60 protein-coding genes and 1 other annotated feature (2 of these 61 running past the window's edge) are annotated in these 57,671 nt (G+C 47.2%); of the genes, 5 read left to right on the top strand and 55 right to left on the bottom strand.

What is annotated here, in order from left to right; translation table 11 throughout:
• From smc to AC58QD_RS02590, 12 genes are all read right to left on the bottom strand, one after another.
• Positions 1 to 2,059, bottom strand: partial view of a chromosome segregation protein SMC gene (gene smc / locus AC58QD_RS02535; RefSeq protein WP_497329652.1) — the 5' portion only. Its footprint begins 1,514 nt before the window's first position; only the first 2,059 of its 3,573 coding nucleotides appear in the window; the start codon lies at positions 2,057 to 2,059; its stop codon lies beyond the left edge, outside the window.
• Between the two features lie 165 nt (positions 2,060 to 2,224).
• The gene (gene rnc / locus AC58QD_RS02540) at positions 2,225 to 2,908 is read right to left on the bottom strand and encodes a ribonuclease III (protein WP_497330070.1); all 684 of its coding nucleotides are present in this window, start codon (positions 2,906 to 2,908) and stop codon (positions 2,225 to 2,227) included.
• Between the two features lie 61 nt (positions 2,909 to 2,969).
• Complete coding sequence (fabF, locus tag AC58QD_RS02545; RefSeq protein WP_497329654.1) at positions 2,970 to 4,208, bottom strand: beta-ketoacyl-ACP synthase II; 1,239 nt, start codon at positions 4,206 to 4,208, stop codon at positions 2,970 to 2,972.
• Between the two features lie 207 nt (positions 4,209 to 4,415).
• Positions 4,416 to 4,649 carry an acyl carrier protein gene (locus AC58QD_RS02550; RefSeq protein ID WP_497329656.1) on the bottom strand — a complete coding sequence of 78 codons (234 nt, stop codon included), beginning with the start codon at positions 4,647 to 4,649 and terminating at the stop codon, positions 4,416 to 4,418.
• Positions 4,650 to 4,743: 94 nt separating this feature from the next.
• A complete protein-coding gene (fabG, locus tag AC58QD_RS02555; protein WP_497329658.1) occupies positions 4,744 to 5,502 on the bottom strand; it encodes a 3-oxoacyl-[acyl-carrier-protein] reductase in 759 nt (252 codons plus the stop codon).
• Between the two features lie 51 nt (positions 5,503 to 5,553).
• A complete protein-coding gene (gene fabD / locus AC58QD_RS02560; protein ID WP_497329660.1) occupies positions 5,554 to 6,489 on the bottom strand; it encodes an ACP S-malonyltransferase in 936 nt (311 codons plus the stop codon).
• A 42-nt stretch (positions 6,490 to 6,531) separates the two neighbouring features.
• Positions 6,532 to 7,518 (bottom strand): beta-ketoacyl-ACP synthase III, encoded by a 987-nt coding sequence (locus tag AC58QD_RS02565; RefSeq protein ID WP_497329662.1) that lies wholly within the window; start codon positions 7,516 to 7,518, stop codon positions 6,532 to 6,534.
• Positions 7,515 to 8,522, bottom strand: coding sequence for a phosphate acyltransferase PlsX (gene plsX / locus AC58QD_RS02570; protein WP_497329664.1), 1,008 nt, complete (start codon positions 8,520 to 8,522; stop codon positions 7,515 to 7,517). Before plsX ends, AC58QD_RS02565 begins: the two co-directional genes overlap by 4 nt.
• Positions 8,523 to 8,526: 4 nt before the next feature.
• A complete protein-coding gene (gene fapR, locus AC58QD_RS02575; protein WP_497329666.1) occupies positions 8,527 to 9,102 on the bottom strand; it encodes a transcription factor FapR in 576 nt (191 codons plus the stop codon).
• A gap of 190 nt (positions 9,103 to 9,292) precedes the next feature.
• A complete protein-coding gene (gene rpmF, locus AC58QD_RS02580; RefSeq protein WP_497329668.1) occupies positions 9,293 to 9,466 on the bottom strand; it encodes a 50S ribosomal protein L32 in 174 nt (57 codons plus the stop codon).
• 23 nt (positions 9,467 to 9,489) lie between these two features.
• Positions 9,490 to 10,005 carry a YceD family protein gene (locus AC58QD_RS02585; protein ID WP_497329670.1) on the bottom strand — a complete coding sequence of 172 codons (516 nt, stop codon included), beginning with the start codon at positions 10,003 to 10,005 and terminating at the stop codon, positions 9,490 to 9,492.
• 97 nt (positions 10,006 to 10,102) lie between these two features.
• A complete protein-coding gene (locus AC58QD_RS02590) occupies positions 10,103 to 11,281 on the bottom strand; it encodes a YlbL family protein (RefSeq protein ID WP_497329672.1) in 1,179 nt (392 codons plus the stop codon).
• A gap of 102 nt (positions 11,282 to 11,383) precedes the next feature.
• Here AC58QD_RS02590 and AC58QD_RS02595 point away from each other — a divergent pair, with 102 nt between their 5' ends.
• A complete protein-coding gene (locus AC58QD_RS02595) occupies positions 11,384 to 12,697 on the top strand; it encodes a nucleoside recognition domain-containing protein (protein ID WP_497329675.1) in 1,314 nt (437 codons plus the stop codon).
• 18 nt (positions 12,698 to 12,715) lie between these two features.
• Here AC58QD_RS02595 and coaD read toward each other — a convergent pair whose 3' ends face one another.
• The 17 genes from coaD to AC58QD_RS02680 form a co-directional block, all read right to left on the bottom strand.
• Positions 12,716 to 13,228, bottom strand: a complete 513-nt coding sequence (gene coaD, locus AC58QD_RS02600) for a pantetheine-phosphate adenylyltransferase (protein WP_497329677.1) — start codon at positions 13,226 to 13,228, stop codon at positions 12,716 to 12,718.
• Positions 13,209 to 13,793 carry a 16S rRNA (guanine(966)-N(2))-methyltransferase RsmD gene (rsmD, locus tag AC58QD_RS02605; RefSeq protein WP_497329679.1) on the bottom strand — a complete coding sequence of 195 codons (585 nt, stop codon included), beginning with the start codon at positions 13,791 to 13,793 and terminating at the stop codon, positions 13,209 to 13,211. The genes coaD and rsmD overlap by 20 nt, the downstream gene beginning before the upstream one ends.
• A gap of 268 nt (positions 13,794 to 14,061) precedes the next feature.
• Positions 14,062 to 14,724 carry an HAD family hydrolase gene (locus AC58QD_RS02610; protein ID WP_497329681.1) on the bottom strand — a complete coding sequence of 221 codons (663 nt, stop codon included), beginning with the start codon at positions 14,722 to 14,724 and terminating at the stop codon, positions 14,062 to 14,064.
• A 39-nt stretch (positions 14,725 to 14,763) separates the two neighbouring features.
• Positions 14,764 to 15,555 (bottom strand): PhzF family phenazine biosynthesis protein, encoded by a 792-nt coding sequence (locus AC58QD_RS02615; protein WP_497329683.1) that lies wholly within the window; start codon positions 15,553 to 15,555, stop codon positions 14,764 to 14,766.
• 24 nt (positions 15,556 to 15,579) lie between these two features.
• Positions 15,580 to 16,233 carry an HAD family hydrolase gene (locus tag AC58QD_RS02620; protein WP_497329685.1) on the bottom strand — a complete coding sequence of 218 codons (654 nt, stop codon included), beginning with the start codon at positions 16,231 to 16,233 and terminating at the stop codon, positions 15,580 to 15,582.
• Positions 16,234 to 16,316: 83 nt separating this feature from the next.
• Entirely contained in the window at positions 16,317 to 16,502 is a 186-nt protein-coding gene (locus AC58QD_RS02625; RefSeq protein WP_497329687.1) for a DUF6954 family protein, read from the bottom strand.
• A gap of 48 nt (positions 16,503 to 16,550) precedes the next feature.
• Complete coding sequence (locus AC58QD_RS02630; RefSeq protein WP_497329689.1) at positions 16,551 to 17,045, bottom strand: DinB family protein; 495 nt, start codon at positions 17,043 to 17,045, stop codon at positions 16,551 to 16,553.
• A 97-nt stretch (positions 17,046 to 17,142) separates the two neighbouring features.
• Positions 17,143 to 17,739, bottom strand: a complete 597-nt coding sequence (locus tag AC58QD_RS02635; protein ID WP_497329691.1) for an ABC transporter ATP-binding protein — start codon at positions 17,737 to 17,739, stop codon at positions 17,143 to 17,145.
• Positions 17,729 to 18,652, bottom strand: a complete 924-nt coding sequence (locus AC58QD_RS02640; RefSeq protein WP_497329693.1) for an ABC transporter ATP-binding protein — start codon at positions 18,650 to 18,652, stop codon at positions 17,729 to 17,731. The genes AC58QD_RS02635 and AC58QD_RS02640 overlap by 11 nt, the downstream gene beginning before the upstream one ends.
• A 37-nt stretch (positions 18,653 to 18,689) precedes the next feature.
• Positions 18,690 to 19,553: an ABC transporter permease gene (locus AC58QD_RS02645; RefSeq protein ID WP_497329695.1), complete on the bottom strand. Its 864-nt coding sequence runs from the start codon at positions 19,551 to 19,553 to the stop codon at positions 18,690 to 18,692.
• Positions 19,550 to 20,542: an ABC transporter permease gene (locus tag AC58QD_RS02650; RefSeq protein WP_497329697.1), complete on the bottom strand. Its 993-nt coding sequence runs from the start codon at positions 20,540 to 20,542 to the stop codon at positions 19,550 to 19,552. Before AC58QD_RS02650 ends, AC58QD_RS02645 begins: the two co-directional genes overlap by 4 nt.
• Before the next feature lie 19 nt (positions 20,543 to 20,561).
• Entirely contained in the window at positions 20,562 to 22,160 is a 1,599-nt protein-coding gene (locus AC58QD_RS02655; RefSeq protein WP_497329699.1) for an ABC transporter substrate-binding protein, read from the bottom strand.
• Positions 22,161 to 22,329: 169 nt separating this feature from the next.
• Entirely contained in the window at positions 22,330 to 22,794 is a 465-nt protein-coding gene (gene nikR, locus AC58QD_RS02660; protein ID WP_497329701.1) for a nickel-responsive transcriptional regulator NikR, read from the bottom strand.
• Positions 22,795 to 22,924: 130 nt separating this feature from the next.
• Entirely contained in the window at positions 22,925 to 23,353 is a 429-nt protein-coding gene (locus tag AC58QD_RS02665) for a hypothetical protein (RefSeq protein WP_497329703.1), read from the bottom strand.
• A 7-nt stretch (positions 23,354 to 23,360) separates the two neighbouring features.
• Positions 23,361 to 23,939: a histidine phosphatase family protein gene (locus AC58QD_RS02670; protein ID WP_497329705.1), complete on the bottom strand. Its 579-nt coding sequence runs from the start codon at positions 23,937 to 23,939 to the stop codon at positions 23,361 to 23,363.
• Between the two features lie 34 nt (positions 23,940 to 23,973).
• The gene (locus AC58QD_RS02675) at positions 23,974 to 25,776 is read right to left on the bottom strand and encodes an ATP-binding cassette domain-containing protein (RefSeq protein WP_497329707.1); all 1,803 of its coding nucleotides are present in this window, start codon (positions 25,774 to 25,776) and stop codon (positions 23,974 to 23,976) included.
• Entirely contained in the window at positions 25,769 to 26,635 is an 867-nt protein-coding gene (locus tag AC58QD_RS02680; RefSeq protein ID WP_497329709.1) for an ATP-binding cassette domain-containing protein, read from the bottom strand. The genes AC58QD_RS02675 and AC58QD_RS02680 overlap by 8 nt, the downstream gene beginning before the upstream one ends.
• 97 nt (positions 26,636 to 26,732) lie before the next feature.
• Between AC58QD_RS02680 and AC58QD_RS02685 the strand changes: the two genes are divergently transcribed.
• Entirely contained in the window at positions 26,733 to 27,332 is a 600-nt protein-coding gene (locus AC58QD_RS02685; RefSeq protein WP_497329711.1) for a biotin transporter BioY, read from the top strand.
• Positions 27,333 to 27,398: 66 nt separating this feature from the next.
• Here AC58QD_RS02685 and AC58QD_RS02690 read toward each other — a convergent pair whose 3' ends face one another.
• From AC58QD_RS02690 to AC58QD_RS02715, 6 genes are all read right to left on the bottom strand, one after another.
• A complete protein-coding gene (locus tag AC58QD_RS02690) occupies positions 27,399 to 27,878 on the bottom strand; it encodes a hypothetical protein (RefSeq protein ID WP_497329713.1) in 480 nt (159 codons plus the stop codon).
• A 44-nt stretch (positions 27,879 to 27,922) separates the two neighbouring features.
• Positions 27,923 to 28,546: a uridine kinase gene (gene udk / locus AC58QD_RS02695; RefSeq protein ID WP_497329715.1), complete on the bottom strand. Its 624-nt coding sequence runs from the start codon at positions 28,544 to 28,546 to the stop codon at positions 27,923 to 27,925.
• A 17-nt stretch (positions 28,547 to 28,563) separates the two neighbouring features.
• A complete protein-coding gene (kapB, locus tag AC58QD_RS02700; RefSeq protein ID WP_497329717.1) occupies positions 28,564 to 28,950 on the bottom strand; it encodes a kinase-associated lipoprotein KapB in 387 nt (128 codons plus the stop codon).
• Between the two features lie 21 nt (positions 28,951 to 28,971).
• A complete protein-coding gene (locus AC58QD_RS02705) occupies positions 28,972 to 29,316 on the bottom strand; it encodes a thioredoxin family protein (protein ID WP_497329719.1) in 345 nt (114 codons plus the stop codon).
• Entirely contained in the window at positions 29,313 to 29,852 is a 540-nt protein-coding gene (locus tag AC58QD_RS02710; RefSeq protein ID WP_497329721.1) for a hypothetical protein, read from the bottom strand. Before AC58QD_RS02710 ends, AC58QD_RS02705 begins: the two co-directional genes overlap by 4 nt.
• Before the next feature lie 133 nt (positions 29,853 to 29,985).
• Positions 29,986 to 31,602, bottom strand: coding sequence for an ABC-F family ATP-binding cassette domain-containing protein (locus tag AC58QD_RS02715; protein WP_497329723.1), 1,617 nt, complete (start codon positions 31,600 to 31,602; stop codon positions 29,986 to 29,988).
• Between the two features lie 188 nt (positions 31,603 to 31,790).
• Between AC58QD_RS02715 and AC58QD_RS02720 the strand changes: the two genes are divergently transcribed.
• Positions 31,791 to 33,221 (top strand): NAD-dependent malic enzyme, encoded by a 1,431-nt coding sequence (locus AC58QD_RS02720; RefSeq protein ID WP_497329725.1) that lies wholly within the window; start codon positions 31,791 to 31,793, stop codon positions 33,219 to 33,221.
• A 69-nt stretch (positions 33,222 to 33,290) separates the two neighbouring features.
• Here AC58QD_RS02720 and AC58QD_RS02725 read toward each other — a convergent pair whose 3' ends face one another.
• Positions 33,291 to 35,243, bottom strand: coding sequence for an ABC-F family ATP-binding cassette domain-containing protein (locus AC58QD_RS02725; protein ID WP_497329727.1), 1,953 nt, complete (start codon positions 35,241 to 35,243; stop codon positions 33,291 to 33,293).
• 183 nt (positions 35,244 to 35,426) lie between these two features.
• On the opposite strand from AC58QD_RS02725, the gene AC58QD_RS02730 reads away from it, so the two are divergent.
• Both AC58QD_RS02730 and AC58QD_RS02735 read left to right on the top strand, forming a co-directional pair.
• Positions 35,427 to 35,762: an ASCH domain-containing protein gene (locus tag AC58QD_RS02730; protein ID WP_497329729.1), complete on the top strand. Its 336-nt coding sequence runs from the start codon at positions 35,427 to 35,429 to the stop codon at positions 35,760 to 35,762.
• Between the two features lie 10 nt (positions 35,763 to 35,772).
• The gene (locus AC58QD_RS02735; RefSeq protein WP_497329731.1) at positions 35,773 to 36,213 is read left to right on the top strand and encodes a DUF2269 family protein; all 441 of its coding nucleotides are present in this window, start codon (positions 35,773 to 35,775) and stop codon (positions 36,211 to 36,213) included.
• Between the two features lie 154 nt (positions 36,214 to 36,367).
• On the opposite strand, the gene AC58QD_RS02740 is transcribed toward AC58QD_RS02735, so the two are convergent.
• From AC58QD_RS02740 to AC58QD_RS02830, 19 genes are all read right to left on the bottom strand, one after another.
• Complete coding sequence (locus AC58QD_RS02740) at positions 36,368 to 37,930, bottom strand: ABC-F family ATP-binding cassette domain-containing protein (RefSeq protein WP_497329733.1); 1,563 nt, start codon at positions 37,928 to 37,930, stop codon at positions 36,368 to 36,370.
• A gap of 52 nt (positions 37,931 to 37,982) precedes the next feature.
• Positions 37,983 to 38,270 carry a Dabb family protein gene (locus tag AC58QD_RS02745; protein ID WP_497329735.1) on the bottom strand — a complete coding sequence of 96 codons (288 nt, stop codon included), beginning with the start codon at positions 38,268 to 38,270 and terminating at the stop codon, positions 37,983 to 37,985.
• A gap of 46 nt (positions 38,271 to 38,316) precedes the next feature.
• A complete protein-coding gene (locus AC58QD_RS02750) occupies positions 38,317 to 40,023 on the bottom strand; it encodes a DUF6382 and FHA domain-containing protein (RefSeq protein WP_497329737.1) in 1,707 nt (568 codons plus the stop codon).
• A 19-nt stretch (positions 40,024 to 40,042) separates the two neighbouring features.
• Positions 40,043 to 40,573 carry an A24 family peptidase gene (locus AC58QD_RS02755; protein WP_497329739.1) on the bottom strand — a complete coding sequence of 177 codons (531 nt, stop codon included), beginning with the start codon at positions 40,571 to 40,573 and terminating at the stop codon, positions 40,043 to 40,045.
• 52 nt (positions 40,574 to 40,625) lie between these two features.
• Positions 40,626 to 41,312: a TadE/TadG family type IV pilus assembly protein gene (locus tag AC58QD_RS02760; RefSeq protein ID WP_497329741.1), complete on the bottom strand. Its 687-nt coding sequence runs from the start codon at positions 41,310 to 41,312 to the stop codon at positions 40,626 to 40,628.
• A gap of 19 nt (positions 41,313 to 41,331) precedes the next feature.
• Positions 41,332 to 43,632, bottom strand: coding sequence for a hypothetical protein (locus AC58QD_RS02765; protein WP_497329743.1), 2,301 nt, complete (start codon positions 43,630 to 43,632; stop codon positions 41,332 to 41,334).
• A 33-nt stretch (positions 43,633 to 43,665) separates the two neighbouring features.
• A complete protein-coding gene (locus AC58QD_RS02770; protein WP_497329745.1) occupies positions 43,666 to 44,688 on the bottom strand; it encodes a TadE/TadG family type IV pilus assembly protein in 1,023 nt (340 codons plus the stop codon).
• A 20-nt stretch (positions 44,689 to 44,708) separates the two neighbouring features.
• Entirely contained in the window at positions 44,709 to 44,945 is a 237-nt protein-coding gene (locus AC58QD_RS02775) for a Flp1 family type IVb pilin (RefSeq protein ID WP_497329747.1), read from the bottom strand.
• A 12-nt stretch (positions 44,946 to 44,957) separates the two neighbouring features.
• Positions 44,958 to 45,749, bottom strand: a complete 792-nt coding sequence (locus AC58QD_RS02780) for a type II secretion system F family protein (RefSeq protein ID WP_497329749.1) — start codon at positions 45,747 to 45,749, stop codon at positions 44,958 to 44,960.
• Between the two features lie 5 nt (positions 45,750 to 45,754).
• The gene (locus AC58QD_RS02785; RefSeq protein ID WP_497329751.1) at positions 45,755 to 46,615 is read right to left on the bottom strand and encodes a type II secretion system F family protein; all 861 of its coding nucleotides are present in this window, start codon (positions 46,613 to 46,615) and stop codon (positions 45,755 to 45,757) included.
• Positions 46,560 to 47,786, bottom strand: a complete 1,227-nt coding sequence (locus AC58QD_RS02790) for a TadA family conjugal transfer-associated ATPase (RefSeq protein WP_497329753.1) — start codon at positions 47,784 to 47,786, stop codon at positions 46,560 to 46,562. The genes AC58QD_RS02785 and AC58QD_RS02790 overlap by 56 nt, the downstream gene beginning before the upstream one ends.
• 58 nt (positions 47,787 to 47,844) lie before the next feature.
• Positions 47,845 to 48,999 carry a nucleotide-binding protein gene (locus AC58QD_RS02795; protein WP_497329755.1) on the bottom strand — a complete coding sequence of 385 codons (1,155 nt, stop codon included), beginning with the start codon at positions 48,997 to 48,999 and terminating at the stop codon, positions 47,845 to 47,847.
• A 163-nt stretch (positions 49,000 to 49,162) separates the two neighbouring features.
• Positions 49,163 to 50,884 carry a serine/threonine protein kinase gene (locus tag AC58QD_RS02800; RefSeq protein ID WP_497329757.1) on the bottom strand — a complete coding sequence of 574 codons (1,722 nt, stop codon included), beginning with the start codon at positions 50,882 to 50,884 and terminating at the stop codon, positions 49,163 to 49,165.
• Between the two features lie 158 nt (positions 50,885 to 51,042).
• Positions 51,043 to 52,950, bottom strand: coding sequence for a hypothetical protein (locus AC58QD_RS02805; protein ID WP_497329759.1), 1,908 nt, complete (start codon positions 52,948 to 52,950; stop codon positions 51,043 to 51,045).
• Between the two features lie 288 nt (positions 52,951 to 53,238).
• Positions 53,239 to 54,198, bottom strand: a complete 960-nt coding sequence (locus AC58QD_RS02810; RefSeq protein ID WP_497329761.1) for a C40 family peptidase — start codon at positions 54,196 to 54,198, stop codon at positions 53,239 to 53,241.
• A gap of 17 nt (positions 54,199 to 54,215) precedes the next feature.
• The gene (ilvA, locus tag AC58QD_RS02815) at positions 54,216 to 55,199 is read right to left on the bottom strand and encodes a threonine ammonia-lyase (RefSeq protein WP_497329763.1); all 984 of its coding nucleotides are present in this window, start codon (positions 55,197 to 55,199) and stop codon (positions 54,216 to 54,218) included.
• A 70-nt stretch (positions 55,200 to 55,269) separates the two neighbouring features.
• Positions 55,270 to 55,538: a binding site (T-box leader), on the bottom strand.
• Positions 55,539 to 55,570: 32 nt separating this feature from the next.
• Positions 55,571 to 56,608, bottom strand: a complete 1,038-nt coding sequence (locus tag AC58QD_RS02820; protein ID WP_497329765.1) for an SAM-dependent methyltransferase — start codon at positions 56,606 to 56,608, stop codon at positions 55,571 to 55,573.
• A 49-nt stretch (positions 56,609 to 56,657) separates the two neighbouring features.
• Entirely contained in the window at positions 56,658 to 57,428 is a 771-nt protein-coding gene (locus AC58QD_RS02825) for an ABC transporter ATP-binding protein (RefSeq protein WP_497329767.1), read from the bottom strand.
• A 77-nt stretch (positions 57,429 to 57,505) separates the two neighbouring features.
• Positions 57,506 to 57,671 carry the 3' end of a cyclic-phosphate processing receiver domain-containing protein gene (locus AC58QD_RS02830; RefSeq protein ID WP_497329769.1) on the bottom strand. The gene runs 206 nt beyond the window's last position, so only the last 166 of its 372 coding nucleotides appear in the window; its start codon lies off the right edge, out of view — the gene reads right to left on this strand; it ends in the stop codon at positions 57,506 to 57,508.

Below are 57,671 nucleotides of genomic sequence, written 5' to 3' on the forward strand. Positions count from 1 at the left end.
CCAATTCTTCAATCTGACGCTGTCTGCTTAGCAGACTTGTCGTTTTTTTCTGCAGACTACCCCCTGTCATGGATCCGCCTGGATTCACGACATCCCCTTCCAAGGTGACAATCCGATAGCGATATTGGCAACGCGCAGCTATCCGATTCGCTTCTTCCAAGGACTTGGCTATGATGACATGACCCAGCAAACTTGACATGATATTCTTGTACTTGGGATCGAATTGAATTAAATCCGCAGCAATACCGACATAGCCGTCTAATTTGCCGATACTGGATAAATCATGATCTGGAATCGATCTTCCCCTTATAACATCCAAAGGCAGCACCGTGGCACGTCCGAGTTGTTTTCTCTTGAGAAAGCCAATTGTCTCCCGGCCCAATGCCTCATTCTCAACGACGATGTTCTGTAAAGCGCCTCCTAGCGCAGTCTCAATCGCAAGCTCTACATCAGCAGGTACCTGCAGCAATTCTGCCACTGCACCATGGATCCCCTTCAAACCATCCGGCCGATTCTTAGCCTTCAGCACTTCGCGCACACCATGGGCAAAACCGTCATAGTCGTTCTGCATCTCACGCATCGTGTCTCGACGAGAAACAAGCGCTTCTAGCTTCTGCTCCCATTTGCGCACCATACCTTGAAGATCGTTCAGCAGGTCTTGCTTCGCTTTAAGCTCCTGGGTCAAGGCAATATATTGATCACGATCCGCATCCAATTGTTTTGAGAGGTTGTGTTGTTTCGCTTCTAGAATTGACTTCTTCTTGGTCAGATCAGTGTATTGGGCTGTCCACTTGGCCTCGTCTTCTCCCATCCGGTCCATACGGCGGCCTAGCGATTCCATATGCTGATCCGCATAGCGGATTTCATTCCGGTATTGCGCCATCTGATTCAAGGTATCCAGAAGCTCAGCCTTCAATTGCTCTTCCGTAGAACTGCTTACACCGCCAGCAACTCCAAGCAAACGCTCCTCTTCTTCTCGTAAAGTTGCGCTTAGCCCCGTTAATTGCTGCTCCAGACTAATGATTTTATTGCGATAGGTTAGAATTTCTGCTTCTTTCTCCGTCATGCGTTGTTGCTGCTGTTCCACTGTCATTTCAAGCTGAACTCGGTTCCGCGATAAATTCCCGCTGCGCTCCTTCAGCACCTCGCCTTGCCCTTCACATTTCTCGTAGTCCTCACTTAACCGAAGGGTGGTCTCATGTAAAAGATCGATCTCTTCCTCCAGCCTGCGGATTGCCTGACGAGACTTTTCCAACTGAGCATCGTGCAAGCTTACAACCGTGGATAATTCCAGCTCTTGCTTCTGCAGCTCCTTAAGCTTCCCGCTCTCCTCGGTCCAGGTACGGTGGATCGTATCAATCTGATGGACATACATCGATACTTCTCCGGACTTAAGCTGTTCTTTGAGCTTTTTGTACAATATCGCCTTCTCTGATTGATCCTTGAGCGGCTCTAGCTGGTCTTCCAGTTCGGACACTAAATCATGAATACGCAGCAAGTTATGCTCGGTCTCTGCTAATTTCTTCTCTGCTTCTTTTTTTCTTGACTTATATTTGACGATACCGGATGCCTCTTCGAAGATCCCTCTGCGATCCTCCGACCTTGTGCTAAGAATTTCTTCAATTCGCCCCTGGCCAATAATCGAGTAGGCTTCTTTCCCAATCCCAGTATCCATGAATAGCTCTGTTATATCTCTTAGACGGCATGCCTGTTTATTAATAAAATATTCGCTGTCCCCGCTGCGGTGAATACGCCGAGTAACCGTAACCTCATTAAAGTCCAAAGACAATGCTTCGTCCGTATTATCCAACGTAAGTGAAACTTCACCATAGTTCACCGCTTTCCGTGCATCGCTGCCGGCGAAAATAATGTCCTCCATCTTGCCTCCGCGAAGCGATCGCGCGCTCTGCTCACCCAGCACCCACCGAATGGCATCGGAAATGTTGCTTTTTCCGCTTCCGTTGGGGCCAACGACAGCTGTGATCCCTTGTACGAATTCCAACTCGGTTTTATCAGCGAATGATTTAAACCCAGCTAGCTCCAGACGTTTTAAATACATAATAAACCTCCAAACTTTGCCGAGTGCAAAGTGACTTCAACAACCCTATGTAATACTGCCAACCCCCATTATACCACAACGCAACTGATCGACAATTTGTAATCCAACGAAAAGAAAAGAGCAGATCACGTCTGCTCTTCGCGGTAGTGCTTTTAAAACTCATACTCACATCGTTACTTTTAAGGATTTCAGCGCTTGCGCGGCGGCTTGCTGTTCGGCTTCTTTCTTCGAACGTCCTGTCCCTTCGCCAAGAACGGCACCGTCCATTCTGACTTCTGAGATGAATTGCCGCTCATGAGCAGGGCCTTGTTCGTCGATAATCCGATATTCCAGGGAGCCCATCCCATGATGCTGGGTATGCTCCTGTAGTTGTGTTTTATAATCCAGCACCTGGAGCTTGGCATCATCCTGCAAGGTAATAAATACATGCCTCTGCAAGAAAGCCCGAACGGCTTCCAGGCCTTGATCCAAATATAAAGCACCGATGAAGGCTTCGAACACATCCGCTAACATTGCAGGTCGTGTTCTACCGCCTGTGAGGTCCTCGCCTTTACCCAAATACATATACTTACCGAAGTTTAATTTCTCTGCAAAACCCATCAGTGAAGGTTCACAAACGATGGAAGCACGCAGCTTGGTCAATTCCCCCTCAGACCGCGAAGGGTACATATTGAATAAAAACTCAGACACACTAAGCTCCAGGACAGCATCACCCAAATATTCCAACCGCTCATTATCTCCCAGATTCATGGATCGTTGCTCATTTACGTAGGAGGAATGGGTAAAAGCTTGTTTAAGCAAAGATATCTTCTGGAAACGAATGCCTAACAAGTCTTGAAGCTGCTGCATATCACTCAACCGATTCACCGCCTAATCTTGTTCCATCTAGGTTCTGACATTCGGCGAATCTTTATGCCTCATACTTCTTCAACACGATGGTTGCATTGTGTCCGCCGAAGCCGAACGAATTCGACATGGCGACCTTAACATCCGCATCCCGAGGTACATTCGGCACATAATCCAGATCACATTCCGGATCCTGATTGTCTAAGTTAATCGTAGGAGCAATACGTCCATTTGATAGAGTAAGGCCAACAATTACAGCTTCAACCCCGCCGGCAGCACCAAGCAAATGGCCTGTCATCGACTTCGTTGAACTTATGGCCAGCTTATAAGCATGGTCACCGAAAGCCGTCTTTATCGCTGTTGTTTCCGAGCGGTCCCCAACAGGAGTAGAAGTACCATGCGCATTAATATAATCTACATCTTCAGGGGCAATTCCTGCATCCTTCAGAGCTTTTACCATGCAACGCGCTGCACCTTGCGGGTCCGGATCTGTCATGTGGTAGGCGTCGCCGCTCATTCCATAGCCGATAATCTCTGCATAGATTCGAGCTCCGCGATTCACAGCGTGCTCAAGCTCCTCAAGGATTAGAATACCCGAGCCTTCTCCCATTACGAATCCGTCTCGCCCCGTATCGAACGGACGACTAGCTTTCTCTGGCTCGTCATTGCGCGTTGACATCGCTCTTAGTGCACAGAAACCTGCCATACCGGTAGGTCGAATCGTTGCTTCTGCGCCGCCGCATATCATAACATCTGCATCACCGCGTTGGATCAGCTTGTAGGAATCGCCAATAGAATGAGTTCCTGTTGCGCAAGCCGTAACCGCTGTGCTGTTCGGTCCCTTAGCACCGGTTTGCATGGAGATTTGTCCAGACGCCATATTGGCGATCATCATCGGGATAAAGAAAGGACTCACGCGTTTGGGTCCCTTCTCCAACAACACATTATGCTGGTCCTCCCAAGTTCCTAATCCACCAATACCGGAGCCTACATAAACCCCGGCACGCTCCGGGTCCATATCGTTCTTAATCGACAAATTGGCATCCTTCAATGCGAGAGCACTGGAGGCTACAGCAAATTGTACAAATCGATCCATCTTGCGGGATTCTTTACGATCTACGAAGTCATCCGGATTGAAATCTTTTACTGAAGCGGCAATACGCGTTGGGTATTCGCTTACATCAAATGCTTCGACTAGTGACACTCCGGATTTCCCGGCCATCAAATTATTCCAAAATGTATCCAGATCATGGCCGAGAGAAGTTACTACGCCCATCCCCGTTATCACGACTCTGCGTTTCATTTTCTTCCACCTCTTCGACAGGAAATCTGGTTATATAGTTCATCGCACATGCTCAGTGCGTAATTTTGTTGAAATGTTCAATGATGCGAACTGGAATGATAATCGTGCTGCTAGCACTAGCGCATAATGGAGTTAAGTCCCGTTTAGGATCAACGGGACTTAACAAAAGTTCTCATGGTTTACGAAAATCACTCTTGTGGATGTGATCTAGGTATGAGACTTTATGTATTCCACTACTTCTCCCACGGAGGTAATTTTCTCGGCATCTTCGTCTGAAATTTCCAAGTCAAACTCATCTTCCAATTCCATTACCAACTCAACAACATCAAGAGAATCAGCACCTAAATCATCTTTAAAAGATGCTTCGAGGGTTACTTCGCTTTCTTCAACCCCTAGGCGATCAATTACAATCCGCTTTACACGATCTAAAACATCGGACATCCGGTTCACCTCCTCTTTGGTATTATACGAGAATTACTGACAAATTGCCAGACCTGACCTTCTAAGGAACTATATAGTACTTGAAGGTAAGGAATTACATGTACATGCCGCCGTCAACGTGCAGCGTCTGACCCGTCATATAAACAGAATCGTCTGATGCCAGAAAACGAACAACCTTCGCAATGTCATCCGGCTGTCCTAAGCGGCTAAGCGGAATTTGCTGCAGAAGCTGCTGCTGCATTTCCTGTGACAGTTTATCTGTCATATCGGTTTCGATATAACCAGGGGCAACAGCATTAACCGTGATATTCCGAGATGCTAATTCTCTAGCGGTGGACTTAGTAAGTCCAATAACGCCAGCTTTGGCTGCAACATAGTTGGCTTGCCCTGCATTTCCGAGCACCCCAACTACCGAAGAAATGTTAATTATACGACCAGAACGCTGCTTCATCATAGGGCGAGTAACGGCCTTAATACAATTGAAAACGCCTTTCAAGTTCGTATTAATAACTTGGTCAAACTCTTCTTCTTTCATGCGCATAATTAAATTATCGCGTGTAATCCCTGCATTGTTAACAAGAATATCCAGACGCTCGAAGCGAGCCAGCACAGTCTTAACCATCTCCTCCACTTGTGCGGAAGAAGATACGTCTGCTTGTACCTTAAAGGCGCGACGCCCTAATCCTTCAATGATGGCAACTACTTCATCGGCTGCTTTTTCACTGCCAGCGTAATTAACAGCTACATCCGCGCCTGCCTCAGCCAGAGATATAGCTATTGCTCGGCCAATCCCTCGTGATGCGCCAGTAACTAGCGCTATCTTGCCTTGCAGATTCTGATATGGCGTACTCAATGTGGCACCTCCTTAGACAATTGCACAGCATTTGAACATCGTAAGCATGAACTACTGGTATTCGGCAGCGAACCGCTCGATGGCTTCATCACTATTAAGCGTGTAGATGCGAACGGATTTATCAATCTTTTTGATTAATCCTGACAACACATTGCCGGAACCAATCTCGATAAACGTATCGACACCTTGCTCGATTAACCAGACCACGCTGTCCTCCCAGAGCACTGGCGCGCATACTTGCTCTACCAATAAACGGCGAATATCATCTGCGGCTTCCACAGGCCTTGCGGTTACATTTGCTACGACAGGAATCTTTGCTGCCTCCATCGAAATGCCCTCTAGCATGTCTGCCAGACGATCTGCCGCGGGTTTCATCAAGGAGGAGTGGAATGGGCCGCTCACTTCGAGCGGTATGACGCGCTTCGCGCCAGCTTCCTTCCCGCGTTCGACGATCGCGGCCACACCTGCTGCCGATCCTGACACAACAATTTGCCCAGGGCAATTGACATTGGCCATCTCAACGGCAGCTCCTGAAGCCGTAATCGCGTGACATAGCTCATCTAACGGAGTCCGATCTGCACCTAGCACAGCAGCCATGGCTCCTGTACCGCCAGGCACAGCCTGCTCCATGAACTCCCCGCGAGCACGAACAGTACGAACCGCGTCTTCCAACGACAGGACTCCTGCAACAACCAATGCGCTATATTCACCTAAGCTATGTCCTGCCACATAATCAGCCCGAACGTCTAGTTTCTTGAAGACTTCATACAAGGCCACGCTCGTTGTCAGCAGTGCAGGCTGTGTATGAATCGTTTTTTTCAGCTCGGATTCAGGTCCTTGAAAGATGGTTGAGGTTAATGAAAATCCGAGGACTTTATCGGCTTGATCGAAAATACGCTTAGCCTCCGGATGCTTCTCATACACATCTTGCCCCATTCCAACAGATTGAGCGCCTTGGCCAGGAAATACAAAAGCTATCTTACCCACTGCAACCACTCTCCTTTTCTTCCAAGTGGAATCAATATGAACTTACCAGACAAGTACAGAAGCACCCCATGTCAGCCCGCCGCCAAAGCCTACTAACAGAAGGGTATCGCCTTCCTTCATACGGCCTTCTCGAGCAGCTTCTGCGAGTGCAACCGGAATGGATGCGGCAGACATATTCCCGTACTTGTGTAAATTCACCATACACTTGTCTTCAGGAAGCTCCAATCTTTCAAGGGAGGACTGAATGATTCGGTAGTTGGCTTGATGCGGGATGAGCAGATCGATATCTGTTTTGTCCAGATTCGCCTTGCGAAGCGCTTCTTCTGCTGCACTGCCCATAATTTTGACTGCGAATTTGAACACTTCTTTACCCGCCATGTAAATATATTGCATCTTATTGTCGAGAACTGACTGACTCATCGGATTGCGTGATCCGCCTCCGCATGCCGTAAGCAGCGGCCCACCAGTTCCATCAGCTCCCAATTCGAATGAGCGGAATCCTCTGCCTTCGCTAACCGGCCCAAGCACAACCGCTCCAGCTCCATCACCGAACAGGATACATGTATTACGATCGGTATAGTCTGTAATCTTGGACAAACATTCTGCACCTACAACGAGTACGTGCTTGTACATGCCTGTGGCAATAAAATTAGACGCATTCGCTAATCCATAGATGAAGCCTGAGCAAGCTGCTGATAAATCAAATGCCGCTGCGCGCTTGGCGCCGAGCTTCTCCTGCAAGATGCAAGCGGTAGCTGGAAACGCCATGTCAGGCGTAATCGTTGCTACAATAATCAGATCCAGCTGATCCGCTGTTATCCCTGCGTTGCTTAGTGCCTCTAGCGAAGCATGATAGGCCAAATCTGATGATGCTTCCTCCGCTGAAGCGATTCTGCGTTCCTTGATACCTGTGCGAGACACGATCCATTCATCATTCGTATCCACCATCTTCTCAAGTTCCGCGTTGCCAAGGATTCGTTCAGGGACATACATCCCTGTCCCCCATATGCCAACTGGTTGTCCAATCATTCTTCCCCATCTCGCTTCCCGCTAATTTCAGTCGATATTGCATGCACCAGATCACTCTTAACCGCGATTCTGGCCTGTCTAACCGCGTTCTTGATCGCATTCGCATCCGATGAGCCATGGCTTTTGAGCACAAGCCCATTGATTCCAAGCAGCGGCGCACCGCCATGCTCGGTATAATCCAGTTTCTTCTTGAACTGGGATAACCCCGGCTTCAGGATAGAAGCAGCAAGCTTAGTGATGAACGAACGGGTGAATTCCGTCTTCAGCGCTGAGAATATTGCGCCCGCTGCGCCCTCTAGTGATTTCAACAAAATATTACCTACGAACCCATCGCATACAAGCACATCGCACTCAGCATGCAGCACATCTCTTGCCTCTACATTGCCCACAAAATGAATCGGAGCCTGCGCAAGCAGCGGATAAGCATGTTTCGTTAGCTCATTGCCCTTCATGGCTTCTGTGCCCACATTAAGCAATGCAACCCTCGGCTTATCAATTCCGTGAACCTTATTCCGATATAGACTCCCCATAATCGCATATTGCAACAGATTATCGGGTGTTGCATCCATATTGGCACCCAGGTCCAGAGCAAGCACGCCTTTACCGTCCATCGTAGGGATCATCGGCGCAAGGGCAGGTCGATCAATGCCTTTAATACGTCCGACAATCAAGAGTCCGGTAGTCATTAAAGCACCTGTATTGCCTGCCGAGATCATCGCATCGGCTTCGCCCTCACGTACCAGACGTCCGGCTACGACCATCGAAGCATCTTTCTTGCGGCGAACCGCCTTCACAGGCTCCTCATCCGGCGCAATGGAGTCTGATGCATGGTGAATCTTAATGTTACCAGGAATGGCTCTGGAGCCAAAAGCAGCTTCTATCCGCTGCTGATCCCCTACTAGGATGATACTTGTATCTTTCCATTCGGCAGCTGCAGCAAGCGCGCCCTCCACGATCACATTCGGAGCGTGATCGCCTCCCATGGCATCAATCGCAACTCGCATGCGATCACTCCCCTTCTTCCGTCATTTCTTTGGCGAAGCGGTAAATCAAGAAATTACCCTGAAACACCATCTCTTCTCCCACATAGGTAAATACTTCTACCTTAGCCTTCCCCTTTTGCCCGGAAATGGATCGCACATATGCTTTGGCAATACATTTCTCAGACAACCGGACTTCTCGAATAAAGCGAATATCAGCGGATGCTGTCAAAGCCTTTTCATTATTGATGACTGCTATTGCCAACGAATTAGCCTGCGAGAAAATATGGTGACCACGGGCAATCTGCGTCCGCGAGAATACATGCTCTTCACGAATTTCGAATATAGATATCCCGCTTTTATCGAGCTGCAGATCTATAATGTCACCAATTACTTCATGCAGGGCCAGTGACTTTACCTGATCGTACGATTGCTCGGCCATCAATTTCATACGTTCGCGTAGCTCAGGTATTCCTAGCTCCAAGCGGTCCAACCGAACGGTCTGAATGCTAACCTTGAACTTGCGGGTAAGCTCCTCGTCGGTGACAAAAGGATTGTCCTCGATTTCTCGAGCCAACTGCTGCTGGCGTTGACGTTTTGGCATCCGTTCGATGGCGGCCACCCCCTTAATAGTATAGAATACCTGAATGAATTAACGATATGTAGAATCAACCTTTGTTACCTGGTACTAAATTAGTATATTACAATTCTTCAGAAAAAGAAAAGCCCAAACGAATATTTATGGCAAACAAAAAGCACCTCACCTAAATGAAGTGCTTCCTTGCAAGAAATTGTTACTGTTGTACAATCTCTCTACCCTTGTAAGTTCCGCAAGTTTTGCAGACGTGGTGAGCTAACTTCAGTTCTCCACAGTTCTCACATTTCACCATACCTGGTACTACCAGCTTAAAGTGAGTACGGCGCTTGTCGCGGCGGGTTTTCGATATTTTTCTAAAAGGAACTGCCATGATTCCCACCTCCTTAACCAAATCTACTGTTTCTTCTGTTTCTCAAAAAATTGGGCGAGCACTTCCAGACGGGGGTCAATTCGATCCGCCGCAGGCTGAGCAGGATGGACATTCAGGTTCAAGCCCGTCTCAGGGTCAAGTCCCTTACAGTCTTCCTTGCAAAGCGGCACATACGGAAGCCCCAATTCCACCGTTTCTTCGATGTAAGGCAATAAGTCCACTCGCTCATGAACCGCGAGATGCATATGCTCATCATCCTCGTCCACCTGTTCGGCATCTTGAACGAACGTTTCCCGAAAGGGTAGTTCCAGTGAATGGTTATACGATGTCAAGCAACGTGAACAGACAAGCTCGACCGGCAATGCTAACGATCCTGTAACCTTGACGAATTCTTCGTCAGCAACGGCTTGAAGCGTTACTTGCAACGGTTCGGCACGAACAATATCTTTGCGACCCTTCGCAAGAGAAGGAAGTTCGATCTGTCCCGTCAATTCCATTCGGTTGTTCTTAGCACGCAAGTCACGGACATTAAGAATCATACTCATCCACTCCAAACAAACAAAGATTATTATATCGGGGAACTGACTGTTTTGTCAACCTTTTGTACTTGTCATTCATCATTCACCTGTACATTAGTCAAGAGGATTTATTCGGTAATCCAGCCAAGTAATTCAAAGCTTCCTCTAAGGAGCCTACAGAAATGACCTTCATTGGCGTTTCGATTTGATCCGCCTTCTTCTTGGCATCAGTAGCATTTGCCACCGGAACTGGAAGACCGCACTCTCCTGCACTCCTGTCTTTGGGAGCAAAAAACACATCGATCCCTTCTCGATCGGAAGCCACAACCTTATGTCCGATTCCCCCAATCGAGCACACATTCCCTGCCGCATCGATCGTGCCTGTTCCTGCAATCCGGTATCCTTTGGACAAATCACCTTGTGTCAACTGATTGTATATCTCTAGAGCAAACATAAGACCCGCAGAAGGTCCACCAATCTCCCCAGCTTGAATTTGCACTTTCTTACTGTCCTGATCCGGGACAATCGATCGCAGATCAGCGGTCGTGATCCCAATGCCTGCTTTGGGAGGTGTTCCTGATGGATTGTCCTGTCCCGGTCCAGCAGGACTTGCAGCAGGGGTCGCTGCAGCTGCTACATCGGCCAATACAATCTCAAAAGCAAGCTCCTCTGTACCTCGTTTGACACCAATCTCGACGGAGTCGCCTACTTTTTTGTTTGTCAGGGCAGCCTGAAGATCTTTAATTCCAGTTGCAGGCCTTCCACCAACCTTAACTATGATATCGCCAGGCTTAAGTACAGCCGCCGCAGGCAGCCCCTCTCTTACTTCCGTAATATAGGCTCCAATATTCTTAACCTCGAAGGGAATATTCGCTTTCTTGTAAGCAGCTTGGATCGCACTGCTCTGAGACTCAAGCATTACGATCTCTTGACGTTGCATGAATTGCTGCTCGGATTGCCCTTTCAATACGTCTTGCTTTCGCTGCACATCTGCATTCGGATCCCATTGTGCAAATAAGTAGCTAAGCACATTCGTTCTGGGAATCAAACTGACCGTTGTCAGCATGAAAGCTCCGCGTTCTTCCGGATCAGGCTCTGCGACTTGGACCATTGGTTTCACACTCTCCGCAGTACCCGGCTTATAAATATAATACGGGACTGGAACGAAAAGGAGAAAATACAGCACGGCAAATGTGATGACAAACGATAGCAGGAAACCGCGCAGCCCTTTGTTCCGCTTGCGAATTAAGCGACGTTGATCGAATGAATCTTTGTGAAAATGGTTGTCTTCGTTCACTGTTTGTCTCCCCTCCGTATGAATCCGCACCTCATAGCTTGGTCTAAATGTCCGGATCGGCGCGTAAACTTGTACCACCTGTTACTTAGAGGAGATGGCCTAATGTTACACGGCAAATTACATTCGAAGAACAAGGCCTTTACAATAATACTCGCCATACTTATAGCCTTATTCGTTTTATGCATTTTATTATTTCCAGATCGGGCATTTCGATCATCGCTTCAGGGACTATCTTTGTGGTGGAATATCGTATTCCCAGCGCTGCTTCCGTTTCTCATCCTGTCTGAGCTTCTAGTCGGATTCGGTTTGGTTCGCGGACTTGGTGTACTGCTTGATCCGCTGATGCGTCTAGTGTTTCGCCTCCCGGGCGCAAGCGGTTGGGCTATTGCTATGGGAAGCTTGGCAGGCGGACCCGCAGGAGCACACATTACTGGCAAGCTCCGCAGTGAAGGCGCGATCAGTCGACAGCAAGGGGAGCGGCTGTTGGCAATTTCACACATGAGCAGTCCATTTCTCATCTTAAGTGTCGTAGGAGCAGGATTCCTGCATCATCCTGCAACGGGAACTCTGATAGCTGTTGTTCACTATATTTCGGCGCTCTGTGCAGCATTCCTAATGCGACTGTTGAATAAAGACCGGGGCGACGATCATGCAATATCCAAAACGCCTGATACAGTTGAGATACCGTTATCACATAAACGTGCAAAGGCCCGTAAACCGTTTATAGGCGTACGCTTCATTCGGGAAATGCATGAAGCCCGTCTCGATGACGGACGCTCATTCGGAAAGCTGCTCGGCGATGCCGTGCAGAACTCAATCCAGACCTTGCTCATAATCGGCGGCTGCATAATGATGTTCTCCGTTATGCTGCATGTTCTCCAATTATCCTTAGTAACCCCAGTTATGGATCAAATCATGCTAGCTCTCGTTGAAAGCTTCGGATTCCAAGGACCCGCTTCACCGAACTGGGCACCCGCTATCCTTGAAATTCATCTGGGAGCCTATTCCTTCAGCCAATTGGAGCTTGGAGCATCGGCGCTCTTATGGAAAGCTGCTTTTATCGGATTTGCCCTCGGATGGAGCGGAATCTCCCAACATCTACAGGTACAGAGTATCGTGCGCCAAACCGACTTGCGCTATATGCCCTTCTTGCTGCACAGGCTGCTGCACGGGAGTCTGGCTTTCTTGCTTACCTTCCTTTTATGGAAGCCGATACAGACATTAATCCCGCGTATAGAGCCAAGCTTCAAACCTTTCCTCGCTCCGATATACAACGGCGGCCTAAATTCCATGGTGGAAGCAGCTGCCGGTTGGCAAGCCGTGCCTGAAAGATTGGGCCAATTCGCACTCTTGGTAGCTGCTTACATAATGTTATCCAGTCTTATTAGCGTATTACGCAGCAAACGACTGCATTAATCGAGTGCAAACATAGAGTTAGATGGGCTTGTTCGCTTTTAATTTAGCTTTTATGGCCGACTCTACAGCATCAGGAACGAGATCAGCAATCGGGCCATCGTACCGTGCTATTTCCTTAACGATACTCGAACTTAAGTAAGAGAACTTGGGATTCGTCATCATGAAAAAAGTTTCGATCTTATCGTTTAATTTGTGATTAATGGATGCCATCTGCATCTCATATTCGAAGTCTGAGACTGCTCGGAGACCCTTAATAATGACGTTTGCTTGCTTCTTACTAATATAGGTAATCAAAAGTCCGCTGAAGCTGTCCACCTCCACATTTGGCAAGTGTGACGTCACTTCAGTTAATAGCTGCTTCCGCTCCTCTACAGAAAACAGCGGTGTTTTCGAGCTATTATTGGCTATGGTCACGATTACTTTATCGAAGATATCCGCTGCCCTGCTAATAATGTCGAGATGTCCGTTAGTGACAGGATCGAAGCTGCCCGGACATACTGCGACTGTAAAGTCATGATTGATCAGACTCATGTTCTTCAGCTCCCTTCTGCAATGTATAGATCGACACTGCGGTATCCCCATATTGTACCCTGCGGAAACATTCAGCGAATCCGATTCGTTCTTCGCAGTCATAACTAGTTTCATGTTCCACTACGATCGTGGCATCCTCCTCCACCAGTTGCAAAGTCTGAAGCATGGAAATAATCTGCTCTATCGTACGCAGCTTATAAGGAGGATCCAAGAAAACAAGGCGGAATCGCACATCTCGCTTAACCATCGCTTTCAAAGCTCTTTGCGCGTCATTCACATAAACCTCAGCTTGCTCAGCCAGTCGGGTAACTTGCAGGTTATGTTTGACGATCTCTACACTGCGCCTGTCTGCATCCACGAATACAGCATGATCCATACCGCGGCTTAACGCTTCAATTCCCAATCCGCCCGTTCCAGCAAATAAATCTAAAACTGCCCCGCCGTCGAAGTAAGGCCCGATCATGCTGAAGATCGCTTCTTTTACTTTGTCTGTCGTCGGACGCGTCCCCATTCCCGGAACGGCCTTTAGGGTTCTTCCTTTGGCACTGCCTGATACAACTCTCACCCTGTACTCCCTCGTTCCATTGCATAGTTCTGTAGTTATCGTAACATATTGGGTGATTGGTTCACAAAATTTGTGAAGAGGAATGTATAAATGATACGAATTCTGTCAAAAATGGATTTATCGACATGAATAGTGTCGTAGACAACCGCGGAGAAGACTTACGTTTCCCCATAAGCTCTTCGTCCGGTTTCTCCTCTCCCATGAGGTACCTGCGCAAGCGGGTACCAAAACATTCCCTCCGCAAAGCCTTGTGCTGTGCGGTTTTTTTCTATTCAAGATGAACTAGCAAGTCCATCAATGTATGCAGCCTTCCAATAGAAGGAATCCCTCTCCGAATAAACTCCTCTTCTTTGGTGCAATAGCCGAGAAAATCAACGCCTGCCTCCTGCGCCGCTTTTCCATCGATCCATGCATCACCAACGGATAGCCATTCTTGGCGCTCAATTTTGGGGTAATAGCTCATAATGTTGTGGATTCCTGAAGGTGATGGCTTCAAAGCATCCATCTGTTCTCTACCGAGAATACGATCAAAATAGTGGGTCACCCCGGTGTGTTCAAGCGCTTCTATAGCTGCTTGTCTAGCATTATTGGTCAGTATCACAAGACGATATTGATTGGTCAGAGCATCCAGCAAGTCAGTCGCACCAGACTCCAGACCAGCATCCTGCATACCTGCCCGTTCCCATGCAGCAACGCGGTCCCACATCAGCTTCTCTACAGTTTCCGATAAAACCCCAGTGGCTTTACAAGCTTGCAGCAAAGTTGCAACGGTGTGCTCATGGAGAGGAAATTGCCGATCCAGGATGTTTTGCTGGATTAGCAAATCAAACACATCCGCCTTCATACTCGGGAAATCAATTCGCGACCGGAGAATGGTATTGTCCATATCAAATATAATGCCTTTGTACTTAGCTGTCCCTATCTTTGCCACTACTAACACCCCATAGTATCAAATGCATGATTTCCCGATTTAGAAAAGAAGGCTGTTACGCATCACGGTAACGGCTTGTCCGGCCAGAATGACCCTGTCTCCTTCCCATTGGAGAAGAAGTTCGCCGCCTCTCTTCGAGGCTTGATAAGCTCGAAACGAGGTTCGATTGCTTTTGGATCCCCAATATGGGGCTAAACAGCAATGCGCTGAGCCCGTTACTGGATCTTCATTTACTCCTAATGCGGGGTAAAAACATCTGGAAATAAAATCATACCCATTCTCTGCAGATCCCGCGGTTACAATTACTCCTCTTACAGGCAGCTGCTTCAAACGCTCAAAGTCAGGCTGCAATTGACGGAGAACTTCTTCCGATTGCAACTCCACCAATACATCCATCCGATTCCGACCTATATATATCGGTGTAACACCTAATGCATGTTCCAGCAATGGGACCCATTCCGTCACCTCTTTAGCAGGCTCGGAAGGGAAGTTCATCTTAATCCAGTCACCATTCTTGTCTGCAGTCAGAATTCCACTTCGTGTCTGGAACCGTGCTTGCTGCCATGTGTCCAAGCAGCCTGTTTCCCATAGCACATGTGCGCTTGCCAACGTCGCATGACCGCACAAATCCACTTCTGCAAGCGGAGTAAACCACCTTAAGCGGAAGCCCCCGCCCTGCTCCATATTCAAAAAAGCAGTTTCCGACAAGTTCAATTCTGCCGCGACGGCCTGCATCCAGACGTCATCTCGAGGCTCGTTCAGGATACAAACCGCTGCGGGATTCCCTCTGAAAGGTTCTTTCGTAAATGCATCCACTATGTATATTTCCATCTGACATTCCTCCAGGATTTTCATTTACCCTTTATCCGTTTTCAGGTAATCCGTTACTTGAGAAGGGTGTGTGAACAACAGATCTGGTGTAACTTCAAAGTCCCGGGTCTGAACATGTTCGAACCACTGTACGGCAGCGGTTAGAACACCCGCACCTTTGCCTGCACGGATATCTGCTATACTATCCCCTAAAAACATCGTCTCTTTCGGGGTTGCATTTAATCGACTCATCGCTAGCAGCACACCTTCCGGATGCGGCTTAGGATTTTGAACATCATCCCCGCTTATTTCAACATCGAATAACCCTTCCATTCCAAGATGCCTCAGAGAGATCGCCAAGCTATGACTTCCTTTACCTGTTACGACCCCTAAGCGATAGGAGGCTTGTTTGAGTGCAACAATCATATCATGGATGGCTGGAGAAGCCTGCACCAATTGTTGATGATGATTGTTATAAAGCTGAAAGAATTGTTCCACGGCCTGTTCCGCTTGATGCTTCTGCTTCAAATGAATTCGGATGATATCCGGCTCTGTAGGCCCGAATAAGGCGATAATGCCGGCATTATCAAGCTCAACTCCATCGTAAGAGCGGAATACTTCCCGCAGGGAATGAAAACAGACAGGAAGCGTATCCGCCAAAGTCCCGTCAAAGTCAAAGAGTATCGTTGTATGTTTCATATTTACCTTCCTATGAATAGGGTAGTTTGTTGAAAGAGAGGTACTTAGCTGAAGAGGGGCCATAGTGGGCTAACTGCATCAGATCATCGTGTCATACGGTTCCAGATCCAACGGAAAGCAATCGTAAGGACGACATAAATCAGTATAACAACAAGCAAAGTGATCATCCGCTCATTAAAGCTGCCGTCCGCAAAAAGGACCGGTCCTACTCCGAAAAAAGTGACTAACGCATAACATAGCGCGAATAAAATGATGACGATTGCCTTCATCGTTCCCACTCTCCTATTGTCAATTAGTCCTAATGAGTCTACTCTATACTACAATATGGGCTTCATCTGCTCGAGATGATGATTATCGTGCCAGATGAAATCTTTTAAATAACGTACGACTGTGAAGGGATGCCCGTCCGCATCGGTGTATTCCCCGTTGAATTCAACCTCTGAGAATGTATCGATTAACTCTAGTATTCTTGTCCTATAAGTGATAGCTTGATCAGCAAGTAAATCCGTTTGTGTGAGCTTTCCGTGTTGTTTGGCATTCTCATTAAATGCATCATAATCCAGATGTCTCACAGTCAGAGGTTCACCAAGCTGAATCTTCCCGATGGCTTCCTCCAAAAAGTATTTGTCCCAGAGCGCAATATGGCTGACTACTTCACGAACCGACCATCTACCGTCTCCGAGACTCGTATTCCACTTCACCTCATCTTGCTCTAGTGTCCGAACGAAACCGATCCAAGCTTCAAATTGCTGCAGTAACCCCTGTCTCACTGTCATGTTTGATTGCTCTGCTGGATTGTTCAAATCGCTCATCCTCTCTTCTGCTTAAAAAAGCATGCCGCTGAACGCTTCGCCAAACATACGTTCTTCTTCAGTATACTAAAGATTAGTACATTTTTGAAGCCGTTGCTTACGACCAGTGAATGACGCGATCACATATTCGATTGACCAGATGCATGTCGTGGCTGATTACCAGCATTCCCAGCTTATCACGGCGCACCCGGTTCAGCATCGCATGCCAGATGTGGGCTTGAGTAACGGCATCCAGCATAGTGGTCATCTCATCCGCAATCAAAAAGCGTGTATGAGGCCCAAGAGCACGAGCTACGCAGAATCGCTGCAGTTCGCCACCTGAACATTCATTCGGCCACCGATCCATCCAAGCTTCTTCAATCCCCAGATCTCGCAGCAATTCTGTCTCTGGAACCCAGCCTTCATTTACAATTCGCCGCATTCTCCACCGAGGATTGACGGCTTTCTCTGGATGCTGTAACACAAGCTGCACAGGATTGCAGCTCGTCTTTGAAGAGCTTCCACCCTTAATGGCGACCATTCCTTCATCGGGTTGGTCGTAACCGGCTAATACACGGCCCAATGTCGTTTTCCCGCAACCGCTCGGACCGACAAGTCCTACTAGTTCCCCTTCCTGGATCGTAATATCATATCCTCGGAATACCCAATCATCCTTTGTATACTTGAATCCCAGATTGCGCCCCTCAAGAAGCATGAATGCACCTCACTAGCCCTGCTCGAACTTCACGCACCGCAGGTCGGTCTATGTCACAATCAGGAGTGGCCAATGCGCAACGAGGCGCGAACAAGCAGCCGCCGGGTAAATGATCCGATAAAGGTTGAGAACCTGGAATAGGCACGAAATCATTCTGGGGTAAAGCGCGCCATAATGCTCGAGTATACGGATGCCGCAGCCTTTCCCCCTTGTCTGTAAAATCAGCGGCAGGAGCAATTTCTACAATAGTCCCGGCGTAGAGAACAGCTATGCGATCCGCAATACGCAAGGCAGATTCTATATCATGGGTAATCATCAGGATTGAGGTCCCGTTAGCGGCGAGCTCTTCGAACTGACTCAGTGTTTCACTAACAATCTCAGCATGCAGTCCTGGAGTCGGTTCATCTGCTATGATGAGCTGTACGTCGCTAACCGTTGCAGTAGAGAGAAGCACGCGTCGAGCCATCCCACCCGACAATTGATGAGGATAGTGCTGATATACCTCCTCAGCCAAACCTAACTGTTGGAATGCTTGTTTCACTTGTGTCAAGGGATTGCGGCTGCTCGCAGTTATTCGAACCTGATCTCCTACACGCATTAAGGGATCCAGATAATTTACCGATTGAGGGATGAGTGTAATTTCATTACCTCGCAGGTGTGTGAGTCTATCCGCTGTCAAGGGCATATCCTTGTAAAACACGCTTCCGCTAACAACAGCATTACTTGGAAGAATCCCTAACAACGCATGTGCGAGCAAGCTTTTGCCCGATCCGCTGGAGCCGATGACCGCAACAATCTCTCCCTTTTCCAGGGTAAGCTCAATGCCGTGCAATGTCTCCATCTTATGCTGTTGCAAGCCATTCCTGTATCGCTCAAATGACACACGCAAATCATGAACTTCTAATAAAGGCATTGTATCCCACCTCCTAACTAACGTTTCGAGCTCAAATCTATTCCTGTGCCCGCCTTGGATCTGTAAATCTTCGCAGGTTCTCCCCCATTACATCAAACGACCTAACCACAATGAGCAGGCATAATCCTGGAAAGAAGGCTAACCACCACATACCCGTTGATAAATACCGCATAGACTCCGATAAAATAATCCCAATGGCCGGCTGATGCGGCGACAACCCTAACCCGAGAAACGTAACAGCAGCTTCGTGCAATATGGCATGTGGGAATAAAAGCAATAACCCCACTAACAGCTGCGGCAGCAAGTGAGGCAGCATATGACGAGTTGCGATCCACCAACGTGACTTGCCAAGCTGTCTGGACAATAACACATACTCCGCATGTTTAAGCTGCAGTACCTCCGCCCTAATTAACCGTGCCAGACTGGGCCAGTGGGTAAGAGCAATTCCGACAACTATGCCCTTCACCCCTCCGCCAAAAGCAAAGGCAATCAATATCAGTGAAACCAGATGAGGGACGCTTAGGAACAGGTCTATTAACCAGGATACGATTCGGTCAGCAGTCTTGCCGGCTGCTGACAGCATGCCCATTATGGCGGCAATGAGACAACTGCACGCTGCGGCGAGCAGCCCTACCTGCACACTCAAAGCTAAACCTTTCATTGTTCGGGCGAACATGTCTCTCCCCAGCCAATCTGTACCGAACAAATGAGTAAAGGCAGGTGATAAATTACGATCCTCCAGATTAGTGATAATAGCTGAATCATCTAGAAACATAGCTGCGATCCATGGTGTAATCACGATAATCCCTGCAACAACACTAGCTATAACCGCAGCCTGTCGACGGTTGATTATCAAGAATGGCAGGAGAGAATGAATTGTCTTATGGCGGCGCTTCATCATAGAGTTGTCTCCTCCTTCATTCTCGGATCAACGACTCTATACAACAAATCTGCTATCAGATTGCCTGAGAAAACGAATAATGCACTGAATAGCACAAGTCCTAATAACAATGGGACGTCGCCTCTTAACCCCGCATCTACAGTAGCTTGACCTAATCCGGGATAAGAAAACACCTGCTCCGCTAATACAGCCCCGCCGAATAGTTCACCGAAAGAAGCGAACTGTAACGTCAGTGCCGGCAAAGCAACATTACGTATTCCATGTCTCCAGAACAGCTGCAGTCCACGCTCCCCGCGTGCTCTAGCGAATAAGATAAAGTCGCTGTCCAGCACATCAATCAGCTTCTGACGAGTGTGCAGCGCAATTGTAGAAACCCCGATTACACTCAAAGTGAGAGCCGGCAAGATGAGATGCTGTATGCGGTCGGCCATCGTTATTTCTTCGCGCAGAAGCCCTGCTGGTACGCCAAGCCCCACGGGGAACCATCCTAGCCAAACGGCAAATAGAAGCAGGAGCAGCAGAGCTAACCAGAATGTAGGTGTAGACGCTAACAAATAGCAGTACGATTTGATTATGCGATCTGCCCATGTTCCTCTCCGCATCGCCGCTACTACACCTAGTGAGAATCCTATTATCCCTGACAGCAACCAGGATACCCCCATCAAGGCTAGCGAGCTGAGAAAGCGCTCACGGATAACATCCGCAACAGGGAGTCTATAGATCATGGACGTTCCCAAATCTCCATGAAGCAGTGCCGAGCCCCATCTCAGCATTCTCTCGAAAGGGGGATCATTCAAACCCCAATATGCCGCGATATCCATCCTCTGCTCAGGGCTTACTCTAAGCATGTCTGCCCCAACATAAGCCTGAATCGGATCAATGGGTGAGAAATTCACTAACCAGAAGGAAAGAATACTGATTGCAATTAAGAGGGTCAGTAACCGCACGCTTTTCCATCCAATAAAAACTAACCACCTATTGCGGTTCATTGCACTTCCTTCCTCTCTACTAGTTATTCCAGCTCCACTCTTCGATGTTATCCGTTATCGGCCAACCATGGCCATGAGGATGAATGGGTTGCTTGCCTATATCCAGCTTGTCCTTCACCAAGTACAAGTGATCGATGTTCACTAACCAGGCCCAAGGCGCATCACCCTGAAAGGCGACCCCGGAAGCGCCGTCCCACAGAGCTTTTTTCCAATTATCCCAAGCCGCTTCTTCTGTTGTGGACTTGAGTGCCTTGTCCATCCATTCGTCCACTTTGGGATTGCTGTAAAAGTTAGGATTGTAATAATCCACACCTTTATATTTACTGCTGTAGATCGTATAGAGTTCTAGCGGATCGTGGCTGCCCCAACCAAACATAACTGCATTCGAATGCATAAGGCCCGTTATGTCATCCCAGCTCTTTCCCTCTACGGCAATCTTGATCCCGATCGGTTTGATCATATCTGCAACGGCTAGCGATAAGGATTGTCTGGTCACATCTCCAGAAGGATATATTAATGTGAATTGGCCTTTGAGCGCACCCTTTTCCACAACACCGTCTCCATCTTTGTCTTGCCATCCGGCAGCTTCCAATAGTTTGCGGGCTTGCGCTGGATTGGCATCTTCAAACTTCGTTTGCGGATTCCACCAAGGCAGTCCGTCTACCGCACTGTAGGCAGGCGAGCCGTAACCTTCCAATACTCCTTTAACCAAGGCCTGTCGATCTAACGCTATGTTAATCGCTTTTCGAATGGCGGGATCCGCTGTTACATCATTGCCGATCGGGTATCCCTCCTTGGTCTTAGCCCCAGATTTCACATAAGGAAACGACATGCCTCGATTATCTACGGTCTTTAGCGCTTCAATCCGCATGCCTGATACCGATTGTTTGCTGAACGCAGACGGGATGTAGGCCACATCCACTTGTCCAGCCTTGGCGGCAGCATATGAAGCGTCCTCGCTTAAGAACAGGAAAGTTATTCTTGTAAATTGCGGCTTCCTCCCATAATATTCAGGATTAGCCTCTACAATAATTTGCTGCCCTTTATCCCATTGAACCAGCTTGAACGGTCCAGAGCCAATTGGCTTCTCTGCATAACCTTTGCCGTATGCGTGCTTGGGGACTATGCCAGTCGTCACGAGTTGACCGATAAATGTGGACTGCGCTTCCTTAAGAGTAAAAGCAAGCGTGTATGGATCCAGTGCCTTAACGCTCTGCATATTTGATAAATCTACGACAGATCCGTTATTAGCAGCGGTTTCGAATGTAAACCGTACATCTTCAGAGGTTAGCGGCTTGCCATCAGAAAATTTGGCATCCTGACGGAGTTTTACGGTCCAGACTTTTCCATCCGCACTCACTGAATAGCTTTCAGCCAAATCGTTCTGAATCTTTAGCTGGCTGTCGCGTTTGAGCAACGTGCTCTGGAACAACGGAGAACCGTATCGTCCCCAACCAGTTGTCGGGTCGAATCCAGCTTCTGGCTCTGCGCCCACAGCTAGCATTAATCGATCTCGAGGCGTGCTTTCGCTTGGTTTAGCATTTGACGTGCAGCCTGTAAGCAGTAAGCTTGCCGCTATACAAACCATAAGTGCTTTTTTTACCACTCGTATTCTCATGGGTCTCACTCCATTTTCCATTCTTTAACTTCCATCCGTGTCACGATTCGCTAGAATTGTAGCACAATCCATCGAAGTTATCACTATTCTTTTCAAAAGCAAAAACCCTCCAAAAGCGAATAAGCTCGCAAGGAAGGGTTACTAGAATTGCGTTGTTAATGGTTATCTATCAAGGATGATGATGATGATCGGAGGTATGACTATGGTCTGAGCTATGCTCCTCAATAAAAGTTACCGAGAGCTCAGCATAATGCACTCCTTTTTGCACCTGAATTTTCTGTTGGAGGGTTCTGAGCCTTCCCATCTTCCCACGGACTGCTATGACTTCCAGGCATTGATCGTGGTTCAAATGAACGTGCATATTCGAAATAATATCGTGATGAAACTCGTGCTGCAGCTCCATCAAAAGTAAGGGAAGATCGCTTACATGATGATCGAACACCATAACGATCGTACCTGCCACGAGCTGCTCGGACTGCACCCTGGACGGTTCCAACAGTGTGCGTCGCACCAGATCTCTAATCGCCTCTGAACGGTTCGTATATCCCTGTTCCACCATATATTGATCAAATTGCTCGATTAACGGAACGGGAAACGATACACCGAATCGGGTTAACTCTTCCTTCTCTGCCATAGACTCACCCAACCTGTTTCATGATTGAGGAAAGTGTAACATAATCCGTCCTTATAATAAACGCCTTAGTTATGTATGAGTCGTATGCAAATCAGTTGTCAGTGTAAGTCAGTCAAGAAGGCCCGCTCCGTCATTCCGCCATCTGCTCCACAGCTTTTGAAATCTGCTTTCCATATCGTGTATCCGAGACAGGAGTAGGTACGGTTGGCGATTGGGTACGACTGTAATATAGAACCAGATAATTACCACTCTCAAACACTAAGGGAGGGTATGAACTTCGTATCATTTGACGTTGATAGTAGGCTTGATAGCCTTTTTCTCGTTGCTCTTTCGATTCGTATTGGTATACTCGGACTTCTTCCTGTAAACCAATCTTATAGACCTTTGGGGTCTTACCGTTGAACGATGTATCACTGCCTGCAGCAGTTTCTTGGAATGGGATTCCTTCTGCTTTTAATGCCTCCGGAAAAGTAGTCCCTTTCTCTCCCTTTAGGGTAATAAACAAAATAATTAAAACTAGGCTTAGCAATATTACAAGATAAAATGGTTGCTTCTTCATAAGGCAACTATTCCTCTAACAGATGGTTCGTGCAGTTATATAATTCACAATCCCAGCCTTCTGACTGCTTTTTGAGAATAGTGAGAGAAGTATTATGAAGCAGTTCCAAAGTTTCCAGATGAGGAATCATACGTTTTAATGTAGTCCCGATAAAACCTCCGTGACTGACTATCAGAATCCTTAGATCCGGGTGTTGCTCAGAAATTCGGGTTAGAGCGGAGACGCCGCGTAGACCAAGCGCATCCCTTGACTCCATATCAAGATCCAGCTCCCGCCACTTCGGGCCCCATTTTGCGACTATTTCTTCTTCTGTCATGCCTTCTATCTGGCCCAAATTAATCTCACGCAGCAGTGGATCTGTTAAAACCGGGATGTTCTTAATACTCGCAATCGCCTGAGCTGTATCTCTAGCTCTACCCAGATCACTGGAATAGATGATATCCCAATTCTCACTGCTGAGGCGCCTGGCAAGTCTCTCCGCTTGTTTCCTGCCCTCAGCGTTCAACGGAATATCTGTATGTCCTTGCGCTCGTCTTTCGATGTTCCAATCTGTGATCCCATGTCGAACCAATCCTAGTACGGTCATTGTTACCCTCTCCTGTTCTCTTTATCTGCCTGATCTATCCTACCCCTATTATACGAGCAGCAAGCAGCAATAGGAAGAATGTAACTCCCAATAACATGAGGATAAAATCGCCCCGGCTGAATCGTTCGGATGGTTTGCTGCGGATACGGTTAGACGCGGATTGATAGCCGCGCATTTCCATGGCCGATGCGGTCACCTCAGCCATTCGAAGCAACGAAAGCAGCATCGGTATTGCGATGGCTGGCAAGTCCCTTATATCAACAGCTCCAGGCTTCGATCTGCGCCGTCCCCTAGCATACGCAATACGTGCAAAGCGCAGCCATTCCCCCCTGATCAGCGGAACGAAACGCATCAGCATGGACACATACAAGGCCAGAGCTTCCACAGGCACTTTCCAACGAGCAGCCTTTGCTAAGCTTTGTTCGAGAGCTTTCTTCAAAGCTAAGGGACTGTACTGCAGCGGAAGCAAGAACCCTATCGCCATCATGAACAGAAATCGCAGCATCGCTCGCAATGTATCCGCGGCTTCAGATACAGAGAATCCGATAAATTCGATACCCGCCAATATCACAGTCACACTTGTCAGCCATACGAAAGGAAGTACGGCTTTCCACACGGTCTTGAACGATACGTGCGAACCAGCGATCGATACCATTGTAATCACCGCGGATAATAATAGTCCCAGTAGACTGTTTTGCAGCAGCATCCCCAATGCTACCAGCGTACAGAACACCCATGCTGATCTCGGATCGGGCTTGTGTCTTGGATCTGGAAGCGGAATTGGGATGGAGACTGGATGTGCTAGCGAGGAGGCTGCCGCTTGTTCTGTTGAGATTAGGTGAGCAGGCGGCCGTTCAGCATAGGCTGAAGGAGCGCGCACGCCGGCTGCATCGGCATTCGTAGCGGCCAAAGGAGCAAGCACGGCGGCTGCCGCTTCGCCGCTCTGCAGCCTGCGGCTGACCGCCGCCGCGAAACGCGCCGGCGTCAACGCCTCCCCGGCACCTGCGTCGCCGGGCAACCCCTCGGTCGCGCCAACGCGCGACCGCAGCCACTGTGCTGCCCGCATGCTGTCGGGCAGCACCAAGCCCGCCTGCCGCAGCACGGCAGGCGCAGCCACAAGCTGCTCGCGGCTCATAGCCGCCGCGAGACGCCCTTGGACGAGGAGGATCACCTCGTCCGCCAGCGGCAGGAAGGTCTCGAGATCGTGCGTAGCAAGCACGATACCGCGACCTTCCTGCCGCGCCCACCGCCGCAATTGCTCGGCAAAGCGGCGTGTGCCCTCAGCGTCCAGCCCGGCTGACGCTTCGTCCAGCAGCAACCACGCAGGCGCAGCCGCTAGCGTAGTTGCAAGGGCAACGCGGCGCTGCTGGCCGCCGCTTAACGCGAACGGGTGCCGCGCGAGCGCTCCCGCCGGCAGGCCAACCTCTTGCAGCGCCTTCGCCGTATGCTCCGCAGCTTGCTGCTTCGACCACCGCAATGGGCGCAGCGAATAATCGAATTCGCCCTGCACAGAGCGCGCGAACAACTGCTGCTCAGGAAATTGGAACACCATCCCGATAGCCGTTGAATCCACACCTTTGTGAATCGTTCCCTCATCCGGACGGATCAAACCGCCAAGGAGGTCCAAAAGGGTCGATTTGCCTGATCCGTTTGGTCCAATCAGCAGAGTCACTTTACCTGGTTGAATCGAACATGAAATAAAATCGAGACGTTTATCGTAAAATAGCTTCTGCTCCTTGAGATCACCGGTTCGCTCAATTCCACTGCCATCGAGCTTAGCTGCCAGTCGCCTCCCAAAGACACTCACATTTTTTAACACGATTGTCTGGTTATGCAATGGATAGCTTCACCTCCAACAGCTCGAAGAGCTCCTCACAAGTAAGCGGAAGCTCAGGCAAACTTACGCCTTGCCCCATTAGCTCTCGCGCAGCTTGGACGGCAAATGGAGGTGTGAAACCCAACTGCTCACAAATAGACTCTTCCTGATCAACCTCTTGCTTAACGGGGTACAGGAAGCTTTTTATACTACCATCATACACAATCCGTCCTTGGGCAATAGCGACAGCACGATCTGCATAAACGAGCTCTTCCATCGCATGTGTAATCCATACAATCGTTACCCCTTGTTCGTGTAAGGCTCGAGCAGTGTGCAGCAGCCTCTCGCGGGCTTGCGGATCCAGCATTGAACTTGCTTCATCGAATATGATAAGTTCAGCTCCAGCTGCTATACAACCCGCAATGGCCAGTGCTTGCTTCTGTCCTCCTGACAGCTCGGCAATCGGATGCGAGCGCTCGCTTTGCAAGCCAACTGCTTCAAGCGCATGACAAAGAACAGACTCTCTGTCTTCGGTAGGAACGTCGATTAACTCAAGGATGTATACCAAATCCTCCTCAACCGTTTCACCGATAAATTGCGACTCTGGATTCTGCATAACCATTCGGATCTTTTTGTTGCCGGGCTGCTCAGAAAACTCATCTCGATCAGTCCAGCCTGGTTTAATGCCCCCAGAAGACACGGGTAATAGCCGGGCTAATACCTTTGCAATAGTGCTCTTCCCGCTTCCATTCTTGCCTACAATGGATATCCATTCTCCTCGATTTAGGACAAGAGAAATATCGTCCAACACTTTAATAAGATGTCCATGGCTAGTGTAGGCAACCGAGATCCGTTCCAGCGTATAAGCGTTTAAATTCATCGAATCTCCCTCTAGTCAGTCTGACTTATGTATGCTACAATGCGAATTGTTAACCACCACACACAAAATAGGTTAACAAATAAAAGGAGACTTGGCAATGGTACATTCATCTGCATGGAACGTTAGAGGGATTACATACAGCGCATTATTCGGTGCGCTTCTGGTGGCGTTCAGCTTTCTGAACATTCCACTTGGCTTCACACCGGTTCCGATCAGCTTGTCTAATTTTGCAATTATGCTGACAGGCGGTCTTTTGGGAGCCAGATATGGATTTCTAAGTATCGGTACGGTTATTGGTCTTGCCGCTCTCGGATTACCTCTGATTCATGGTGTAGGTGGAGTTACATTAATTTTAGGATCAAGCGGGGGGTTTGTCTGGGCTTACCCGTTCTCTGCGTTATTGATTGGATATTTTATATCCAAGATCAAAGGGAACGGTTGGGGATCATTTGCACTGATGTTTCTTGTATTAGAGGTATTTGGTTCCTTGCTTTTATATGTAACAGGCGTTCCATGGTTGTCACACGCGGCTGATTTAACGTTTCAAAAGGCTCTAGCATTAGGCTGTTACCCTTTCTTGCCAGGAGATGCTGCAAAAGCGTTAGTAGCTGCATTTGTCATCCGTCAACTGCGGGTTTACTACCCTACCGGAGTGTTAACCTCTAATTCTAACAACGTTATACGATTGGATCAATAAAGTGTTGTTTTGTTGCTGCAGGCCCCTGATAGGGGCTTGCCAGCAATCCAACCACTGTCCTACCTGCTATTCCTCTCCATCCTTCAATTTCAGATCAATTTGATCCAATAGCCTTTGAACGGATTCACTGTCAGTTTGACCAGATGCTTTGAACTGGCGGAGCATCTCGACCATCTCTGCAGCTTTTGCCTCTTTGTCCGCTTCCTCACGAATATCACTCGGATCGAACCATACATAAGCATTGTCAGGACCATTACGTAGAAAAGCATTTTTCCAATGATCCGGATAGGAGTAGTTCTGTTCACTAAACATAATACCTAACACATCATCGCTGTCTAGCGGGAGCAATTGATGAAAATTCTCTTCCGATCCATCGCTAACATGAAGATGCTTATACGCATAATGCAAATAATGGTCCCCGGTTTCCTTATCCTTTACAATCTCATATAGTTCATTACTATCGCCACGGAGCGGCTTTATCGTTTCGATCCGTTCCTGCAGCATATCTTGGGGTACTTGCCGCATCGTAGTCCATGACTCTGTCATTGTGCTGCCTCCTAAATGCTTTGGTGGAAACTATACTCTCAGGATTACTCTTGGCTTCCTCTGACCAAATAGAACTGGATGCGAGACGTAAGAACGCCTATGGCTATTTCATTACGACCGCCCTCTGGAATAATAATGTCCGCGAATCGTTTGGAAGGCTCTACAAAAGCATCATGCATAGGCTTAACCGTCTCCAAATACTGTGTAAATACGGATTCTACAGAACGCCCCCGCTCCTGCATATCCCTCATGAGTCTACGAAGGACGCGGACATCTGCATCCGTATCGACGAATACTTTTATGTCAAGCTCATTGCGGATATTAGGGTCTGCGAATAATAAAATTCCCTCTAATACGATAACTGACTTGGGCTCGACCTTGACCGTTTTATCTTTGCGGCTATGCGTGGAGAAATCGTATTCGGGCATGTCTATCGACATCCCTGCTCTAAGCTGACGCAGCTGTTGTAAAAGCAAACCACTGTCAACGGATTCAGGATGGTCATAATTAATTAGTTCCCGTTCCTCCATGGTCAGATTACGATTGTCCATATAGTAAGAGTCCTGAGATAATAACACTACACTTTCCGTCCCAAGCTCATTTACGAGGCGTTCTGCAACAGTTGTTTTACCTGACCCTGTGCCGCCTGCAATTCCGATAATCAGCATCTTAGGTGCCTCCGAGGTTATTTAGGGAAATACTCATTTTGCAGAGAAACTAATTCTACTAATGATCGCTCCGCCCATTTCTGCGTGCGCTGAAGTAAACGAATCTCCGATTCGATCGCTTGTCTTAGAGATTCTGAGTACTTGGGGACTACGCCGCGATAGGGGTGAATCGCCTGCGCTGGGATCCAGGTTTTCTCCCGATAGGACAATGCCCTGCGTTGATGAAACATCGCTACTTCGGTTTCCATCGGATTATGCAGGTCACCTTGCTCTGGATGTTTGACGACGGCTGCGATTTGTACGAGCGCGCGGGGAGGAGCCCACTCCATGATCTCCCCTACATATTGCCCAGTTTTATACTCCACAAGAACGAATGTACCAACAGGAAGTGTTTGTTCCGACATATAAATAGCCTCCTTCATAACTTAGGAATCAGGTGTTTCTGATATTAGAAAACGAAATAAATGGTCGATCGACTGCATGGCATATAGTCTTGCGGCAGGTTCTTTCCCTCTCAGCCGGAGCAAGCAAGGCACGCTCGAGATCTCCCAAGCTTGTACAAGGTTGGGAAGAAAGTTAACATTAGCCGCATAGAGAGGCAGCTCTGGACGCATTACCTTAAGGATATCCAACATTTTGCGCGCAGCTGCGCAGGTTCCGCAAAACGGGGTGTACACGAACAAAAACAACCGATCAGGTAAACCGGAATTGCCCCCGTTAGCTTGATCGTCCAGATGACTTTGCAAGTTGCGTTCTGAGAGCTCAATCATCCGGTTTCTCCGGCTGCATGATGGGGGTCCAGAAGTTCAAGCGAATCCACCATTATATCCAACAGCTCAGGAAAATCACTCCAATGACCCTCATCGATCTTGCGATTGAAGGTACAACGAATCTCGTTAGTGAACGTGTGGTTGAGTTCTGCATCAGGATTATAGGGGAAGGAAATGGTTTGCTTAATCTCTGGGCGACCGTCCCATAGAGCTTCCAACTGTCGTTGAATCGTCTGGCATGTATTTGCCGTCTCGCTTATTTCAAGTTGGAATCTAAGTTCTAACGAGCAGCCTGGATAAGCATTTTTCCACTCCAATTTCTCGCCTGCCAAATCGGACAATGCTGCAGAGAGACGAAGCTCCCCTATACAATTCCCATTCTTCAATCGGAAACGGATGACAAACGCTCTAGACATGTCTGCTAGATCCACTAAATCGTGACGGCCGACTACCAGAACAAGACCTTCCAAATCCAGGTCATAGACCGCTCCCTCCATGACAACCTTTAAGTTCTCGAATATTGTGGGATCAAACATAGGCGCCAGCCCTCCCAAACCATGGTTTTCTTCTGCATAGATTATACCAAAGGACAAGCCAAAAGAAAAAGCAGCTTCCGCATAAAACAAACAGGAGAGCTTGAATAGCTCTCCTGGATGCTGGACGCTCGTATTAAGTGTACATCGTTTCACGCAATCGTTTCACTTCTGCGCTCTCCAAATATTCATCATAAGTGGTCATCCGGTCAATCAAACCATTCGGTGTAATCTCGATAATACGGTTGGCAATCGTCTGGATGAACTGATGGTCATGTGAGACGAACATCATGGAAACATCCGTATCGATCAGACCGTTATTCAAAGCCGTAATGGATTCCAAGTCAAGATGGTTAGTAGGCTCATCCAATAATAATACGTTTGCTCCTGTCAGCATCATCTTTGATAGCATACAGCGAACTTTTTCTCCTCCGGACAGTACAGATGCTTTCTTCTGGGACTCTTCTCCAGAGAATAACATACGGCCAAGGAACCCGCGGATGAAGGTTTCGTCTGGATCCTTGGAATACTGACGCAACCAATCGACCAAGTTCATATCTACTCCCTCGAAATAGGAGGAGTTATCTTTCGGAAAATAAGCGTGTGTCGTCGTTACTCCCCACTCATAGGACCCGCTATCCGCTGTTTCCTCACCGGTAACAATCTGGAACAACAGTGTTTTAGCTGTCCCGTTCGGTCCAACCAAAGCAATTTTGTCCCCTTTGTTAATAACGAGGCTTATATCGTTCAAGACTAGCTCTCCATCAATGGATTTGCTGATCCGGTCGATTGACAATATGTTTTTACCCGCTTCGCGTTCGGGTTTGAAGTTAATGAACGGATATTTACGATTCGATGGACGAATATCTTCAAGCGTAAGCTTCTCCAGTTGTTTTTTACGGGATGTGGCTTGCTTGGATTTGGAGGCATTCGCGCTGAAGCGTGCGATAAACGCTTCTAACTCTTTGCGTTTTTCTTCCGTCTTTTTGTTAGCATCGCGGGAAAGCTTCACAGCAAGCTGACTGGACTCGTACCAGAAATCATAGTTCCCTACGTACATCTGGATTTTACCAAAATCAATATCGGCAATAGCCGTACAGACTTGGTTCAAAAAGTGACGGTCATGGGATACAACAATAACGGTACCTTCAAACTTACTCAAGAAATTCTCAAGCCAGTTGATCGATTCCAAGTTCAAATGGTTCGTCGGCTCATCGAGCAAAAGGTTCTGAGGATTTCCGAACAAAGCTTGCGCCAAGAGAATCCGAACTTTCTCATTGCCATCCAGCTCTTTCATCTTCTTGTTATGCAGATCGGTGCCAATGCCTAACCCAATGAGCAGCTCCGCTGCGTCAGACTCCGCTTGCCATCCGTCAAGGTCCTGAAACTCCCCTTCCAGCTCAGCAGCACGCATTCCGTCTTCTTCGGAGAAATCCGCCTTTGCATATAAAGCGTCCTTCTCTTCCATAATAGAGAATAGCTTCTTGTGACCCATCATTACCGTCATTAGCACTTCGACTTCATCGAATTCGTAGTGATTCTGCTTCAGGACGGCCATGCGTTCACCCGGCGTAATATGAACTTCACCGCTGTTCGGTTCAATCTCACCGGATAATATTTTGAGAAAAGTTGATTTACCTGCCCCGTTCGCTCCAATCAAGCCGTAACAGTTACCCGGGGTGAATTTAATGTTCACATCTTCGAATAGTGCACGTTTGCCATAGCGAAGAGTGACGTTGCTTGTAGAAATCATTTATATACTACCTACCTTTCCATTCAACAGAGGAACTTCACACATTATAATATCTTATCATAAAACAATCCCGGTTCCTAGTTGCATCATTCCGATTTGAAAAATTGGATTAAAGCAATACTGTTTCAAACGGATTAAAACTAGTATACACTAGGCAGGTAAGCCATTTGGGATGAGGAGGCGTCGTCATGGAAAGAGACAGCAAATCGTTAACAACAGGGAAAAGTATTACTCTACGGTTGGAAATACATACGGATTTAGTGAAGTTCAGTGACATTGTAACTGCGATTGTTGAAGAAGGCGGCGACTTGGTAGCGATCGATGTTATACAGACGAAACATGATCACACCATTCGTGACTTGACGGTTACTGTTACCGATTCTGCTCACATCCAGGTAATTGTAGAACGAATCAAATCCATCAATGGCGTCAAGCTGGTCAACATATCAGACCGAACATTCCTTATGCATCTTGGCGGTAAAATCGAAACCAAACTTAAAATACCGATTCAGAATCGGGATGACTTATCTCGAGTATATACGCCTGATGTGGCGCGAGTCTGCATGGCGATTCACGAAGAACAGCGCAAAGCGTTCACCCTGACGATCAAGCGGAACACGGTTGCCGTTGTTTCGGATGGCAGCGCCGTGCTCGGGCTAGGCAATATCGGACCATTAGCCGCCATGCCTGTCATGGAAGGGAAGGCTATGCTATTTAAGCAATTTGCTGATGTCGATGCATTCCCGATCTGCCTGGATACACAGGATACGGAAGAAATTATTCGCACCATTAAAGCGATCGCCCCTGCATTTGGGGGCATTAACCTGGAAGATATCTCTTCACCGCGATGCTTCGAGATAGAGGAAAGATTGAAGGCTGAGCTTGATATTCCTGTCTTTCACGACGATCAGCACGGAACGGCTGTTGTGTTGTATGCCGGACTGATCAGCGCCTTGAAAGTAGTGAAAAAATCCATTGAAGACATTAAGGTTGTCGTCTGCGGTATTGGCGCAGCTGGTATTGCCTGCAGTAAGATTTTGCTCGCGGCCGGTATCAAGGATCTCATCGGAGTTGATCGCGAAGGCGCTCTTGTGCGTGGACAAGCTTATGCGAATCCGATGTGGAACTGGTATGCCGAGCATACGAATCCGAACCGTGAGACAGGGTCCTTAGTCGAAGTGTTGAAAGGTGCTGACGTATTCATCGGTTTATCCGCTGGCGGGTTGTTGAAGCGTCAAGATGTAGCGTCAATGGCACCTCGTCCGATCGTATTCGCAATGGCAAATCCGACCCCTGAGATCAGCCCGGAAGAAATCGAAGATATCGTCGGCGTTGTTGCGACAGGCCGATCCGATTATCCTAATCAGATCAACAATGTGTTATGCTTCCCTGGAATGTTCCGAGGAGCGCTTGATTGCCGGGCGACCATCATCAATGAAGAGATGAAGCTCGCTGCCGCCGAAGCCATTGCATCTGTAATTACAGATGAAGAGCGCAACAAGCTCTATGTCATTCCGAGTGTATTTAACGACAAGATCTCTACGCTTATTCGCGATCGAGTCGTGGAAGCCGCGATTCGCACCGGTGTGGCTCGCCGTATCCCTCGAGAGTATCGATAACCGATTTTTTAGATGGACAAAAGACTGAATACCCTCATCGAGGGCGTTCAGTCTTTTGTTGTTGTGTAACTATCCGCGATTACGTTCGATCTGCTCAACCATTTCTGCTAATATACCCCAACGTTCCATCGTCTGCTCAAGAAGCTCGCCCAGCTTCTGCTCTTCCTCGAACAAATCACGAACCGTATCGTAGTTGCTGCCTGCTTCGGTAATTTGCCCTTTTACTTTCTCCAAACGTTGTTCCAGATCGGCAATGTGCTGTTCAATCCCATCCCACTCCTTCTGATCCTTGAAGCTCAGTTTGCGCAATGAATGAGCCGCTGTTGCTGATTCAGAGTTTGTGGAGTTGGCTTCGGAGGTGTTCGTCTTCTCTGATTTCTTCAAGCTGTTGACTAATTGTGTCTGGTTGCGTTCCGCTTGAAGCTGTTCCTGCCGTTCTTCCAAATAATCCGAGTAATTGCCGAAGAACGAACGAACTACCCCTTCCCCTTCGAAGCAAAGCAATACATCTGCTGTACGATCCAAGAAATAACGATCATGGGATACAGAGATGACTGTTCCTGGGAATTGCTCTAAATATTCTTCCAGAATCGTTAACGTCTGTATGTCAAGATCATTAGTCGGCTCGTCCAATAATAAGACATTCGGTTCGGACATCAAGATTCGCAGCAAATACAATCTGCGCCGCTCTCCGCCAGATAGACGATCGATCGTCGTCCATTGCTGGTGTGGCGGAAAGAGGAATCGCTCCAACATCTGAGAAGCGGAGATTGATTCCCCATCCGTTGTTCGGATCACTTCCGCTCCTTCCTTCACGTAATCAATTACTCTAAGCTTTAGATTCATATCTATACTTTCTTGCGTGTAGTAGCCTACTTTGACGGTTTGTCCTACCTCAATCGAACCTGACTCTGGCTCTAATAGACCAGCCAACATATGGAGTAAAGTGGACTTACCGCTTCCGTTCGGTCCTATAACACCTATTCGCGCTGCGGGTTGCACGAGATAACTGAAGTCCTTGAGTAGGGGACGTCCTTGAGCATTCCTCGATACCTGGTTCAACTCGAAAACCTTTTTACCCAGGCGACTTGCCCCCAAGGACATATCGAGCTGTTCGCGAGGTCCATCCACGTGTTGATCCCGTAAAGTTTCAGCACGATCAATCCGGGCTTTCTGCTTCGTCGTCCGTGCTTTGGCACCGCGTCGCAGCCAGGCTAGCTCACGGCGTAAAAGGTTCTGTCTTTTATTCTCTGAAGCGGCCTCCTGCTCTTCACGTTCGGCCTTCTTTTCCAAGAACACTGCATAGTTGCCTTCGTAGGCGTACAACTTTCCCTTGTCTAATTCAAAGATTCGATTCGTGACACGATCGAGAAAATATCGATCATGGGTAACTAACAGGAGGGCACCTGGAAAGCGCAATAGCACTCCTTCCAGCCATTCGATCGTGTCGTTGTCCAGATGATTCGTAGGTTCATCCATAATGAGTAACTCTGCAGGACGAATAAGCGCTCGTGCCATGGCAACCCGCTTCCGCTGACCGCCAGACAATTGATTTACCTGTCTGGTCACATCATGAATGCCTAGACGAGACAGGACGGTCTTGGCTTCCGTCTCTGCGCCCCAAGCGTCTGTTGCGTCCATTCCCAGTTGAGCCTGGAACAGCTGCTTCTGCAGCTTCTCACTTCCTGGATCTTGCGCAAGCGCAGACAATGCGCCTTCATATTCTCGGAGCGCTCTCATTAACGGTGTGTCTCCATAGAAAACTTGCTCGAGAACTGTTCCCCCTGATTCGAAAGATGGATTCTGCGGCAAATACTCTACACGCATCTGTTTGGCTGTGAACACCTCGCCGGCATCCGCAGCTTCAAGTCCGGCCAGAATATGCAATAATGTGGATTTTCCGGTCCCGTTGACCCCGATTAATCCAATTCTTTGTTTATCCGATATTGAAAAGGTGATGCGATCGAACAGTACCTTCTCTCCATAACTTTTGCTTAATTGTTCCGTTCGAATAATTGTCATCAGATCAGCCTCTAAGTTTCATATAGGTTAGTTATTACATGCTATTGTATCGCTTAGCCCTAGTTTTGTCATGTGGGGCATGACAAAGATGTGAACGATTTGGTATTCAATGGTTTGTATTGTACAATGAAGGATGCACAACCTGCTCCAATTACAATATACGTCAAGGAAGGAAATGATCGGATGTCTGAAATATTAGATCCCAAAACCTGCTCTATTGAACGATTGATTACTGTGCAAAGTGATATTGAAAAAGTGCTTGAAGGCCGTAAAACCGCTACACGCCGCAATGGACGTTATGCCGATCCCGGTGAAACGATGATACTGAATGGTCATTCATTTGAAGTCACCCGTGTATACCGTCAGGCGCTTGGCGAGTTAACCGATACGGATGCCCAAAGCGAAGGGTTCGACAATATGGAAGCCTACAAGAATTACATCTTGTCCATGCATGCTGGTATGCCATGGATTCCGCATGCCAAGGTGTGGGTACACGAGTTCAAATCGATCTCATCTTGATAGAACGACAATGATACGTGATACGCTCCTTTATATTCACATTTTAAGCGCTATAGTGTCGATTGGACCTTTTTTCGTGATGTTCCCTGTAATGAATTCTATGCGCACCTCAGAATCCAAGCAGCTTAGCACCTTGATTTCTGCGTTCCGCTTCGCAGTCAGATTGACCAAACATGCAGGTCATGTATTAGTGACAACCGGTGCATTATTAATCTGGGTAACCGGCTGGCGATGGCTGGATTCTTGGATTGTTGCCACTATTGTGCTCCTGCTTGGCGCTTTGTTTTTTATAGCTAGAGCTTTCTCCCCAATACTTCGGAAAATGGCGGACAAGGAATACGAGCAAAATCGGAATCTTCTTGTCAATAAGCTTCAAAGAGCCGTTTGGATTTACATAGGGCTCTTGCTTTTGCTCTTATGGCTCATGGTAACAAAGCCTGACTTGTGGTGATTTATTTTGTTAGATACATCGAAAAGGCTATTGAGGGGAAGCGCTCAATAGCCTTTTTAAGAATATCAGAAAGTATATCTTCGCTGATTGTTCTATTCCTTCGGTAAACAAAGTCCGCCGTAAAGACGGCGAAGCCGTTTATCCTTGTGTGAGGTTAATTCGTTTTGACTTGCTGATTGGACCATTCCTCAACGTTCCACGTCTTGGTTACCCAATCCTCGTAGAAATCCGGTTCATGGCTGACAAGCAGAATAGTGCCCTTATATTCCTTGAGCGCCCGCTTAAGCTCTTCTTTGGCCACAACATCCAGGTGATTCGTCGGCTCATCGAACAAGATCCAATTGCTTTCGTTCATCAACAGTTTACAGAGGCGAACCTTTGCTTGTTCACCGCCGCTAAGCATGTTAAGCGGTCTAGTAATATGCTCGTTCGTTAATCCACAACGCGCCAAGGCACCGCGAACCTCATTCTGATTCATATGCGGGAATGCATTCCACACATCATCGATAGGAGTTTGGTTCCCTACTTTGGTCTCCTGTTCGAAATAAGCCGGGAACAAGAAATCACCGCGTTCCGTCTTGCCGCTGTAAGGTTCTACGCGGCCAAGAATCGTCTTCAGTAAGGTTGACTTACCGACTCCGTTGCATCCGACAATCGCGATTTTCTCACCGCGTTCAATAAGCACATTCATCTTAGGCAGTAATGGATACGAATAACCAATCTCCATATCCTCACCGCGGAACACAAGCTTACCGCTGCTGCGGGCATCCTTGAATACGAATGTAGGCTTCATGGCCGTCTCTGGACGGTCAATTCGATCGATTCGATCCAACTGCTTCTCCCGGCTCTTGGCACGACCGGATGTAGAATAACGTGCCTTGTTCCGTTGAATGAAGTCTTCTTGTTTTTTGATAAATTCTTGCTGTTTCTCATAAGCGCTAATATGTTGGTTCTTGTTCATCTCAGCCATGGACAGGAATTTCTCATAATTAGCCGTATAACGAGTCAGCTTGGAGAATTCCAAGTGATATATAATTTCGACTACTTGATTCATAAATTCCGTATCATGGGAGATCAGCATGAACGCATAAGGATAATTTTTGAGGTAGTTGGTCAACCACTGAATATGCTCAACGTCCAAATAGTTAGTAGGCTCATCGAGCAGCAATACCATCGGTTTCTCCAGCAATAGCTTGGCTAGCAGCACCTTGGTGCGTTGTCCACCGCTCAAACTGGCAACATCGCGGTCAAGACCAATAGCATCAATCCCAAGACCATTGGCCATTTCCTCAACCTTCACATCAAGCAAATAAAATCCGCTCGTCTCCAACCGATCCTGAATATCGCCCATTTGCTCGAGCAACACCTCAAGCTCCTCTGGTGTTGCGTCCGCCATTTTTTCCGTAATCTGCATGAGCTCACGTTCCTGCTCGAGAAGAGGCAGGAACGCATCCTTCAACACATCGCGGATCGTCTTACCAGGAGTAAGGGTTGTATGCTGATCGAGGTACCCGTAATGAACTCGAGGCGTCCATTCAACCTTACCCGAATCCTTCAAAACTTTACCGGTCAATATATTCATCATCGTGGATTTGCCGACGCCATTAGCGCCTACAAGTCCAACATGTTCGCCAGCTAGCAAACGAAAAGAAACGTTCTGGAATAGAACGCGGTCTCCGAAGTTGTGACTTAAATCTTCAACAGTCAAAAGGCTCATCGTGTGTTCATTCTCCTGCTTTCTTTATCTTTGGTGATCTATAGCTTACTAATTAGCTCTCGAAGTCAACAGCAACTGCTGATTCCCGAACCGTACTAATGTATGCAACAACTTCCTGATGAGCCGGATGCACTTGGTATTCATTCATCGCATCTAGTGATTCGAACTTAGTAACAAGTCCGATGTCGTATGAACGCTCAGATCGAACAATATCATGCCCTACTTCAATCGATAGTAGTTGTGGAATTTTGCCTTCCAGTCCACGCAATAATCCGATCATTTTTTCCGCAGCTTCCGGGCTTTTATCTTTCATTTTGAACAAAACAATATGTGTCAGCAACTTCAACTTCCCCTTTATCGACAAGAATAGCTATATTGTATCACACTTACTCCTTCTTAAAAACAAATTGCGTCTGTATGATGCACAATTTATCTCCATTTTTTAAGGAGTAAGCTTTATATGGCACCATTCGCTCTCCATTCCATGTTGTTCCATTGGTAGAACCAAGATCTTGGGCATAATATTCTCCTTCGCGCATTACAATTTCCAAATGATGTTTGGATACCCCGTTGCCGCTCAGTGAATAGTCCACTCCAGCATCTTCTCTGCCGATGATCAAGCTATCCTTGTCAATCGCTATTGTAGCAGCACTTCCAGAATGGTCTACTATTTCAAGCGATGGGTATCTCACAGGAGCAACAATCTCAGTAACACTCTCCAGTATCGATGAATTCAGTAATACAGTGGCCAGATGATTACGAGGCGGTGAACCGCCATCACCTTTGTCTGGATCAAGAGTTGGCGGCTTGTATACAGGCAATGGAGATTTATCTATTGGGGGAGATATAGTTGCTGGATATGGAGATTGCGAACTTTTTGGATTCCAGCTTCTAACCGACCAATTGTATTCATTATTATCATCATTCTCATTCTCATCCGATTCTGTACGTTGATTCTGTTGTACATCACCATAAAGCCAGCTTGGACGCGCTCGAAATACAGTAACAGTACTTGCAACAATAATAAGACTCCCTGTCAGCAGGAGAATGAATGCCGTTTTTGAAGAAGCATCCGTATAGAAGCTCCAAATAAAACAAATAAGGGCAAGTGATGCCACCAATAAAAAAGCCATTCTTCTAATGGGCCTAGTGTGAACCGTTTTAGAATGAGTGTTGCTGAGCGGCATTGGCAGCTCTCCCGTATCAGAGGACGGCCCAACTTCATCTTTTAGTTCACGAATCCGTTTGAGCCAAGCTGCAGGTCCTTTAACGGTCATACTCGGGGAACTTTGCTTTTCATGCGAAGTCGGTCTGGTTAAAGGTGAATGATTTGCTGGAGAGTGAGCGGACTTCGTTGCTGTTAGTTGTGGTGTTTGAGATGGTAAAAGATTCGGTGATGGAAGGTCATGAGATATCCAAGAAGGTCGCGGGGGAAGCAGAGTTGGAGCAGCAGACTCAACTAATTCGGGCATTGTTGGCTGGTTCACATCTATAGAACAATCTGAATCAGCCAATGCAAGAGTCAATAACCATTCCTTCATTTCCGCAAAGTGTATCGTCTCATCCCGCAGAAATGCAAGAACCTGCGGAATCCGATCCCCTTCCATCGTGTGGACAGATGCCATACAGTGGCTGGAGAATTCTCTCAGTTGTTCATGAATCGTACGTTTGGCAACATACAATTTGAGCGGGATATATGTGAATGAAAGATCTGTAATATCGCGGCCTGTGAATATATAGTTTTTATCGAGCATAATTTTTTCGCTATCCAACATATACCCCGGACAATCAGCAAGAAGCGATACCGTATGGAGCATCATTCTTAAGTACTGCTCTTGTGTGAGCCGCTCTCTTTTAAGTCGGTGCGCAAGCATTTTTTTACCGCCGGTTTCATAAAGCAGTCTTATGTTATGATCCACGTTTTCGAATTCTACATGTAGCAATCTTGGGATTACATTGTTCTGCAGCATATGCACTTGAATAGAGATGAAGTCTTTCTCCGTTAAAACCGGATTCCGATCAATAAGCAAATGATGATTGCCGTTATTCGAGCAGTAATCAGTACGCAGGTCTTGAGACAATGAGTTACTCATAATAATCTCCCTCCGAAGGTCAAAATCCGATCGTCAGCCAAGTAATCCCGATAGCCGGAAGAACCGCATACATAAATGGAAACTTAAGCGACTCCTTTATTCGTGAGGAACGAATCGGACTGAAACTCCTCCAGATCCACATCCCGAACAAAACAGCAAATACATTACTCATCCTTAACGTCATTTCCCTTCTACAGATCACAATGACCAGACCAACAATACCCGCGCATACGATAGAGTTCATCAAACCGTACATGACGAATTGGGCGCCGGTTAATGACCCAATAGCTCCGAACAGCTTGACGTCTCCCGCACCGACTGCTCCAAGCGCATATAAAATGAACATACATGTGAAGCCGAGCGCAAGTCCTAACAGCGAATCCCATAAACCTGTTACGCCATAGTTGTCTCCTGCCAATGCAGCAATTAATACTCCTGCTAGCATCGCAGGGATGGTTAATAAATTAGCAATCTTCGTTTGAACCGCATCCTGAACAAATGCTGCAACAAGTAAAAGAGTCAAAATCATATAGGCAAGGATAAAATTCAACTCCTTTCTTCATGCAAAAACGGTCATCTTACATGTATTTCGTATGCAAAATTTAATAATCGCCAATCCAGAGTCTTTCATAGGACTGCTTGCGAAGGGTAACGATTCGGGTATAAAACGGAATCGGCAGCCTGACATCGTATTCTGCCTCTACCCCGATAAATGCTTGCTCCTTGCGAAACAGATTGGGCAGCTTCACGCTCGTAACTCTTAACTGGTCTCTTCTTATTACATATGAATCAGCTGCCTTCAGCACTAATTCCTTAAAGGCACCTTGGATGATTGGATTAATCGGATCATCCCATATCGATTCTGCTTGATCTTGAGCGGTCTGTTCAATTGACTGGCGAAATTGTTGTTCCCAATCAACCAAACTTAGCAAGAAATCGGGTATAAACGCTTCATATTGTTCAGCCCATTGCTCACCTTGAACCAGCTTCTCCCTTGCTAACGAGACTCGCCCAGCAACATCTCCAATTAGACTGCCAACGGGGCTTTTCATATACGCTTCTTTGGCTTCTAAAGCCAAAAGTTCCAATGGATACCCGTAGGCTGCAATAGGTTTTGTAGTTTCTGTAAGTGCTCTCTGCAAGGCTAAATCAGCCACTGTTAATTGAATGATGGCAGCCATAGCAAGGACAAATGCAAGAAAGAAGGGCATTACGAGCGCTGCCTCCAAGGCAATTCCTCCCTGCTCTTGTTTTGACATACGCAAGATCGAGCCTGATGGCACAGACAAACATTCTCCTCCTAATCAGTTAATAGGATAAGTAGGCGGTTTGCTCCAAAACTACTCGATTTCGTTTCACCTCGTAAGCGATAAACGGCTCCAAGTATGGGAAAAACCACAATCGTTCACTTGCTGTAACAGTGCCTTGCAAATATGTATACCTTTCCGTCAAATCTCGGCCAGTGTTTGTTTCAATCAAAGCTTGTACGCGTGACATTGTCATCTGATTGTTGCTGTGCAACATATAGAAAATTCGTAAATAGTCTTTATAGTTCATCGTTACTGCGCTTCCTGCCAATTTCTCCGAGACCGGCACAGGGTTGCCTTCGACAAGCTTGGTCATATCTTGATAAGCTTGTATAGCTCCTTCTGCAGCTGCCCAGAGTACGAGAAGCAAAGGGGACCCGGCAGCAGCAATCGCCTTCGCCTTTGTATCCAGCAACGCTTCCGTCATTCTTACAGCCAAGCGAAAGGCGAACATCTCAGCATAAGCAGACGATTGGTTGAGTATACAGGAGGCGTGTCCGTATAAAATATACTCTGCTTCTTGGTTGCGGAGAGGATGATATCCTGGGTTCGACAATGCCGCAGAGCGGATCTCATGTCCACCCTCTTCCTGTTGTTTACCGAATGTCCGGTAATTAAATTTCTCAAGAACATATTCGTTCACGTATAGTTCATCTCTGAAAGATCGTGCTAGATTCCCGATCATCGGAACAAGACTATCAATCAAGTGAAATGCGCCACGCTTGGCCGCTTCAGCGCTGATTGTTGATGATGCATCTCCATCAGTAGCGGGCTCTGGAAAATTGCGCTGGATACGATTGTAATCCGCATATTTGGCACTAATCGGGTGCGAAGAACCGTCGGGGCCATTCTTTTCAAGAAGATCATAGACAGATTGACCTCCAGTGACTCCTCCGCACTCTGCAACAAGCTTCTTTAACTGATCGATCACTTCATTCATCCGATTAAGCTGATCATTACGCTGTCGATCGATGGAAGCGCTAGTCTGCTTCCTTGTTGCTTCCTCAGCTTGCCTGCTAGTTATTACCGATGATGCGCGCGCATAGTAAGCTTCATTAGATTGTGCAAGTGTGCTGTATCTTTCCGGTGACCACCTGTTGTCTCCTAAGAAAGGAGTCGTTGCCTGGATGGCTCCAGAGAATCCATTCATTAAACCGGAGATGCTGCTGGCATCCACTTTATAAAGCGCATAATAAGCTGCAGGTTTGACCATTTGCCCTATGATATCAACTGTTAAGATGGGGGCTGCTCCGTTCGAGCTAGTATTATTGCTAAATTTACGAATCTGTTCATCTATTTCCCCTGCTTCATCGATCTTTGCAAGAACGGCCCCCTGCAAGCTCATGATTACATTTGCATCTCGCGCCGCTTCTGCCTTAGTCATCTCGAGCAGCAATAAATATTGAGGAATCACTTGCAGCATCGTCTGCAGATCGGTCATTTGCGCATATACCGAGTTCAGACTGCTCTGCAGATTTTCCAAATTGCTGCGAACGTCCTGTATAAGCTCGGCGTTCTCCTTCACCTTCTTAAGCAGTTCTTGTAAGGAAGAGGAACTCACCGTCATTGCTTGTTGGATCTGCTCGCTCTGATGCTGGAGCGCACTAAGTGATTGCTGAATGGCCGACACATCACCTATCCCGATTTGCGAAGATAATTGCTCCAACTCTGAAAGGCGTATTGTGTAGTAAGAATGATAGATCGAAGTTTTCTCTTTTAATGAGAGCATCATATTCCATGCCTCATCTAGAACTAGCTCACGCTGAGTAATCCAATCTTCAATCTCATTTGCTTGTTTCTCGAATGCTGAAGCTCCCGACAAAGCAGAGACCGTATTCGATCCACCCATAAGCTTGTCAACGACTTGAACTGTAAATTCCGCAGGAGCTCTATACTTCATCTCCTCCAATACTTGTTGACGAAATACAGTATGGTTCGCCAGTGTGTACAGCCCCTGCAATTTTACCGACTGCACATCAGCAAGTGGCTTAACAAGAGACCATCCTTTAGATGAGTCTGCTCCACCTAAATTGCGTGAAAGCACCAGTTGGAATAACTTTTCCGCATCGACTTCACCCAGTCCCAGTGCATATAAGCCGTAACTTTTTAGAGTATTGTCATACGCGGAGAGCGTTGACCGGAGAGCTGTTCGCAGGGAGGCGTCAGACTCACGCTCGGCTATCCGTATGCGTACAAAATCGATAAGCACCGCGTGAAATACGAACAAAGGGGCAATGATGAGCATAAGAAAGACGGATGCAGATCCTTTTGATGATTTCCACAAACCAAGTAAACCCAACAATAAATGAACTCCTCTCTTGCCATGCAAATTCGCTTATGAATGGATCACTACAAGGATGCCGCGCCTCTCCAATTGTTTACGCAGCGGTTTGGACGGGCCAATCTTCCCATTTCGACTATCGCGAAAAAAATGCCAGACTACCCCTTTTACCTGCTCTGCATTTTGGATTAGCTCCAGATCTTTGATTATTTGCCGTTCAACTGATTCCGTCTTGGAAGTATAACCGAACTTGGCCTCATGGAATAATCCGTCTGGGTCCAACGCATCTAGCTTCCTTTGCTGGCCGGAAGCTGTAGTTATATAGACTGGGGCAGGGCTTCCTAACAAGCTTCTCAAAAAATCTGCGGCTTCTCTCTCAGACTTTAGCAAGACATCTGAAGATGGAGTTTCAGTTGGGATAGGCAAAGAAATCGGGGCTTCACGATGAGAGAGCATATCCTTGAACCGTCCTGCTAAAGTTCGTACGAAATCTACGGTTCGAATAAGCTCAACTGGCTCTGTTACTGCTGCAGTAAGTACAACGTCCGACTTAGGCGTAAACCATTCTTTTGTCAGAGAGGGGATTCTGGATTGCCTGTCCAATGTAACCTTTACTTGGCGATTATACAGACGATTGGAATAGCTGAGTCCACCTTGAACAGTGCCTGGTAATAATGCAGCAGCTCTGCGAAGCTTGTCTTGCGGTTTAGTCAAGGGCATTTCTTCTGGCGTTCCGAAAGGTACATGAACCGAGGAGACTTCGTTTCTTATCAGGAAACCGAACGCGTCCGAGAAGCTATCACTTCCCGTTCTCCAATAGAGATTGTCATACTGTCCAAGAGAGAAAGCACCCGTAATCGGATCCTTATCGCTATTATCCCAGTTATATGCGGTGCGGTCGGCTACTGCCGCAGCAGTAGCGTATAAATCGGAGCGATTGTATAACATGAAGCTGAAGCTTAATAGAGCAATCAGAGCTAACATGGTTAGAGGGAATGTCATCGATGCTTCCAAAGTAAAGCTCCCGGCCTGGTCCCGGACCAAATCTGAGATTGGAGAAATTCTGCTCTTACTCACAGCCTTCACCTTCTTAATCATTATGGTGTAGCAGGCGAGGCGCAGGTGCTAGGATTAGACAAGCATTCCTTGTTCCCTGCGTTTCCTAATTCCTCATTCGCTTGACCGAATAAGGTTTTGATGAAGCTCAGGATCCATTTGCGAAAAGCCACGGCTACAATTACTAGGACAGCGACAATGAGCAATAGCTCCAGGGTACCTAAGCCATCCTCCTCTTGCCAAAATTTCTTCAATGAATATTGAACGGATTGCATCATAATTATCTCTCCTTATGGTTGGTTCATCATGGTTACTGCTGGTGCTGCAACAATCGTCATGACAACAAGAAATATTAGCAGCATGGGGAAAATAAGCTTGGACGAAGCTTCTTCGCCCAAAGTTCGGGTAATTGCTTTACGCCTTTGCCACATTTCGCTCGATAGCGCCTTTAAAGCCAATACGAATGAATCACCTCCGCGTTTGTAGTTCATTAATACAGTTGTGGTGAATATCGACACTTCCTGGACTGCGCATCTTGTACTTAAGCGTTCCATCAGCAGATGGAATGGTTCACGATTCTGAATACCGGAAGCGAGGAGAACGATTTCCTTTTGAAGTGGACCATGCTTGGAACTATTAGATGCTCCATCAAGAAACCGATTGGACGCACATTTCATAATAGCTCCTTGGACAGTTTCTCCAGCACCCAAAAGCAGTGTCATACGATTGATCAGATCAGGCAGATCCAGAATAATAGCTTGTTTCTTACGTTTGATTTGGCGATCTAATTCTTTGTAAAGAGCCAATGGAATACAGAGTATTAGCACAATACCTGCTGAGAGAATTGCGAAATCTCCCCTGCTCGCTGCAAATAAGAGCAGCAATAGTATTAAACTTCCCGCTTCGATCAATAGAACTCGAGCCGCAAATCGCTTGGAATGCGCTTGTTCCCTGTTATCCCCGTGCAAAGCCATCATCTTGGGATGAAGATGAATCTTAGCTGCCTGCAGTCTGTCAAGCAGCTTTGTTTGTTCGACAATCACCAACGCCGCAGCATAAAGCCATGCAATTATCTGAATCACCTTTTCTAAATTCGAATATCCATGATCTTACGTGAGAGAATGAAACATGCTCCTAGGACGAGCAAAGCTATTGTCATGACAACCCTGCCAAAGCCGGCGTACAAAGGTGCCATATAATCTGGTGAACTCCAAGCCAAGAAGGCAATGATCAAGAAAGGAATTAAGCTTAAAGCCTTAGCCTCGAATCGTTTCTGAGCAATAACGACCGAAATATCTTGTTCCATCTCCAGCTTTTCTCCAATCATATTGGACGTTTTCCGCAATACGTCAACTAGATCTCCTCCCGTACGCCTGCATGTAGCAAACACCTCCGCAAACTGAATAATATCTGGTATTCCCGTACGGATTCCAAAATCACTCAATGCCGCTTCCATCGGTTCACCAATTGCTACTCTCCGATTTACAACTTCTAATTCCTTAATAATCGCAGCGTGATGGCCAGGATATAGCAACTGAAGATCCGGGATGCATTCACGAAATGCACTTTCGACCGACTTCCCTGCTCCAAGCGCTGTAGATAATGCGTATAAAGCCTGCTTGAATTGCAGCTTCAACTCCTCTCTTCTTCTAGATATCAGCTGTCGTTTGCGGTATTTGGGTACGAATATTGCCGCTAAGCTAATTAGCAGAGCATACTCGACTGCCCCGTAAAACAATATTCCAGTCAAAAATAAGAATGCGAATGATAGGGATAAACAACCGGTTAATTCTCCTCTAGTGAGGTCATATTCTTGGTAATTCTGAAGACCATCCGCAGATCTAGTCGCTCCAGAAGGAGTTCGAAAAGCCAACTTCTCCCATATACTTTGTTTACCCCGTTCTTTCATCCTTTGCTTGATCTTCAGCTCCCTCCCCTTGCTGTTCATGCGATTTTTGCTCCGTATCCAGTCGATGGTTATTTGCTTTATAAGGTCGTTTCCGTGTGTTTCCCGTTGACACTAATCTGCCCAACTGCTTGCCTTCCGAAGAACTCCCCTCGTCCCTATAGACGTATAAAGGGTTCAGCATAATCTCACCGTTCTCCCACCCTGATAGCTCAATGATCTCGGTCACCTTGCGGCTGCCATCCGGAAACCTGGCCAAATGAACCATAACCTCGATCCCAGAGGCAATCTGTTTACGCACAACTTGGATTGGAAGGTCCGCACCGCTAAGTACCATAGTCTCCAATCTGCTGATCATATCGGCTACCGAATTAGCGTGCCCCGTGCTGAGCGAGCCGTCATGTCCAGTGTTCATAGCCTGAAGCATGTCCAACGACTCAGCTCCGCGGACCTCTCCAACAATAATTCGGTTCGGTCTCATTCTGAGGGAACAACGGATGAGTTCTCTTACTGAGATGTGACCTTTTCCCTCCGTATTCGCATTCCGAGTCTCAAGCCGCACCCAGTTCGGAACCGATCGGATTTGCAGCTCAGCCGAATCCTCGATAGTAATGATTCTCTCGTCCTGCGGCACAAATTGGCATAATGCGTTAAGAAATGTGGTTTTTCCCGAGCCGGTTCCCCCGCAAATGAACATATTGCATTTATTGGTTACTAGTTGTTCGAGGAACGCTGCCCCTTCGAGATTAATAGCACCTTTGGCTATCAGGTCTCTCATCAACAAAGGTTCGCCTGGAAACTTCCGTATTGTAATCGTCGGTCCCTTCAACGCCACAGGGGGAAGAACAATATGAACACGAGAACCGTCAGGCAGCCTTGCATCCACAATCGGGGTTGACTCATTCACAACGCGGTTCACTTTGGCGACGATCACTTGAATCAAGTCCTCGAGCTTCTCACGGGATTCGAAATGCCCAGTGAAAGGAATGATTCTCCCCTCTTGCTCCATAAATATTTCTTGTTCAGAATTAACCATAATTTCCGTGACAGTCGGATCTTCTAGCAGTGGCTGCAGAACATCCATCCCTCGGAAGGAATAATAGATCCGCTTGATCAAGCTTTGGGTGGCGATGGCTGTGAGGAATAGATCGTTGTTTTCCAAGTATCGGAACGCCGTTAACTCAATATGTTCCAGCAGCTCCGTATCAGACATCGTATGACTCCAGTTCAGATGCTCCCTGATTTGTTCACGAATGGCTGCGGCCTGTTCCTCATACGGTTGCAGTGTGCATCAGTCCTTTCCTCCCCAGCTGAAGGGCTTCCGCTAACTGAAACACTGGTCGCTCGAACAGAGGATTCAATTGATCATGCTCCCAGGCCGGACATAATTTCCACTGTGGAATATACGGAAGCTTGGCAGCAACCTTCAAACCAAGGGAACGGGAATCTAATCCGGAGTCACCCTTCCAACCGTTATATACCAGGCATAGTCTATCTCGAATATGCTCCGACTCGGTCTCAAGCCACAGCGGACAAGCATTCAGAAAATCTGCCGTCTTACGAACAGAGGAAGCATCTTCTGTCATCATACATACTAGTCTGTCACTAGCAGTAATCGCTCCTCTAACAATTGCACTTATCCCTGAATCAAGATCGAGTATTACCACACTATATACACCCATCGCCTTGATTTGCTCAATTAAGTATTGAATGTCGGCAGCTGTCATCTCTTCGATCTCCCGGAATGCTCCAGAGCCCCCAAGTATATCGATTGGATTTCGCGGATGTCGGCGAATGAGCTTAGAGAGTAACGGCTGCGCTTTGTGTGATCCCCCTCGGCTAAAGTATAAAAACTGGCCGAACAAACGTGAATATTCGGGGTCCGTCGGCAGTAGTGAGCAGATCGACTCCAAATTCACTAACAAACTTCGTTTCCCTTCAGCTGAGAGTACCCTCGCTAGGTGAAGGGCTGCTGTGGTCTTTCCGGCTCCTCCCACCGCCGATAATATGGAAATTACCGTTGTCTCAGGGAGTTCCAGACGAGTTCTGCCTTCTCCGCCATTATTAGATTCCAAGCTCTGACGTTCCGCTGCTTGTATGGCTGAAGTGAGCAATTGTTCGATCGGCTGGTATTTGAACAAACGCTTCTGACCTTGAATCTGATCATCACATTCGGAAGAATTCCCCCTTTCAGGATCTAACATGACCCAACTTGGATCCTTAATAGCAGGAATCCAATCTCTATGCACCATGTACAACTGGGCTCTGTTAGGCGCGCCTTGCCACTCTGCTGTTAATGACTCCTGCTTACTAAACCACTTAACATTCAATCTCTCCGCCCACCTCGTCTGTCTTACATAGGCAGCAATCAATTGCAAATAGTCTGGATCAGGATCAGCAATTACAATTTCATATTTGATGATCAAACGAGTAGTTCTCCTCCTTCCAGATTGCCAAAATATACAACAAAAAAAGCACTCGCAAACGCACAGAATGAATCTGTGGTTCGCGGTGCTTCCGCATCCAAATGTTTCTAAGTTACCCTTAGTATATCCAAGCCCTTTCCATTTTTCAAGCTGTTTTTCTATTTTATTTTCCAACTATTCGCAAATGCTTCATGAATGGATTCAAAGCGCCTGCAAGCTTATCGCGAACACTTGGTATATCCTGAACCAGTTTCCCTTGGTCCAGAGCACGAAGTCGTTGTTCTGCAGAAATATAAGGCAACACACATACAGGCTTCGACGGCACACTGGCCATACGTTCTTTTCGTCTTGCATGTACAGCATCCTTATTCATGATCCAGCTAACGGAACAACCTTCTTCCGTCAACATCGTAAGTGACTCCAGCTTGCTGCGTGTCCTGTCATTGTCCCATTTGGATGGGAACGGATCGATTACAACGAGAATATCGTCTGCCTCTTTACATATACGCTGCACCCCGTCATCCTTCCAGCTATCCCCCACATCCAGCAGCACAATGGGCTCCGTCGTACGCTTTAAGATTTCACTGATTCGATCATGATCAAAAGGAAGAGCAGCTGATGATCCGCCAGCATGCCTCTTGAAGGGGGAAGGATTCAATGCTAGCCATCGGATGGAATCCTTGACAAATCCTAGCTTCCGGTTGGAGGCGATCATATCCTGGTGCGAAGTAAGCTCATCATCATAGTAACTGTGAATGGGATCCGTCGGCAACAAGCTATGGGGTGGAAATTGGATGAGTGCTGCAAGCTCCGGTTCCTTGACTGCAGCCTCTATTGCCAATACGGGTATCCGCATTTTACCAAATGCACATGCTAAAGAGATTGTAGTAAAAGTAGCTCCTGCCCCCGCGTATAAGGCGCCAATAACTATAATCTTCCTTGGGTTGCTCTGTTCTGCTGATAGGTTGGTTCTGCTGAATGGAACGAAAATACTTGAGAGGATTCGATGCATCACACTCGAAGACTTGTGCTTGGTTGAGGATTGAGTGCTGGTGATAGCCCCGTTTGAGGCGGGATCTGTGGAGATGGCGTTGTAAGCCTGTTGAAGAAAATTTCTAGCTTCTGACGCTGTCTGAAATCGATCCTCGGGATCACTTTCAAGCATTCGGTGAATCGTTTCTGATACTAGAGCATGAAGCCCCTCCCTGTGCCGATGAATGGGTTTCTGAGTTGATGTATAGTAACGCCCACCGCTTAACAAATAGTACATTAACGCCCCAAGGGAGTATAGGTCCGATCTCTGATCTGTCTGCAAGCGGTTCAACTGTTCCGGTGCTGCAAATGCTACTGTACCTAACGGAACTGTATCCGCTGCCTGACCTGGTTTGTATATTCTCGCAATTCCAAAGTCAATCAAACGTAATTTACCTTGTTTATCCAACATCAAATTCGATGGCTTTAAATCTCTAAAAATAATCGGAGCTGGAGAGAAACTGTGCAAATACTGCAAAAGCTCGAGTATCTGCAGACCCATTTCTAACGTCTTGTCCAATGGGGGTTGCAATCCGAGCTTATACGGTTCCAACCACTCCTCCAACGTAACCCCATCTATGAACTCCATAACCAAGTAGCCGAAATCGGAACCTACACGGTCAGCAGCACCGCTTACATCGGGAGGGAAATAATCAACAATATGGGGTAAATAAGGATGATTCAGGTGAAGCAGCACGGATACTTCCTCTTGGGGGATGGCATATTCCGCACCAAATCTTTTATACTGCTTCACTGCCCATGTTTTGCCTGGAAGCTTGAGGTCTTCTGCGAGAAAAACAGTGCTCATCCCGCCATGACCTATCGGGTGCAGTAATTTGTATCTGCCTCCCAATAAAAGCGAAGAAACGTTTGTTTCATAACCTACGGTATGGATTATTAGTTCCCTCCTTGCACATTTTTTGATAAAGAAAAAGGACTGCGGCTGCAGTCCCTTTTAAACTACCACTTTTTCCCTATTACGACAATAGTAAATTGAATCTGTATTAGGATTTAGGAATTATTATTGATCACTGCAATTAAGGTAACAATACCTTGAGCATTATATCCGATCACTTTGATAACACCGTTCTTAACTGCCGTCATAGCTCCGTTCGAGTCGATCTCTGCCTTCGATCGATCGAAGGATAGCCACTTCATCCCCTCGCTTGTAAGCAATTGATCTACAATCGAATCCTCGAACTCCTCCAACATGCTAACTGTGCTGCCAAGGGTTACTTGAATTCGGAATTCCTCATTGCCGTTGCCTTGTCCCATCGGTTTGTGAGCTTCTTCTATAATCGTTTCGATCGAATTAATATATCCTTCTGCAGTAGCCGACCGTTTATTCAAGTTGGTGATATGCTGTTCATCTATGGGTTGATCCGACGCGGGTAGAGCAGCAATGAGAGTGTTTGCCTTCGCAAGTTCATCCTTTACCGGCTGCAAGGCCGTTTGTAATCGCTCGAGCTCAGCTTCCCTCTTATTAGAGTCAGGAACCGATAAGTCGCTCGCTTGCAGCTCCTGTTCGAATCCGGAGAGCGCTGTTTCCGCTGCAATCACCTGGTTTGTCGCAATGATGAGCTGCTGCACAACATCAAGCCTTTGCGATAGAGACGTTTTTTCCGCCCCGTTCGGCAATGCGGCCACGAGTGTCCGTGCTTGATCGACATGCGCCTGCATTAGCGTTGTTTCAGCCTTCACTACGGGCAGTTCATTCGGAATGGATGTTTGGTTGCCTGCCGCAAAATACAACCCGAATGGCAATGAAGCCGACGGCATGACCAAAGTTCTGATATTATAGTGGTTACTTATCGTTACCGGTACGACCGTATTTCGACTGAAATGATAATTGAGCGCTGGACCTCCGTTCAACTGATAGTTGACAAAGCCGGGATTCGAGCTGTTGCTTCCGTACAGTGTATGTACAGATGGATATCGGGTCTGGTTCGTTATGTTCACGTCGATGTTGTAATCGGTATACCAATAAGCCAATCTTAGCTTGTTCAAGGTCGGCGTAATGAAGCGGACTTCCCGCTGCTCCACCGCGTTGCCTGACACATCCCACCGGGTCATCAGCTTTTCCTGCTCCCCGTTGTAACCAAGGTCAGCCAGTCGAATACCCGAAGAAGGATTTTGATCCGTTAACGTGATGTTGATTATCCCCTCTCTTCCCCAATGATCTAACAATCCGCGATAATCGTCGGACTTCGCAGCAGTTGCGTTCGTGCGGGCTATCGTATCGGTGGTGGCATAAGGCGTAGGGTCGTTAATCGTATTGTCAGTCACCACATGGGACACAAGTACGTTCGCATTGGAACCGTCATTTGCCGCTACCGCCGAAAACTCTGCGAAATATACCATCGCTTCATTAAGCGCAACGTGATCTTCGTCGGAGAAAGCGAAATAATAAGCTCCATCAGCTGGCAGCGTGGCAAGCAGCGTGGGATTCGGCGCAGCATCCATAAACTGCTTCGTAACTTCGCTTGCCGCAACAGTAACGTAAGCATCTTCATACGCTTCAATCGTTTTATATAGATTCACCGTTTTACCAGAAGTGTTCTTAACATATAACCAAAAGGTTAAGGGGTGTGTCGTATTATTGTAGTGAGAGGCCCAGAATCGGAACGGCCCTGATACCGTATCGCGATACAATGTGGCATTGTATTGACCCGTTATTTCACTTCCGTCTGCTCTTAACGAACCGTTCTCATGAATCGTTTCGGGCGCGTTTGAGACAAGCACCTGTCCGCCTGTTTGAGTAAAAGCAACGTCCGACGTGTTAAAGGGTAAATACGATCCAGAAAAATTGATACGTACTTCTTCACCGGGTGAGTATGCAATTGCAAAACTTGGCATAACTGACATAAGCAGTAGAAATGTCGTTATGATAGAGAACGTGATTCGTTTTTTTCTGTTCATTATTTATCCCTCCAGTTATTGATAGTCGCTCCTGTTGTCTGAATCCGACCGGCACAGTTATTGAGCTACTTCTTCCTCCTCTCGTTACCGATGCTTGATGATATTTTCTGTGAAGCGTATTCATTATACCGCTCCCATTTCTTTTCAAATAGAGAAACTCATTACAGTTTTTGGTAGTTTCATGACTTTTTTATGAGTTTTACATACCTTTCGGACAAATTCCAACTCCATGCCAAACAGACTTTGCGCGAGTTCTTTGCGCAAAGTCTTAGAAGTGATCGGCAATCGTCACTGAACCATTATGAATCTTCGAGCACCCGCATACTCCTCAGCATACCGAGGTGTGTCTAACGGGATGATCTCGATAGAACGGCCCGTGTTGGGAGAATGAATCATCCTCCCCTCTCCTGCGTACATGCCTACGTGATGGACACGGCCGCGTCCGCCTTCGTAGGCAAAAAAGAGCAAATCTCCCGATTGCAGATCTCGCTGTTCATGGACTGTGATACCGACCTTGGCTTGCTCTGAAGCATCTCTTGGGATCATGATCCCATAATGGTTGTAGAGAGCATGCATGAAGCCTGAACAATCATAACCAAAGCCGGACACGCCTGACCATAAATAGGGTAACCCGATAAATTGTTTAGCTTTCTCAACAAGAGTACTTCCGTCCAAGTAGTGTGCGGCTTGCAAATTGAGATCTGTCACTCGGATGTATTTGGTTCCATGACAAAGTGTTTGTACTTGTAAGACATCGGAAGCCGCATCATTATTTTGTATCGCTATAAGGCGGGTATTGAAGCTGATTTGCATAAATGGAGCGGCAAGTCCCGTGTCATCCCATAACCAGGCTGTCGGTTGGTTTACAACAACGCTTCGGCAGTCTTGCAATTGTTGAATCTCTTGGCCTGCTGCCGCTGTTAGCTGCTGTCGATGTAACCATCCAGGATATCCGCTTGAATGTTTGACGGTTGGTTGATCATGAACCGCAACATACACCCAATCCCCTTGCACTTCCAACACCGTAACGGACTGTCCATACAAACCTTGGGTTTCCAGCTTCCCTACGAGCCATAACTTATCGCTTATACTCATAGCTTGAATCCAGTCACTAATACCGTTCAGCGGCTGCAGCGCTGGACCATCTAGCGGTCTGTGCATCTCAGGCTGCACCCACAAAGTAGCTACGGCCGACGTGATATAGGCCGTCTCGCCGCATTTAAATCCTTTCCTGACTTCATGTAACAAGAACAATCCCCTCCTCGCTACACCTTATGCGTCTCTTGAGGAATCATGACTCTGCTCGTATACAGAGCAGCTAGCTTGGAGAAATCCACATTGCCTCCGCTAATGACCAGAACGACGTTCTTGCCTTGAAGAGGCAGGCTGTTTTTCAATAGAGCGGCTAATGCAGCGGCACCAGCGCCTTCCACAAGGAGCTTATTACGCTCCAACAAGAGAAACATGGCATCTCTAATCTGCTGCTCACTGACAGTAACGAAATGATCAACCACTTGATGCATCCATTCAAGCGGCAGCGCGCCGGGACGTTTTACCGACAAGCCGTCCGCGATTGATTTGGGCTGATCTATAGCTTGCATCTGCCCCATAGTCCAAGAACGGTACCCGGAATCCGCCATCTCCGGCTGCACTCCGATCACTTCTACTTCTGTCCGGATGGATTTGACTGCCAGGCCGACACCGCTAATCAGTCCTCCCCCGCCTACCGGGACAATTATAGCATCGACCGCAGGGAGTTCATCCATAATTTCAATGCCGATTGTCCCTTGACCTGCGATGACATGCGGATCGTTGAAGGCGTGCACGAATACAGCGCCGCTTCGTTCAGCTAAATGCAACGCGTGTTCATAGGCTTCATCATAATTCTGACCATACAGAATTACGTGAGAGCCGTAGCTTTGAGTGGCAGCGATCTTGGCTTCCTGCGCACCCATTGGCATAACGATGGTGGAAGTGATTCCAGCCTGCGCAGCAGCCATTGCTACTCCCTGCGCATGATTACCGGCCGATGCCGTAATGACTCCGCGAAGACGTTCGTCAGATGTCAAGTTCGCAATGCGATTCCATGCACCGCGGACTTTGAATGCTCCTGTCTTCTGAAGATTCTCAAGCTTCAAGTAAACCTTACTGCCAGTCATCTCACTAAGCGTCTTGGAGAGAGTTAGCGGCGTACGGTGAATATGCCCCTCCAGCTTGTATTTTGCTCGCATAATGCTTTGGTATTGCACGGAGTAATCCCCAACTGAACCACCTCATCGTTATTATTAAAGTTCTAGAAAAACAAAAAAAACCTGCCCCAAAAGGGACGAGGTTTACTCGCGATACCACCCTAATTCCGAATAAACAACTGTTAAACCAACAGAAACTATTCGGCGCTCATCCAACATGCCATCACATGCGGTTCCCTTTAACGGTGGAAATCCGGTATCGCCTATCCAGAACTTTGCTCTAGATTCGGGTTACGTCTCAGAGGTGATATTCGATGCATTCTGAACGTCGGGCTTGCAGCGACCGCCGACTCTCTGGGAACAGAAGGAGCATTTACTTTTCCTCTTCATTGACTTTGTTAGAATGACTATAACAAAAACACAATTGGTTTTCAACGCTTTAGTAAAAATAAAGTGACTTCGTCCCGATTATGGAACAGCTGCTTCGCTTGGACTAGCTCTAGCTGAGGCGCTAATGTTCTCGAGGTGTCTTTTACAGTCTGAAAAGGTTTGCCGTGCAGCAGCTTAAGCGTAATGATTGCTGTTCCTCCTGGACGGAGAGCATCCAACATGGGCAGCATAAGCTTAGCCATCTGCCTTGGGCTCCAGCTCATATCACAAACCAGCAGATCAAAGGAATGATCGGGAAAAGTTACGTCCCCCGCATTCTCACGAAGTATGGTCAGTTTCGGATGATGGATCAGACTTGGATGCATATGACCTGGATCTACTGCTGTAACATGCAGGCCTCGTTCAAGCAGCAATGAGGTCCATCCTCCAGGTGCTGCTCCAATGTCCAGGGCTTGAGAAAAAGCGGAATAATCCAGCCCAAACGCATGCTCTGCTTCTAGCAGCTTGAACTTGGCTCTTGAGATTTGATCCGGTTCCCGTTGGAAACGTACTGCGCCTCCAGACCAGTCAGATAAATTATCCTCAGGTTTGGAATAACCGATATACGCTTGCTCATCAGTCAAATAAACCGATAATATAAAGTCCGAATTCCTCGGTACAGTTTCAATCTGATAGTGTGATTCCAACATGCTGGAGATCGATTCACGGAGTTCCACAGGTGAGTACGGAAGCTCCAACCGATCCTGTTTGCGAATTTGGACAGCTATCTGAATGCCTGATTGAAACGGGACAGATGTCCTTATGTACTCTGACAAAAGCTCGATATCAGAAGTTTCAGTCGTAAGGAAACAACTGCTGTCAACAGGCTGAATATGGCGAAGAAATATCGGCTGATTCTCATGAATCTTAGCAATTGCCTGCTGCTTGGATAAGGGAACATGGTAAAGAAACACCTCTTGCTCGCTAAGCTCCGTACATTTGGCCCCTTGGATGAAACGTCGAATCTCATCTTGCGCATAGAGAGCAAAGCCGCGATTAGCGGTCCCTATAAAGCTTGCAGTGGTATTCGCGGTATTCACTTGCTTTGTCCTCCTAATACTTAATTAACTGCATTAATAATATATACCATTAAATAACTCGTATCCAAGGTCTATCCTTCACCCATTCAATGGTAACGGGTACCTCGTACGCATTTTGCAGCAAGTCTGCCGTTAATACTTTATGTTTCTCTCCTTGAGCCAACACATGCCCTTGTTGGATCAGAGCAATATGCGTAAATGCCGGTACGATCTCTTCGATGTGATGGGTCACATATACCATTGTCAAATTGCGTTTTCCCAAATCATTAACACTCTCCAGCAATTGCTCGCGTTCGAATAAGTCGAGTCCCGAGCATGGTTCATCCAGAATAAGTATGGACGGATCCGTCATCAGCGATCTTGCCAGCATAACTTTCTTACGCTCTCCTTGCGAGAGGGTCCCGAGCGGTTGGTCCGCAACATGTGATAGTCTTACATCTGCGAGCATAGCTCTTGCTTTATCTTCGACCTGCCCGGATATTTGTTCATAGAACCGTAAGTATCCGTATTCACCCGTTGCAACGACCTCCCACACTGGATCGCGAAGGGTAAGCTTCTCAAGTAACGATTGGCTGATATAGCCGATGTGCTTACGAACTTCACGGAGGTCAACTGTCCCGTACAGATTGTCCAACACTTTTACAGAACCGCTTGATGGGAACAAATAACCGTTGATCATTTCTAGAATCGTCGTTTTCCCCGATCCATTTTTTCCTAGTACAACCCAATGCTCCCCTTTGTTTACTTTCAATTGAACGTCTTGCAAAATGCGCCGCTCTCCACGGGTAAAATAAATGTCGGATAATTCAATAATACTCATTCGTCACCTTCACTTCCTGCTCACTGTTTGGCATAGAGAATAGATTTATTGTAGCCTGATTGTCCTTACTTTTCCATCTACAATTTGGCTTTCTCTATCCTTAGGAGAATTTCCTCCGGAACAGGACTGTTGTACAATTTCACACTTTCCGGTTTATGCGCAAATAACAGCTGATACATACTAGCCCTTCCAGAAGGACTTGAGGAGTGCATGTAGATCTCTCTCGGATAAGTATCTTCCGTT

The sequence above is a fragment of the Paenibacillus sp. J2R1T-4 genome, from assembly GCF_059692235.1.

Excerpts from the sequence above, each read along its gene's own strand:
- AC58QD_RS02615 (WP_497329683.1), bottom strand. The coding sequence starts at position 15,555 with ATGGAAATATACATAGTGGATGCATTTACGAAAGAACCTTTCAGAGGG.
- nikR (WP_497329701.1), bottom strand. The coding sequence starts at position 22,794 with ATGGCAGAGAAGGAAGAGTTAACCCGATTCGGTGTATCGTTTCCCGTT.
- AC58QD_RS02775 (WP_497329747.1), bottom strand. The coding sequence starts at position 44,945 with ATGATGCAATCCGTTCAATATTCATTGAAGAAATTTTGGCAAGAGGAG.
- AC58QD_RS02720 (WP_497329725.1), top strand. The coding sequence starts at position 31,791 with ATGGAAAGAGACAGCAAATCGTTAACAACAGGGAAAAGTATTACTCTA.
- AC58QD_RS02655 (WP_497329699.1), bottom strand. The coding sequence starts at position 22,160 with ATGAGAATACGAGTGGTAAAAAAAGCACTTATGGTTTGTATAGCGGCA.
- AC58QD_RS02550 (WP_497329656.1), bottom strand. The coding sequence starts at position 4,649 with ATGTCCGATGTTTTAGATCGTGTAAAGCGGATTGTAATTGATCGCCTA.
- AC58QD_RS02595 (WP_497329675.1), top strand. The coding sequence starts at position 11,384 with ATGTTACACGGCAAATTACATTCGAAGAACAAGGCCTTTACAATAATA.
- AC58QD_RS02625 (WP_497329687.1), bottom strand. The coding sequence starts at position 16,502 with ATGAAGGCAATCGTCATCATTTTATTCGCGCTATGTTATGCGTTAGTC.
- coaD (WP_497329677.1), bottom strand. The coding sequence starts at position 13,228 with ATGAGTCTGATCAATCATGACTTTACAGTCGCAGTATGTCCGGGCAGC.
- fapR (WP_497329666.1), bottom strand. The coding sequence starts at position 9,102 with ATGCCAAAACGTCAACGCCAGCAGCAGTTGGCTCGAGAAATCGAGGAC.
- AC58QD_RS02715 (WP_497329723.1), bottom strand. The coding sequence starts at position 31,602 with ATGATTTCTACAAGCAACGTCACTCTTCGCTATGGCAAACGTGCACTA.
- AC58QD_RS02710 (WP_497329721.1), bottom strand. The coding sequence starts at position 29,852 with ATGTTTGATCCCACAATATTCGAGAACTTAAAGGTTGTCATGGAGGGA.
- AC58QD_RS02825 (WP_497329767.1), bottom strand. The coding sequence starts at position 57,428 with ATGAGTATTATTGAATTATCCGACATTTATTTTACCCGTGGAGAGCGG.
- AC58QD_RS02640 (WP_497329693.1), bottom strand. The coding sequence starts at position 18,652 with ATGCCTTTATTAGAAGTTCATGATTTGCGTGTGTCATTTGAGCGATAC.
- AC58QD_RS02635 (WP_497329691.1), bottom strand. The coding sequence starts at position 17,739 with ATGCTTCTTGAGGGGCGCAATCTGGGATTCAAGTATACAAAGGATGAT.
- AC58QD_RS02790 (WP_497329753.1), bottom strand. The coding sequence starts at position 47,786 with ATGTCTGATACGGAGCTGCTGGAACATATTGAGTTAACGGCGTTCCGA.
- fabF (WP_497329654.1), bottom strand. The coding sequence starts at position 4,208 with ATGAAACGCAGAGTCGTGATAACGGGGATGGGCGTAGTAACTTCTCTC.
- AC58QD_RS02735 (WP_497329731.1), top strand. The coding sequence starts at position 35,773 with ATGATACGTGATACGCTCCTTTATATTCACATTTTAAGCGCTATAGTG.
- AC58QD_RS02585 (WP_497329670.1), bottom strand. The coding sequence starts at position 10,005 with ATGATTCTTAATGTCCGTGACTTGCGTGCTAAGAACAACCGAATGGAA.
- AC58QD_RS02705 (WP_497329719.1), bottom strand. The coding sequence starts at position 29,316 with ATGATTGAGCTCTCAGAACGCAACTTGCAAAGTCATCTGGACGATCAA.
- kapB (WP_497329717.1), bottom strand. The coding sequence starts at position 28,950 with ATGTCGGAACAAACACTTCCTGTTGGTACATTCGTTCTTGTGGAGTAT.
- AC58QD_RS02565 (WP_497329662.1), bottom strand. The coding sequence starts at position 7,518 with ATGATTGGACAACCAGTTGGCATATGGGGGACAGGGATGTATGTCCCT.
- AC58QD_RS02805 (WP_497329759.1), bottom strand. The coding sequence starts at position 52,950 with ATGAACAGAAAAAAACGAATCACGTTCTCTATCATAACGACATTTCTA.
- AC58QD_RS02690 (WP_497329713.1), bottom strand. The coding sequence starts at position 27,878 with ATGACAGAGTCATGGACTACGATGCGGCAAGTACCCCAAGATATGCTG.
- udk (WP_497329715.1), bottom strand. The coding sequence starts at position 28,546 with ATGCTGATTATCGGAATTGCAGGCGGCACAGGGTCAGGTAAAACAACT.
- AC58QD_RS02680 (WP_497329709.1), bottom strand. The coding sequence starts at position 26,635 with ATGAATTTAAACGCTTATACGCTGGAACGGATCTCGGTTGCCTACACT.
- AC58QD_RS02740 (WP_497329733.1), bottom strand. The coding sequence starts at position 37,930 with ATGAGCCTTTTGACTGTTGAAGATTTAAGTCACAACTTCGGAGACCGC.
- plsX (WP_497329664.1), bottom strand. The coding sequence starts at position 8,522 with ATGCGAGTTGCGATTGATGCCATGGGAGGCGATCACGCTCCGAATGTG.
- AC58QD_RS02785 (WP_497329751.1), bottom strand. The coding sequence starts at position 46,615 with ATGAACAGCAAGGGGAGGGAGCTGAAGATCAAGCAAAGGATGAAAGAA.
- AC58QD_RS02725 (WP_497329727.1), bottom strand. The coding sequence starts at position 35,243 with ATGACAATTATTCGAACGGAACAATTAAGCAAAAGTTATGGAGAGAAG.
- AC58QD_RS02730 (WP_497329729.1), top strand. The coding sequence starts at position 35,427 with ATGTCTGAAATATTAGATCCCAAAACCTGCTCTATTGAACGATTGATT.
- rnc (WP_497330070.1), bottom strand. The coding sequence starts at position 2,908 with ATGCAGCAGCTTCAAGACTTGTTAGGCATTCGTTTCCAGAAGATATCT.
- AC58QD_RS02670 (WP_497329705.1), bottom strand. The coding sequence starts at position 23,939 with ATGACCGTACTAGGATTGGTTCGACATGGGATCACAGATTGGAACATC.
- AC58QD_RS02650 (WP_497329697.1), bottom strand. The coding sequence starts at position 20,542 with ATGAACCGCAATAGGTGGTTAGTTTTTATTGGATGGAAAAGCGTGCGG.
- AC58QD_RS02620 (WP_497329685.1), bottom strand. The coding sequence starts at position 16,233 with ATGAAACATACAACGATACTCTTTGACTTTGACGGGACTTTGGCGGAT.
- AC58QD_RS02665 (WP_497329703.1), bottom strand. The coding sequence starts at position 23,353 with ATGAAGAAGCAACCATTTTATCTTGTAATATTGCTAAGCCTAGTTTTA.
- AC58QD_RS02630 (WP_497329689.1), bottom strand. The coding sequence starts at position 17,045 with ATGAGCGATTTGAACAATCCAGCAGAGCAATCAAACATGACAGTGAGA.
- rpmF (WP_497329668.1), bottom strand. The coding sequence starts at position 9,466 with ATGGCAGTTCCTTTTAGAAAAATATCGAAAACCCGCCGCGACAAGCGC.
- AC58QD_RS02685 (WP_497329711.1), top strand. The coding sequence starts at position 26,733 with ATGGTACATTCATCTGCATGGAACGTTAGAGGGATTACATACAGCGCA.
- AC58QD_RS02750 (WP_497329737.1), bottom strand. The coding sequence starts at position 40,023 with ATGAGTAACTCATTGTCTCAAGACCTGCGTACTGATTACTGCTCGAAT.
- AC58QD_RS02645 (WP_497329695.1), bottom strand. The coding sequence starts at position 19,553 with ATGATGAAGCGCCGCCATAAGACAATTCATTCTCTCCTGCCATTCTTG.